This is a genomic window from Pseudomonas sp. 5.2, assembly GCF_059025405.1.
In genome coordinates this window covers 225913-282968 of sequence record NZ_JBYBHH010000007.1, presented here as the reverse complement: position 1 = coordinate 282968, position 57056 = coordinate 225913, and the positions used below count along the sequence as shown (strand labels likewise).

The window sequence follows — 57056 nt, the reverse complement described above, 5'->3', positions numbered from 1 at the left end:
GGTCTACCTGGTGTTGATCACCACCCTGGCAGTGCTGGCGGTAGCTTTGTTGACCTCGGTACTGGACGCACGCCTCGAAGCGCGCACGGCGGAACTGGCCCGTTCGCTGACCCTGGCCAACCAGGAACTGACCCAGCTGGCCCTGCACGACACGCTCACCGACCTGCCCAACCGCACCTTGTTGGCCGACCGCATCGAGCAAGCCATCGCCAAGGTGGCGGAGCAGGGCGGTTGTTTTGCGCTGATGTTCATCGACCTGGATGGCTTCAAACCGGTCAACGATGCCTTTGGTCACCACGTCGGCGACTTGCTGCTCAAGGCCGTGGCGGCGCGCCTGCGCGGCCATTTGCACAGCCAGGACACGCTGGCGCGCATTGGCGGCGACGAGTTCGTGCTGCTGGTGGAGTTGCAGGAGCCCAACGATGCCATGGATGTGGCGGTCAAGCAGGTCAACCTGGTGTCGCGGCCGTTCCGCGTCGCCGAGCATGATTTGCAGCTCACGGCCAGCCTGGGGATCGTCTTGTACCCCGGCAATGGCCAGGATCAGCACGAGTTGCTGCGCAATGCCGATGCCGCGATGTACCACGCCAAAAGCGCCGGTAAAAACGGCTACAGCTTCTTCGACGTGTCGATGAACAGCAATGCCCGGCAGCAACTGCAGTTGCTGCAGGACCTGCGCCAAGCCCTGGAGCAGCGCCAGTTCCGCCTGCACTACCAGCCCAAGTTCGATGCCCAGGCCTGCCAGCCGATCGGTGCCGAAGCGCTGCTGCGCTGGGAGCACCCACAGCAGGGCCTGCTGCTGCCTGACCGTTTTATTGGCCTGGCGGAAAAAACCGGCCTGATCATCCCGATTGGCGAGTGGGTGCTCGACGAAGCCTGCCGGCAGATGCGCCAGTGGCTGGACCAGGGCCACCAGGGGTGGCGTATGGCAGTCAACCTGTCGGCCATCCAGTTTTGCCATGCGGGGCTGGTCGAAAGCGTGGCCCGGGCCCTGCGCGAAAACGGCCTGCCGGCCAACTGCCTGACCCTGGAGATTACCGAGACCACCGCCATGCATGATGCCGATGCCAGCCTGACGGTGCTGCAGCGCCTGTCTGACATGGGCGTGGACCTGTCCATCGATGACTTCGGCACAGGCTATTCCAGCCTTATGTACCTGAAGCGACTGCCGGCCAACGAACTGAAGATCGACCGGGGGTTTGTGCGTGACCTGGAGCAGGACAGCGATGACGCCGCGATCGTCTCGGCGATTGTCGCACTGGGCCAGGCGCTGGGCTTGCGCATCGTTGCCGAAGGGGTAGAGACGGACAAGCAGCAAGACTTCCTCACCCGCCTGGGGTGCGATTCGCTGCAGGGTTATCTGCTCGGGCAACCGGTGCCGGCCGAGCAATTCATGGGCAAATTGCAGGCCATGCGGGAGACGCCTGAGGTGGCAGTCTAGCCTGCGTCGCGCAGGGCGAAGACGGGTACGAAGGCGTCCATCTCAGCCTCGACCGCTTCAATGATGCGCTCGACATCCGCAGCGGCCATGATCGCAGCGCAGGGGATGCCTGCGATGGCCAGCAAGGTTTCTCCGGTGGCGCGGTCGAACAGGCGCGCGATCATGCTGCGCGGTGCATCCATGCTGGCTTCGAAGCCGAGCGGGTGGAAATGCCAGCGCATCACCTGGCAGGCGTTCGGGAACGTCATTTTGTTCATGCCAGCCTCCTTGTCCGTACCTGGACGCGGTGAGCGGGAGGCCGCGTGCACGGCCGCCGGGAATGTAACCATAGCACCTGCCACGCCATTGCCCAGGGTGGGAATACGCCGGAATCGTGGAGGTTTGACCCAGGTCACATTGCTGTTATGGCCGCCATCCACCGGCAGCTCGCCTGGCAAACGTTTTCCTTGCGGGGTGCCGCAGGTCACGGCCGCATTTACCGCACAGGGTTTTCGGACGAGCGGTGCGTGCTACCCCAGCAGGCCGGCCGCAATGTTGATGGTGAACCCCAGAATGGCGGTGTTGAACACGAACCCTACCACTGAATGTGCCAGCACCACCCGGCGTAACCCCCTGCCAGCGACGCCGACATCGGACGTTTGCACCGCCACACTGATAGTGAACGAGAAGTAGTGAAAGTCCCAGTAATCCGGGTTGCGCTCGCCATCGGCAAAGCGCAGCGGGGGCTCATGGTTCTGGCCGGTATAGAACAGCCGGGCGTAGTGCAGGCTGAAGATGCAGCCGATCAACAGCCAGGAGCCGGCCACGGTCAATCCGGTGTACAGGTAGTGCAGGGCCAGGGCGCTGCCTTGCAGGCCGCGGCTGGAGACCAGTTGCAAGGTGATCGCGGCCAGGCTGGCGATGGCAGCGATGCAGACGGTGAGCAGGACCAGGCCGGCGTTCTCATCCTCGACCTGGGCAACTTTGCGGACCTTTTCCGGGTTGGCGCTCCAGGTAAGCCACAGGACCAGCAGCAGGTAGAGCCAGACGCCGAGGTTCCAGCCGACCAGAATGTGCTGGACCGTGTCACCGGCAGGGATCAGCCAGGCGCCGATAATGCCGACCAGGGTGGCGAACGTGAGGCGAGGGTGGGTACGTGTCAGGCGGTGGAAAGCCATGGGGCCTCGTTGCCGGGGAGTGGTGGCTAATACTCTAGACCATCGCCAGGTGCTGGCGGCTTTCATCGCGTCGCCCGTCGCGCGGCGTTGCAACTCTCAGTACACTGCACGTTCCAACACCAACATTCGTTGAACTCGAGGTTTCTGCATGACGCTCAGTCCTTTGGCAGGCAAGCCGGCTCCGGCCAGCGTGCTGGTCGATATCCCCCGACTGCTCACCGCTTACTACACCGGCCGCCCCGATGCTGGCGTGGTGGCCCAACGGGTGGCCTTCGGCACCTCGGGGCACCGAGGCACCTCGCTGGAGCTGAGTTTCAACGAGTACCACGTACTGGCCATTACCCAGGCCATCTGCCTGTACCGCCAGGAGAAGGGCATCGATGGCCCGCTGTTCATTGGTGCCGACACCCATGCGCTGTCGGCACCGGCCACGGCCAGTGCCCTGGAAGTGCTGGCGGCCAATGGCGTGCAGGTGATGCTGTCCAAAGACGACGAGTACACGCCGACCCCAGCGGTATCCCACGCCATCCTGTGCTACAACCGTGGCCGCGAGCAGGGCCTGGCCGATGGCATCGTCATCACGCCGTCGCACAACCCGCCGCAAAGCGGTGGCTTCAAGTACAACCCGCCCAATGGCGGCCCAGCCGACAGCGACGTGACCAAGTGGGTCGAGGCCAAGGCCAACGAGCTGCTGGCTGCGAACCTGGCTGGCGTCAAACGCATGGACCATGCCCAGGCACTGCAGGCTGCCACCACGCACCGCCACGACTACGTGAGCCACTACGTGGCAGACCTGGGCAATGTCATCGACTTCGACGTGATTCGCAGCGCCAACCTGCGCCTGGGCGTCGACCCGCTGGGCGGCGCCGGGGTTAACTACTGGTCGGCGATTGCCAAGCATTACAAGCTGAACCTGGAAGTGGTCAACAGCGAGGTCGACCCGACCTTCCGCTTCATGACCGTCGACTGGGACGGCCAGATCCGCATGGACCCATCCTCGCCCTACGCCATGCAGGGCCTCATCGGCCTGCGCGAGCGCTTTGACGTGGCCTTTGCCTGCGACCCGGACCACGACCGCCACGGCATCGTCACCCCGGATGGCCTGCTGCAGCCGAACAACTACCTGGCCGTGGCCATCGACTACCTGTTCCGCCACCGCCCGCAATGGCGCAGCGACGCAGCCGTGGGCAAGACCGTGGTGTCCAGTGGCCTGATCGACCGCGTTACCGAGCGCCTGGGCCGTAAATTGTTCGAAGTGCCGGTGGGCTTCAAGTTCTTCGCCCAGGGCCTGTTCGACGGGTCGTTGGGCTTTGGTGGCGAGGAGAGCGCGGGGGCTTCGTTCCTGCGGCGCGATGGGTCGGTCTGGGCCACTGACAAGGACGGTTTGATCCCGGCCTTGCTGGCCGCCGAGATGACCGCACGCACCGGTCGCAACCCGAGCCAGGCTTATGCCGACCTGACCGCAGCACTGGGCAAGCCGTACGCCACGCGCGTCGAGGCCAAGGCGGATGCCCGGCAGAAGGCGTTGTTGAGCAAGCTGGCACCTGAGCAGGTCAAATCGACTGAGCTTGCTGGTGAGCCAATCGTGCAGATCCTCAGCCATGCGCCGGGTAACGGCCAGGCGATTGGCGGGTTGAAAGTGATGACCGCCAACGGCTGGTTTGCCGCACGGCCGTCGGGCACCGAGGACATCTACAAGATCTACGCCGAAAGCTTTATCGACGAGGCGCACCTGCAGCGCCTGGTGCAGGAAGCGCAGGTGTTGGTGGACGCGGCGATCGCCTGATTGTACTCAAGGGGCTGCCTTGCAGCCCATCGCCGGCAAGCCGGCTCCCACAGGGTCTTCGCAAGGTCTGAGCCTGCGCAGTTACCTGTGGGAGCCGGCTTGCCGGCGATGGGGTGCCGGGCGGCCCCGGTTCATCAAGGGGTTGGCAACGCGAACCCCTCGATCCCCCGCCCCAGCTTCAGGGCCTGCGCATGCAGCACCTGCATCAGGTGCAGCGCCGAGTGCGAAGGTGGCTCGAAGCGCGAATAGACGAAACTGATGTCGAAGTGGATTTCGTCGGCCAGGGGGACCACCGTCAAGCCGCTGTCCTGTGCCACAAATTCGTCGATCAGGGTAATGCCCATGCCTTGCTTGACCAAGGCCACAGCTTCGTTGGCATTGGTGAACGACAACAGCGACTCCAACTGCAGCCCGCGCTGGTGGATGTGTTCGGCCAGCAATTTGCCGAACGGCATGTCGGGCCTGAACAGCAGCAGGGCATGGCCTTGCAGTTGCTCCAGCGCCAGTGACGGATGCCGCGCCAAGGCATGCTCCGGCGGCATCACCACCACCATGCGCCCGCGCATGAACGCGCGTGAATGCAGGTGATCGTGGATCACCGGCAAGGCGGCAATCGACAGGTCGACCTTCTTCGACAGGATCTGGTTCGGCATTTCACCCATCAACGAGGTCTGCCACTCGATGTTCAGCGAGGGTGACTCACGCTTGAGTTGGGCCAGCGCAATCGGGATGACCACGGTCGACAGCGAGGCGCTGCACGAGATGCGCAGGTTACGGTGGCCGCCACTGCCCAGTGACAACGCACATTCATTGACCTCCAGCGCGGCCTGATATACCCGCTCGACTTCGCGGTACAGAATCTGCGCTTCGTGGGTCGGCACCAGGCGGTTGTTGATGCGCTCGAACAAGCGGTATGCCAGCCGCCCCTCGATGTACTGGATCAATTTGCTCACGGCCGGCTGCGACACGTAGAGCATCTTCGCCGCCGCGCTGATCGAGCCCGTCAACATCACCGCACGAAACACTTCCATGTGCCGCAGTTTGAACACCAGGTTGCGGGCTTCCGGGCCGTCATGGTCGAGGGGCATAAGCATTACCTTTGGTTATGGTCTTCGCCATCTGGGTATGAGCGCAGACGCCGGGCACGCAGTATCTTGAAGCCTGCCGAGTCGCCTTCGCGGCGCACAATAACAAGATCTGCAGGCAAGCGCAGCGGCGCTTGACGGGAGTGTTGCGTGAACATCTTCGATGAACCCAAGATCGATTGCCATAACCATTTGTTTGATCCCGCGCGCTTTCCCTACCACCCCGACGCGCCTTACGCCCCGTCCGGGCAGGAGGTCGCCACCCTTGAGCAATTCAACCGGGTGATGGACGCCTATGGCGTGCAGCATGCCTTGCTGGTGGGGCCGAACAGTGGCTACCACACCGACAATAGCTGCCTGCTGAGCGCGCTCGCCACTGGGCAGGGGCGTTTCAAGGGGGTGGCGGTGGTTAGCCCTGACATCACCCTGGATGCGCTGGCTACGTTGCAGGCGCAAGGGGTGGTCGGGGTGGCCTTCAACCCGGCGTTGTACGGTGTGGCGAGCCTGGATGCAGCCGACGGGTTGTTCGGCAAGCTCGCCGAGCTCGACCTGTTTGCGCAGATTCAGGTGTGCGAAGACCAGTTGCTGGCGCTGCGCGGGCTGCTTGAGCGCACGTCGGCGCGCGTGTTGATCGACCATTGCGGCCGCCCGGAGGTGAGCGCCGGTATTCACCAACCGGGTTTCCAGGCCTTGCTGCGGTTGGCCGCGAGCGGCCGGGCCAGCGTCAAGCTGTCCGGCATGCAGAAGTTCGCCTCGGCCGATGCGCTGCAGGCGCAGAGCAGTGCCTACGTTCATGCCCTGCTCGAAGCGTTTGGCCCACAGGCCTGCGTGTGGGGCTCCGATTGGCCGTTCATTCGCCAGCGCTCGCGGGTGGACTACGGGCCGCTGCTGAAACTGGCCGAGCAACTGATGCCAGATGCGCAACTGCGCCGCACCGTCATGTGGGACACGCCGCGACGTCTGTTCGGGTTTGCCTAGCGCACCGCCCTTTGCCATTCCAATAACAAGAGAGCAACCGTCATGAACACTGAACAGAACCTCGGTGTGGGGGCGTTCGACACGCCTGCACGCCTGCAACAACGTACCCGCACCCGCTTCATGATCCTGGCGCTGATCTCCGGCGGCACGATGATCAACTACCTCGACCGCAGCGTGATGGGCATAGCGGCGCCTAGCATCAGTGCCGACCTGGGCCTTAACGCCGCGATGATGGGCGTGATCTTCTCGGCGTTTTCCTGGACCTACGCGGCGGCCCAGATCCCCGGCGGGATCCTCATCGACCGGCTGGGCACCAAGTTCACGTACTGGCTGGCCTTGACGCTGTGGTCGCTGTTCACCGGCCTGCAAGGGTTGGCTCAGGGCTTTCTGTCGCTGTTGGGCATGCGTTTTCTGGTGGGGGTGACCGAAGCGCCGTGCTTCCCCACCAACAGCCGCGTGGTGGCGACCTGGTTCCCACAGAGTGAGCGGGCCAGGGCGACTGGCATCTACACCTTTGCCGAGTACACGGGGCTGGCGTTTCTTACGCCGCTGCTGTTCTGGGTACTGCACGCCTACGGCTGGCGTTTTCTGCTGATGGCGGTCGGGCTGATGGGCATCCTTTATGGCCTGGTCTGGTGGCGCAAGTACCATGAACCGCACCAGTCCACCACGGCGAACAAAGCCGAACTCGACTACATCGCAGCGGGCGGTGGCGTGGTCGACGGTGGCCAGAAAGCCACGGTATTCCGCTGGTCGCAGATCCCGGCTCTGCTCAAGCACCGCAACATGCTGGGCATCTGCCTGGGGCAGTTTGCCTGCAACTCGACCAACGTGTTCTTCCTGACCTGGTTCCCGACCTACCTGGTCACCGAGCGGCACATGCCGTGGCTGAAGGTTGGCTGGGTCGCGGTGCTACCGTTCATCGCCGCCTCGCTGGGCACCCTGGTCGGTGGCTGGTTGTCCGATGCCTTGCTGCGCCGCGGCTACTCCTTGAACGTGGCGCGCAAGCTGCCAGTGATTGCCGGCCTGCTCACCGCGTCGGTGATCGTGCTGGCCAACTATGTCGAGTCCGACGCGCTGGTAATCGCCATTCTCTGCATCGCCTACTTCGCCCAAGGCATGTCGGCGCTGGCTTGGATGATCGTTTCCGACATCGCGCCAAAGGGCTTGCTGGGCTTGAGCGGTGGCCTGTTCAACCTGTTCGCCAACGCGGCGGGCATCGTCACCCCGTTGACCATCGGCATCATCGTTTCGATGACCGGGTCGTTCGTCTGGGCCTTGGCCTTCGTGTCGTCGATCACCGTCCTCGGTGCCCTGTGTTACCTGTTCATGGTGAGCGACCTGCGTCGTCTGCCAGACATCCCTAACCTCGAAAATGGAGCAAAGCAATGAGCCAATACCTGCAAGGGCAGACTGCAATCGTCACCGGCGGCATGCGTGGCATCGGCCTGGGGATTGCACAGCGGCTGCACGCCGCAGGTGCCCACGTGGTGATCTGGGACTTGGCGGTCGATGGCTGGGACACAGCCGAAAACGGCTTTGAGCCGGTGCTGCGCCAGTCTGTCGATGTTTCATCGCTGGCGTCGGTGGAAGCGGCATTTACCGACGTGCTTGCACACGTCGGGCAGGTCGAGATCCTGGTCAACAACGCCGGTATCAATGGCCCAGTGGTACCCGCCTGGGAATACCCGCCAGCGGCCTGGGACAAGGTCATCGCCATTGACCTGAACGGGGTGTTCTATTGCTGCCGCACCGCCATCCCGCACATGCGCGAGCGCGGCTACGGACGCATCGTCAACGTCGCCTCGATGGCGGGCAAGGATGGCGTGCAGTACATCTCGGCGTACTCGGCGGCCAAAGCAGGCGTGATCGCCTTCACCAAGGCCGCAGCCAAGGAGCTGGCGCAGGATGGCGTGCTGCTCAACTGCGTGGCGCCGGCGATGGTCGAAACGCCGCTGATGGCCGAAATGACCCCGGAGCACATCGCAGCGAGCAAGGCCAAGATCCCCATGGGGCGCTTCCTGAAGGTCGAGGAAATCGCCAACATGGTGAGCTGGATCGCCGGGCCAGAGTGCAGTTTCACCACCGGCTTCGTGTTCGACCTCAGTGGCGGGAGGGCGACCTATTGAGGGGTCTGGGCGTCGCTCACCTGACGGCACTGGACTTGGCGCCAGCCGTGCTGGTGCGCGAGGCGAGCCGTGCCGGCTTCAGCGCGGTGGGGCTGCGCCTGCATCCGGTGATGCCGGGTGCGCTGGCCTACCCGGTAACGGCGGGCAGCCTGGCGCTGCGTGAGCTCAAGGCGGTGATGGCGGGTGAGGGCGTACGGGTCGCTGATATCGAGTTCGTGTCATTGACGCCCGAGGTGGTGGTCGCCGATTACGAGCCTTTGCTGGCGGCAGGTGCGGAGCTGGGGGCGGTCAGCCTGACGGTGTCGGGCGATGATGCCGATGTCGCGCGGCTGACCGGGCACTTCGCGGCCTTGTGCGAGCTGGCAGGGGGTTATGGCGTGCGCGTGGACCTTGAATTCATGCGCTGGCGGCCGGTGGCGAACGTGCACCAGGCCTATACCGTGGTGGCAGGGGCGGGGCAGGAAAACAGCAGCGTGCTGGTCGATGCCCTGCACTTGTTTCGTGCTGGCGCAGCGGTAGCGGACCTTGCCGGAATCGACCCGCGTTACTTGCGCGCCGTGCAGTTGTGCGATGCCCCACTGCAGGCACCACCCGACAGCGGCATCATCCAGGAAGCGCGGGAGGGCAGGCAGTTGCCTGGCCACGGGCAACTGCCGTTGGCGCAGTTGCTCGCAGCCTTGCCCCGCGACGTCAGCCTCAGCGTCGAGGTGCCGTCTGCCCATTTGCACGGGGCAGAGCGGCTAAGGGCAGCTGCGCGAGTCACGCAGGCCTGGCTGAGCGGGGTGCCGGCAGGTCAGGCCTGATCCGGCACCACGGCGATGACATCGATTTCCATCAACCACTCGGCCTGGGCCAGGCCCGCCACCACCAGCCCGGTGGAGATCGGGAACACGCCTTTGAGCCATTTGCCGACTTCCTTGTACACCGGCTCGCGGAAGCGCGGGTCGGTGATGTAGGTGGTGGTCTTGACGATGTGCGACAGGTCCGAGCCGGCCTCCTCAAGCAGTTGCTTGACGTTTTTCATCGCCTGTTCGGCTTGTGCCCGAGGGTCGCCCAGGCCTACCAGGCGCCCTTCGAAGTCAGTACCCACCTGGCCGCGTACGTAGATGGTGTTGCCGGCGCGCACCGCCTGGCACAGGTCGTTGTCCAGGGTCTGATTAGGGTAGGTGACCTTGGTGTTGAACATGCGGATACGGGTATGGGTTGGCATCAGTGGGCTCCGAGGGTGCTGACGTTGCTGATCGTGGGTTGTTGTTGCTCATCCGCGGCACGTTGCTCGCTGTCGCGGTAGGCCAGGTAGGTCCGTTGCGTGGCGATGTGCCCGGCGACGTGCTTGGCGTCGTGCCACACGCCCCAGATGAACGACGAGCCGCGGCGTGACAGCCAGGGCAGGCCGAGGAAGTACACACCGGGTTCGCGGGCAACACCGCGTTGGTGTTGTGGCTTGCCGTTGGCGTCGAAGGTGTCGACCTGCAACCAGCTGAAGTCCACGCCGTAGCCGGTGGCCCAGATGATGGTGCTGACGCCGGCCTGGGCCAGGTCGAGTGTGTGCAGCGGGTTGCTCAGGCACTCAGGGTCGGGCAGTTGCTTGCGCGCCTCCGGCTCTTCAGGCAAGTCCAGGCCGTTGCGTTCGATGTAGGCATCGGCGGCGTCGAGCAGGGCCAGGTAGTTTTCGTCGCCACGGCGGATGTTGTCTGCCAGGTTGTCCTGGAAGGTGGCAATGCCATCGGCGAACGATTGGGTCAGGCCGACCAGGGTCATGCCTTGGTGGGCGAGGGCGCGGAAGTCCACGGTGTGGCCGCCGCGTGCGCCGCTGACAGCAATGGTCACGTGCTCGCGGCCAGGCTTGGCGATTTCTGCGTCCCACTCGCCCAGCACACCCAGCCACCAGCAGAAGTCGCGGTTGCGGTAGGCCCGCGGCGGGCGGTCATGCGCACCGACCGACAAGTAGACCTGGCGCCCGGCGCGCATCAGTTCTTCGGCAATCTGCACGCCCGAAGAACCGGCGCCCACCACCAGCACGGCGCCGGCGGGCAGCTGCTCGGGGTTGTAGTAGGCGGCGGAGTGGATCTGGTGCAGGCGCTCGTCCTTTGGCGCAATGGCCGGGATCACCGGGCGCTGGAACGGGCCAGTGGCAGCAACCACGCGGTTGGCGCGGATCACGCCCTCGTTGGTTTCGATGGTGAAGCCTGGGCGATCGCTGTTGCGCACCACCTTCTTCACCTCGATGCCGGTGCGCACCGGCAGGTTGTACTTGCGCACGTACTGTTCGAAGTAGTCGGCAACCTGGTCCTTGCCAGCGAAGGCATCGGCGTCGAGGTTGAATTCCAGCCCAGGGAAGCGGTCGTGCCAGACCGGGCCGTTGGCGACCAGCGAGTCCCAGCGGCCCGTACGCCAGGCTTCGGCGATGCGCTTGCGCTCCAGCACCAGGTGCGGCACGCCGAGCTTGTTCAGGTGTTCGCTCATGGCCACGCCGGCTTGGCCGGCGCCGACGACGAGGGTGTCGATTTCGAGGTTGTTCAAAGTCATGTCCGAGCCCTTTATCAGGCGGTTTTTGTCAGGTCGGTTTGGAGGACCGCCGTTGCCTGGGGCCAGACTAGGGACGCTGCGCAAATGGCGAAAATAGTATTTAGCTAGGGCTTGCCGATAAAACGGCGAAGGCCTTGATTCATAGGGCTTGCAGGGGGGGCTTGAGGCAGATTTTCATGCCGTTCGGGGTGGTGCGGGCGGCCTTAGTTTTTTCCTCTTCAAGCCCTCGGAAAAAGGTGGTTTCGCGCGCTGGAGGATTCCACCCAGAATGCCCTGCATCGGACAGAACAACAGGAACCATCACATGACTTTCTCCATCATCGGTCGTTGCCAGGAAACCGGCCAAGTCGGTATCGCCATCAGCTCGTCGAGCATCGCGGTCGGGGCGCGTTGCCCCTGGGTGCGCGCAGGTGTGGGGGCGGTCGCAACGCAGAACATCACCTTGCCGGCATTGGGGCCGCAGTTGCTCGATGTGCTGGAGCAGGGCCAGTTGCCGCCGGCAGCTGCACTAGACAGGGTGCTGAACGCCAATGGCTGGAGCGAATACCGCCAGGTCACCGTGATCGACAGCCAGGGCCAGGTCGCGTTGTTCACCGGCAAGCAGGCGCTTGGGGTGCACAATGCCGTGGCCGGCGAGCAGTGCGCTGCTGCGGGTAACTTGCTGGCGTCCAAGCAGGTGATCGAGGCCATGGTGCACGCGTTTGAACAGGCCGGCGGGTACCTGGCCGATCGCCTGTTGGCGGCCATGCAGGCGGCGATGGCGGCCGGGGGTGAGGCAGGGCCGGTGCATTCCGCAGCGCTGAAGATTGCCGGCGAGCTGACCTGGCCGCTGGTGGACCTGCGCGTCGACTGGGCCGATAAAGACCCGATTGGCCAGCTCGATGGCCTGTGGCAAGCCTATCGCCCGCAGATGCAAGACTACGTGACCCGCGCCCTCGACCCGACCGCCGCGCCAAGCTACGGAGTGCCGGGCAATGAATGAGCGCACCAGCCGCGCGTTGCTTGCCCGGCTGATCGGTTTTGCCACGGTCAGCCGCGATTCCAACCTCGCGCTGATCGGTTTCATCCGTGACTACCTGGCGGACCTCGGCGTGGAATGCGAGTTGTTCCATAACGCCGAGGGCACCAAGGCCAACCTGTTTGCCACCCTCGGCCCGCAGGACGTTGGCGGTGTAGTGCTTTCGGGGCACACCGATGTGGTGCCGGTTGACGGCCAGGCCTGGACGGTCGAGCCGTTTGCCTTGAGTGAGCGGGAGGGGCGCCTGTATGGGCGGGGTACTGCGGACATGAAGGGCTTCATCGCCTCTGTCCTGGCAGCGGTCCCCGCGTTTCTCGCGCAGCCTTTGCGTATTCCGCTGCACCTGGCGTTCTCCTATGACGAAGAAGTGGGTTGCCTGGGGGTACGCTCGATGCTTGCGGCGCTTGCGCAGCGCCCACACAAGCCGCGGTTGTGCCTGATCGGCGAGCCGACCGAGCTCAAGCCAGTGCTGGGGCACAAGGGTAAGCTGGCAATGCGTTGCCAGGTGCACGGTGCTGCCTGCCACTCGGCTTATGCGCCTTATGGGGTGAACGCCATCGAGTACGCCGCGCGATTGATCGGCAAGCTGGGCGAGATCGGTGATGGTTTGGCGCAGCCTGAGCACCATGACACGCGTTTCGATCCGCCGTTTTCCACGGTACAGACCGGCGTGATCAAAGGTGGCAGGGCGTTGAACATCGTGCCCGAGGAATGCGAATTCGACTTCGAGGTGCGGGCATTGCCGGGGTTCGATGCTCAGGGAGTGGCTGACCAGTTGCAGGGCTACGCCGAGGCTGAGTTGCTGCCGCGCATGCGCGCCGTCAATCAGGGCGCCGATATTCGCCTTGAGGCGCTGAGTGCTTACCCGGGGCTGGCCACGCCGGCTGACAGCGAAGCAGCACGTTTGGTCGCCTTGCTCAGTGGTTCAGCGGCGTTCGGCACGGTCGCGTTTGGTACTGAAGGCGGCTTGTTCGACCAGGCCGGGATCCCGACGGTGGTCTGCGGGCCCGGGAGCATGGAGCAGGGGCACAAACCGGACGAGTTTGTCAGTGTCGAGCAGTTGCAGGGGTGCGATGAGATGCTGCTGCGGCTGGTGGATTACCTGCGCGAAGGTTGAGTCTTTTTTACCGGTTATGCATTCCTGGTAGGAGCAGCCTTGTGCTGCGAAGAGGCCCGTGACAGCAGAGAAAATTCACTGTGCTGTCACGGGCCTCTTCGCAGCACAAGGCTGCTCACAGGATGCGGGCAATGCCGTAATGAATCAGAACGTCGCCTTGACCTGGAGGCCCACTACCAGCGCATTGTCGATATGCTTGCCGGAGAACGCACCCGGCTCGATGATGTACTGCACATCCGGGCGCAGGTTCAGCCATGGCGTGGCCTGGTAGCCGTAGCTCAGTTCAATCAACTGCTCGGCGCTGTCGATGTTCGGGAACTGTTGCCCTGCGTTGAACGCAGCGTCTTCCAGCACATCGCGGCTGCGCGGGTTCGGCACGGCACGGCCATAGCCCAGCGACAGGGTATCGCGCGGGCGGCCTTCGAACGGCTTGTACAGCACAACGCCGGTGCCATACCACTTGGTGAACGGCGAAGCGGCCTCGCTCGATGCCGAGTATTGGCCAAAGGCGTGCAGGCTGCGGCCTGGCGAGCTTGGATCACTCCACACGGCCTGGTCGACCAGCAGGTAATGGCCGCCGCGGCCGGACACTTCCTTGTCGCTGCCGATGCGTTTCACATCAGAGCTGTCGTAGTAGTAGCCCAGCTTGTACTCACCTGGCAGTTCGCCTTGCAGTTTGTACACCAGCTCAACCGGTACCACGGTACCTGTGGTGTGCTTGGGCCCCAGGTGCCAGGCACGGCTGGAATTGCCGTTGCTCTCGGGGTCGACGTTGAAGGCCGCGACACGCAGCTGCCAGGACGGCGACAGGTCGTATTTCACCCGCACGCCCAGGTGGGCGTTGGGGTAGTTGGTCCAGCCGCTGCCGCCCGACATGTTCAGTGGGTGGCCACAGAAGCCGGCGTTCATGAAGTTGCACAGGATGCCACTGTCCAAGCCGCCGAGGTCGTTGCCCATGGCCATGTAGCCGAGCTTGACGTTCAAGGCCGGGGTGAACAGGGTGCGCTCGTAGCTCAGTTCAGTCAGGCGGGTGTACAGGCCACCGTAGTTTTCCTGGATCGGCAAGCGGTTGCCCACCAGGTCTTCCGAGGCGCTGTTGCCGCGACGGTCGTTGATGGTCAACTGCACCTTGCCGCCGTTTTCCAGGCCGTACAGTTTCGACAGGTCGAACTGCACGCCCAGCTTGAGGTTCTGCGAGTAGCGGGCCGAACGGTGCAGGCCACCGTGGGCGTTGTAGGCGGTTTCACCGCTGTAGTCGCCGGTGAACTTGACGCCGTCTTCTTCCAGCTGATGGCGCAGGCCGCCCCAGTCACCGGTCAGGGTGTTGCGGGTCATCAGGTCGCCGTCGGCGAGGGCGGTGGTGCTGGCCAGGGCCAATAGCAGGGCAGTGGGTGTGTAGCGCATTGCGAGGTTCTTTCCTGGGGAATCTTGGCGTTGTTGAGGGCCTCTTCGCGGGCAAGCCCGCTCCCACAGGCATTGCAGCGTCTCGGGCTGCAAGCGGACCCTGTGGGAGCGGGCTTGCCCGCGAAAGGAGCGACTCGATTTACGGCAGGGCGTAAGAAATCACATAGTCGCCACGGTCAGTCGACTGACGCGCGCCACCGGCGGTGATAACCACATACTGCTTGCCGGTTTTCGGCGAAACGTAGGTCATCGGGCCGCCCTGGCTGCCAACCGGCAGACGGGCCTTCCAGATTTCATTACCGTTGCTGCTGTCGTAGGCGCGCAGGTAGAAGTCCTGGGTGCCGGCGATGAACACCAGGCCGCCTTGGGTGGACAGTGTGCCGCCCAGGGTTGGCAAGCCAATCTTGATCGGCAGGTGCATGCGGATACCCAGCGGGCCGGTGTCCTCGACGGTGCCGACCGGGACCTGCCAGGCGATTTGGCGGGTCTTCATGTCAACCGCGGTCAGGGTGCCGAACGGCGGAGCCTGGCAAGGGATACCGGCGACCGACAGGAAGCGGTTCTTGTTCACTGCATACGGCGTGCCTTTGAGCGGTACGGCGCCCATGCCAGTGTTCAACGCTTCGCCACCGGAGGCCGCGTTGCCTTTGTTCTGCGAAGGGATCATCTGGATCCACAGGCCCAGACGCATGTCGTTGACGAAGATGAAGCCATGCACCGGGTCGGTGGAAATGCTGCCCCAGTTCATGCCGCCCAGCGAGCCTGGGAAACTCAGCGACAGGTCGGTGCCCGGCGCGGTGTACAGGCCGTCGTAGCGCATTTTCTTGAAGTCGATGCGGCACAGCAGCTGGTCATATGGGGTAGCGCCCCACATGTCCGACTCGGTCAGGGTCTGCGCGCCGATCTGCGGCATGCCCACCGATTTTGGTTGGGTCGGGGAGTACGGCTCGTTCGGGATGTTGCTCGGTTTGACCGGAACTTCGTCGACCTGGGTCAGCGGCTTGCCGGTTGCACGGTCAAGCACGTAAATCTGCCCGGCCTTGGTGCCGATCACCACCGCAGGCACGGTCTTGCCGTCATCCTTGGTGAAGTCGATCAGGCTTGGCTGCATTGGCAGGTCGAAGTCCCAGAGGTCGTTGTGAACGGTCTGGTACACCCACTTCTGGTTGCCGGTGGTGGCGTCCAGTGCCAGGACCGAAGCACCGTAGGTGTGGTCCAGCTTGTTGCGCTCTACGCCATAGATGTCGGTGGACGACGAACCCATCGGCAGGAACACGGTGTTCATTGCCGGGTCGTAGGACATCGGGGCCCAGCTGTTCGGGGTGCTGCGCACGTAGGTGCTGCCGTCGGCCGGGGCGCTGCGGTCTTCCGGGTTGCCTGGGTCGAAGGCCCAGCGCATGGCCCCGGTGATGACGTCGAAGCCACGGATGACGCCGCCTGGCATGTCGGTCTGAACGTTATCGGCAACGCGACCGCCAACCACCACGGTGGTGCCGGCCATCAGTGGTGCGGACGACAGTTGGTAGAAGGAATCCGGCACATCGCCCAGGCCAGCCATGAGGTTGACCTGGCCGTTGTTGCCGAAGCCTTGGCAGAACTCACCGGTGTCGGCGTCGACGGCGATCAGGCGGCCGTCGATGGTGTTGGTCAGCAGGCGGCGCTGGCAGTTGGCACCGGCCGGGACAGTGGCCATGGCGATGGGCGAACTGTTCGGCTGGGTTGGTTGGGCCAACGGCGCGGTGGCGTCGAAGTAGGCCATGCCGCGGCAACGCTGCCAGACCTTGGACTGGGCGTTGATCTCGTTTTTCCACAGCTCTTTGCCGGTGTCGGCATCGAGGGCGATCAGGTTGTTGTGCGGGGTGCAGATGAACACCTTGTTGCCAACCTGCAGTGGGGTGAGTTGGTCCTCGGCACCGTTGCCGTCGCTGATGGCGACGTCACCGGTGTGGTAGGTCCAGGCCACCTTGAGCTTGTTGACGTTATCGCGGTTGATCTGGTCCAGCGCGGCGAAGCGGCTGCCACCTTCGGTGTTGCCGTAGTGGGCCCAGTCTTTCTGCTCTTTGCCGGCTTCGACCGGGGTCATGCCAGGGCCTTTGCCGGTCGGGGCGACGCTTGGGTGAGCAACGAACATGTTGCCTGCGGCAATGACCAGTGCCACCGCCATCACACCTGCGATGCCATACGCGCCACGGCCAGCGGTGCCGCCGTTGGCACGTACCAGCAGGGGGTAGACCAGCGCCACGACCATGCCGATTGCGCCGAACATGAACACGCGCGAGAACAGCGGCCAGAACACCAGGCCGGTGTCGATCACGGCCCAGATTGCGGTACCGATCAGGAACAGGGCATACAGCCAGGCACCGGCGACCTTGCGGCGGGCGATGAGGATACCGGCGATGGCCATGGCCAGGCCGCCGATCAGGAAGTACCAGGAGCCGCCTAGGCCGGCCAGCTTGATACCGCCGGCGGCCAGGAGCAGGCCGAGCAGGGCGACGATAACGCCCAGGCCGACCAGAATGAGGGTTGTGGCGCCAGAGGCGCGCGGTGTTTCTTTCATGCCAGGGATCTCAGCAGGTGGAATGGGCGCAGTTTAAGCCCTTAGCAAGCTAATTAACAAGTTAGTACAAAGTTTTGTGAGGCTGATTGTCGCAGGGTTGAACTTGCCAAGGTGTTGGCAAAAGTCTAGATCAGGCAGCGAAAAATGCAGTAAACAAAGCGTTCATGGCAGATATGGAATCAGTACTCATACTTTGGTCGAGTCGTCGAAAAGCAACGTCTGCAGGGGCCACGCTGCGCCAGCAGGCCCCGATTGGACCGTTCAACACCTATTCCGGCCAAGGGCTGGCGCTGCTGTAGAACACGGCCAGCCATACTGTCGCGATGCCCGGCGCGGTCCATTCCACGCGGTGGCGATAATGCGCCGGTATATCGAGGCAGTCGCCGGGCTGCAGCAGCCGCGTATGGTTTTCATGCTCGAAGCGTAGGCCCGCGGCACCGCTCAGCAGCACGATCCACTCACCTTCGGCCTGGTCGTACCAGTACCCTGGCGGGCTGGATTGGCCGCTGGAAACAATGCGCTCGATGCGCACACCGGGGCGGCTGAGCAGTTCGTCGACGCGCTCGGCAGCGGTCGGGTCGCAGGGCGGCAGGGTGTTCAGCATGTTGAAGGGGGCCATCTGAAATCTCGTCAAAGGGAGGTGCTTCCACTATGGACGTGATTGCGGGGGCGCGCGCTTCTTGACCATCCCAGCGGTTTGTAGGACTGTTCCGAGCTTTAAAAGACGGAAGACACATGGACAAGCTGCTGGCCATGAAGATGTTCGCGGCGACGGTCGATGCCCAGGGGTTTTCCGCGGCCGCGCGCACGCTTGGCGTGGCGACCTCGTCGGTGACCCGCCTGGTCGATGCACTGGAGGCCGAGTTGGGGGCCACCTTGTTAAACCGCTCGACGCGCCAGGTCAGCCTGACCGAGGCGGGCGCCCGTTACTACGCGCGGGCCCGGGGCATTTTCGAAGCGCTGGATGAAGCCGATGCCAGTGTCGCTGACAGGGGCGAAGAACCGGTCGGTGTACTGCGGCTGTGCCTGCCGGTGGAGTTCGGCCGGCGGGTGATTGCGCCGCACCTGGGGCCCTTTCTGGCCAAACACCCGGCACTTGAGCTGGACATCGACCTGAGCGACCGCCTGGACGACTTGCTCGATGGCCGTTACGACCTGTCGATCCGGCTGGGCGACCCTGCGCCCAATGACGAACTGGTGTGCCGCCCACTGGGCCGGTTCGAGCGTTGGCTGGTGGCCAGCCCGGGCTACCTGGCCGGGCGCGCAGCACTGGAGCACCCGCAGCAATTGCTGGAGCACGCCTGCCTGCGTTTTCGCTATGGGCAGAAGGCGCGCCCCTGGTGCATGACGCGGGGCCAGGAGGTGTTGGAACTGGACGTGAGCGGGCCGTTGCGCAGCGCCAACGCCGACCTGTTGCGCGAAACCGCGTTGGCCGGCAGCGGCATTGCCCTGCTGGCCGACTGGCTGGTGCGTGAGGACGTGGCCGATGGCACGCTGCAGCGCGTGTTCGGCGACTGGCAGGTCAGCCCCGGCACTGCCAATGACCGGATCAACGCGCTGTACTTGCCCAACCATCGCGGGTCGCGCCGCGTGAACGCCTTCATCACCTTTTGCGAAGGCCTGTTGGCGCACTGAGCCGCCAGCGTTGCGCAGGGTGCAAAGCCCTGTTGCGCGCTGGCCGGATTCTCGCCTGCGGCACGTCTGGGTAAGGTGTGTGGCATATTCCGTCCCTTCTCGAGGAACATCGCATGAACCCCTCCCTAGCCGCAGAGCAGCCGTCGGCCACTGGCCTGAGCCGGGCCTTGGTGACCCTGCTGGCGTTCTGCTGCGGCGCCATCGTTGCCAATATCTACTATGCCCAGCCCATCGTTGGGCTGATCGCCCCCGACCTGGGCCTGTCCACTGAACGGGCCAGCCTGATCGTTTCCCTGACCCAGCTGGGCTATGCCCTGGGCCTGCTGTTACTGGTACCGCTGGCCGACCTGCTGGAAAACCGCCGCCTGATGATCGCTACCGCAGTGCTGGCCTGCGTCAGCCTGTTGTTGGCTGGCACCAGCAGCAGTGGCCAAGGGCAGCTGTTTCTGGGCTATGCGCTGTTGATCGGGTTCAGTTCGGTCGCGGTGCAGATGCTGATCCCCCTGGCCGCGCACCTGGCCCCTGAACAACAGCGTGGCCGGGTGGTCGGCAACATCATGGGGGGGCTGCTGTTGGGCATTCTGCTGGCGCGGCCGGTGTCGAGCCTGGTAGCCGATCACTTCGGCTGGCGCACCGTGTTCATCGGCGCGGCGGGCGTGATGCTGGCAATCATCCTGTTGTTGGCGTTGACCCTGCCACGCCGAGTGCCGGAGCACAACGCCAGCTATGCCGGGCTGATGCTGTCGCTGGTCGCGTTGCTGCGCCGTTATCCAGTGCTGCGTCAACGGTCGCTGTACCAGGCGTTGATGTTCGCTGCGTTCAGCTTGTACTGGACGGCTGTACCTCTGGCGTTGGCGGGGGCGCATGGCCTGTCGCAGAGCCAGATCGCGCTGTTCGCCCTGGTAGGGGCGGTAGGGGCCGTGGCCGCGCCCATCGCCGGCCGCCTGGCCGATGCCGGGCATGCCCGTGCAGGCTCCCTGGTGGCCTTGGTACTGGCGCCTGTGGCGCTACTGGTCGGGCTGACGGCACCGGGCTTCAGCGTGATCGGCCTTGGGCTGACCGGTGTGTTGCTGGACTTCGCGGTGCAGATGAACATGGTGATTGGCCAGCGCGAAGTCTATGCGCTGGACCCTGCAAGCCGCGGGCGCCTGAACGCGGTGTACATGACCAGTATCTTCCTGGGAGGGGCGCTGGGTTCGTCGGTGGCCAGTGCCGTATTTGCCCAGTATGGGTGGCAGGGGGTTGCGCTGGTGGGTGCCGGGCTGCCGGGTTTGGCGCTGTTGGTGTTCCTCCTGCAAGGGCGCCGCGGCTGAGCTGAATCAGCGCCCCAGTGGCAACGCCACGCCGATCACTGCGAACAAGCTGCCACAGCAGCGGTTGAACCCTTTGCCACCCTTGGCCAACCAGGGCCGGATGCGAAACGCCAAACGCGCGAGCCCGTATTCGACCAGGAACTCCACGCTGGCAAAGGTCGCCGCCATCACCACGAACTGCATCAACAGCCCCCGCTGCGGGTCGAGGAACTGCGGCAGAAACGCACCGTAGAACAGCAACACCTTGGGGTTGGCCATGGCCGACAGCAGGCCCTGACGAAACAGGCCCGCATTGCCCAGGCTGCGGGCCCGCTGCGTCACTTCAAGGTGCAGCGCCGGGCTGCGCCACAGCTGGATACCCAGCCAGACCAGGTAAGCGCCGCCCACCCATTTAAGTATGCCAAGCACTGCTGCAGAGGTTTGCAGCAGGGCACTGAGGCCGAACATCGCCAGGGCGATCAAGGCACTGAAGCCAACTACCCCGCCAACGATGGTGAACAGCGTACGGCGTGCGCCATACAGCGCGCCGTGGGTCAACGCGAGCAAGCTGTTGGGGCCTGGAGTCAGCGACAGGCCGATGCTGGCCAGCAGGTAGATAAGCCAGGTGTCGAGTGCCATGGGGGAGTGCCTGATAGGATTGGAGAACGCCAGTCTAGGGCACAACGCGTTTTTTCAAAGGTATGATCTAGACATTCGATGGTCTGATCTGGACGCGCTCCCATGCCCCCTGATATCCGCCTGCTGATCCTGCCCCTGCCGGCGTTTGCCCTGCTGCCGTTCGGTGCATTTCTCGACAAGCTGCGTTTCAGCGCCGATGACGAAGACTACAGCCAGCAGCGCTATTGCAGCTGGACCCTGGCAGGCTTGACCCTCGACCCGGTGCCCGCGAGCAGTGGTGCGGTGGTGCAGGTGGAAGCCATTGCCGAACAGCTCGACATGGCCCATTACGACTACCTGGTGCTGTTCGGCGGCCGCAACGCCATGGCCACCGCTGAACTGGCACCGCGCTACAAGGCGTTGCTGAAGCGGGCTGCCAAGGCGGGTGTGAAGCTGGTGGCCGTCGACAACGCCGCCTTCCTCTTGGCCGCTTGCGGCCTGTTGGATGGGCATGACGTAGTGGTCCATTGGCGGCATGAAGCCGAGTTTCGAGCGACGTTCCCTCATCTGAAGGTACTGCGCGACCAGCTCTATCACATTCAAGGTGGGCGCATTACCTGCGCGGGAGGGACCGCGGCAATCGACCTGGCGGTAGAACTGCTGTCGCGTGCCTGTGGCCGGGCTCGGGCGCTGAAGGGCTTGGCCGACATGTTGGTGGACGAGACGCGCGACAGCCGCCATGCCTTGCGTTCGTTGGAGCCGGGGGGAGGGCACGGCCGAGCGGTGCAGCGTGCCCTGGCGTTGATGCGGCATCACCTGGGTTCACCGTTGTCGATCGAGCAACTGGCGGCAGAGCTTTGCATCAGCCGGCGTCAGCTGGATCGTCAATTCCAGGCCAGCCACGGGATGAGCGCCAAGGCCTGGTGGCTGGAGATGCGCTTGCAGCAAGCGCGTTGGCGGTTGCTCAATTCCAGCCACGGCCTGGCGCAGATTGCCGATGAAGTGGGGTTGGGGGATGCCAGCCACCTGGGTAAATGCGTGCGGCGGCGCTTTGGTTGTACGGCACTGCAACTGCGCGAGGGTGCCGCTGTTGCCTGAGCGGCCGCATCGCCCGCCCAGGCTGTTCTGGCTTTTACTGCGGTGTGCCAAACATCCCCGTCCAGTAGATCCCTGCATCACTCTTCGGGTCGACAGCATAGGCCGCCCCTAGCTCGCGAAAATCCGGGTTCATCAGGGTCGCGCAATGCCCAGGGCTGGCCAGCCAGCCGTCGACCACCTTATGCGCGGTGTCGCGGCCTGCAGCGATGTTCTCGCCGATCTGCTGATACAAGTAACCGGCCAGCTCGGCCCGATCGCCAGGGGTGCGGCCGTCGCGGTCGATATGGTCGAAAAAGTTCTGGTTGGCCATGGCCCGCGTATGGTTGGCGGCAACGCCGGCCAATACGGTGCTCCAGCTCAGCGCGGGCGCGGCGGCAAACGGCTGGCCGCCGCATTGGCGTGGCAGCTTGCGCGCCGCGTTGATTTCTTGCAGCACCTTCTGTCCTTCAGCCTGCCAATCCCCCAGGCGGCTGCTGAGCAGGGGGCGGGCAAGGACGATGCGCCAGTCGCGGCCTTCTTGGCTGACACCGATGTCGACGAACTGCGGGTCGAGCACCACCTGGCAGAAGCTTTCCTCGATGGCATGCATGGCCGCGCGCGCATCGCGCGGGCCCGAGAGGCTGATGGCCTGCACGTTGACCATCGGGTAGGCCGCGCGGGACATGGCCTGTTGCAAGTCGCGGGTGCCCTCGGGCGACAGCGCCAGGCGGGTGTCGCTGTTGAGTGGCGGCAGCTCCAGCGACGCCTCGCCACCACAGGGCTGGGCCTTGCTGCGGTAGACGTTGATCGATTCGATCAGTTGCGCCTCCTCGCCGGTGACGGCCAAGGCCCCGGTCGAGACGACCAGGCCCAGCGACAAGGCGGCAACAGATGACAGGACGCGCATGTGAATCTCCCTATGACTGGCAGCGTCGGGGTAAGCGCTGCTCATCCTACACAAGCACAGGGTTTTTGGCCCAGTCCCGTGCAAAGCAATACAAACGACGGCAATCGTTGCAGGCGGCATAAGAGGAAGTAGACCACTGGGCGCGCAAAAAGTGCGATCACTTGTTAATTATTCGTAACTTCAGCTGGAAACAATTCGCAATCGCGATTAATTTATGCCCTCCACCCCACGTTGCCAGGAAGGCTTCCATCCGATACCCAGGAGCCTTTCATGGCACGACCCCGTCATTATCAATCGACCTTTCTCGCTGTCTGCTGTTCCGTTGCGGTTACTGCACAGGCGGCTGATGGCGTGATCCAGCTGGATGCCACTGCTATCGACGCCGAGTCTGCCAAGGTCAAGGGCGAACTCCCGCAAGCCTTTGCCGGTGGGCAGGTCGCGCGGGGCGGGCAGATGGGCGTGCTGGGCAATCAGGACATGATGGACGTGCCGTTCACCATGACCAGCTACACCGCGCAATTGATCGAGGACCAGCAGGCCGAGGATATCGGCGATGTGCTGCTCAACGACCCGTCCGTGCGCCAGTCGTTTGGCTTCGGCAACCAGTCGCAGGTTTTCGTCATCCGCGGGTTGCCACTCAGCGGTGATGATGTGGCGTTCAATGGCCTGTATGGCGTGTTGCCCAGGCAGATGATCTCAACCGATGCGGTAGAGCGGGTCGAGGTATTCAAGGGGCCTAACGCCTTCCTTAACGGCGCCAGCCCGACCGGAACCGGCCTGGGTGGTAACGTCAACCTGCAGCCCAAGCGTGCCGGTGATGTACCCACGCGTCGCTACACCCAAGACATCAGCAGCGACGGCCGCGTTGGCGAACACCTGGACATCGGCCAGCGTTTCGGTGAGGACAACCGCTTTGGCGTGCGCCTGAACCTGTCGCAACGTGAAGGCGAAACCGCAGTCGACGACCAGGATCAACGCAGCAAGCTGTTCATTGCCGGCCTTGACTACCGGGGCGACAACTTCCGCCTGTCTACCGACTTCGGCTACCAGAAGCAGCGCGTCAACCACCTGCGTAACTCGGTGCGCCTGGGGGCCGGCCTCACCGATATCCCACGCGCGCCAGATGCCGACCACAACTATGGCCAGGACTGGGCCTGGACTGAAACCGAAGACACGTTCGGCATGGCCCGGGGCGACTACGACTTCAACGACAATTGGAGCGGCTACCTGGCCGGTGGCGTCAAGCACACCCATGAGAACGGCTTCTACGGCACGCCGATCCTGACCAACGCCGCCACGGGCGACGCCACCATCGCCGGTTCGAAAATCCCCCACAATGAAGACAACACCACCTTCATGGGAGGCATCAACGGCCGCGTGCAGACCGGCCCGGTCAGCCATCAGCTGAACATCGGTGCGGCCAGCATCTGGACCCAGCAAGAAAATGCGTTCGTCTTCTACAACGCGCAGGCCACCAACCTCTATCACACTGATCCGTTGCCCAAGCCCACCACCCCAACCTTTACCGGTGGCAAGTTGGATGACCCTGGGGTGACCGGCAAGACGCGCAACCGCAGCATTGCCGTGTCCGATACGCTGGGCCTGTTCGACGATAGCCTGCTGGTCACGGTAGGGGTGAGGCGCCAGCAATTGCGGGTCGAAGGGTATGCCTATGACGGCGAGGGCGCGGACCTTGGGCGCAACGCGTTCTACGACGAGTCGGTGACCACGCCTGTCTACGGCATCGTCTACAAGCTCAACCCGTCGATCTCGCTGTATGCCAACCGCATCGAGGGCCTGGCGCAGGGCGCGACGGCGTCGGGGCAGGTCATCAACGCCGGGGAAGTGTTCCCACCCGCCAAGACCAAACAGATGGAGGCAGGGGTCAAGCTCGACTACCAGACCTTCGGTGCCAACCTGGCGCTGTTCCGTATCGAGCGGCCCACCGATGGCTTTGTTCAGGGCAATGTATTCGTCCAGGACGGCGAGCAGGTAAACAAGGGTATCGAGCTGAGCGTGTTCGGCGAGCCGCTGCAGGGGCTGCGCCTGATGGCCGGCGGCACCCGTATGGACACAGAACTGAAAAACACCCAGAACGGTACCAATGATGGCAACCATGCGGTCGGTGTTCCGACCTTCCAGCTCAACGCCAGCGTCGACTGGGACGTGCCTGGCCTGCAAGGCGTAGCACTTAATGCCCGCATGCTGCGCACCGGTGGCCAGTACGCCAACCCGGCCAACACGCTCACCCTGCCAACCTGGAACCGCTTCGATGTAGGCGCACGTTACCGGTTCAAGGTGCAGCAGAAAGAGGTCACCTTGCGGGTGAACGTGGAGAACCTCACCGACAAGAACTATTGGGCCTCGGCCAACGGCGGCTACCTGACCCAAGGCGACCCGCGCCTGGTCAAGTTCTCCGGCTCGATAGACTTCTGACGCTCACTGTAGGAGCAGCCTTGTGCTGCGAAGAGGCCGGTGAAAGCACAGTGAATCTTCGCTGCTTTCACCGGCCTCTTCGCAGCACAAGGCTGCTCCTACACCCACACACCCACACACCCACACACCCACACACCCACACACCCACACACCCACACACCCACACACCCAAACACCCACACACCCACACACCCACACACCCACACACCCACACACCCACACACCCAAACACCCACACACGTCAGCGGGCCAGCGCCTGGTTAGGCTTGTAGAACAGAAAATGCGTGGTCTCGGCGGTCTTGCGGTAGGCCTTGGCCCAATCCGGGTGCACATTGCGGTCGTGGAAGTACAGCGCACCGTCGGTAGGGTCCTTGAGCTGCTGGTTGAGCGCCTTGCGCGCGATTTCTTTGGCGATGTCGTAACGCTGCGCTTCCTCGACCTGGTCCGAGCGCCCGTCACACCACCAGGAAAACTGGCAGGCCTTGGTTTCCACGCCTTGTTTGACGACGCCACAAATGGTGTCCGGGAAGCCATCATGCCCCAGGCGGTTGAGCACGACACTGGCCACCGCCGTCATGTCCTTTTCGTTGGCCCCCTTGGCTTCCCAATAGATGGTGCGGGCCAGGCAGGTAATGCTGTCGTCCAGCGGCGATTGGCCTGCCGGGTCGACTGCTTTCACTTCGCCTGGGGTGATGGTTTCGGCCTTTTTCGGCGGCGGGGCGTCCTCGACCACTTTTTCTTCAAGGACTTCGGCCTTGTCCTCGGCGACCGCGGCCTTGGCCGTGTCTGCAGCGTGCAATGGGCCTGCAAGCAGGGCCGAGGTCAAGCCGATTACCATCCACGAGAGGCGCATGGCCGAGCTTCCGATCGCTGAGTTGATTCAGAGTCTAGCCAAGCGTAAGCATTAGCACCAAAGGAAGGGTTGCGGCGGCTACCACGGTCTGCAGAGCGATGATGGTGGCCATCAGCGGTGCGTTGCCGCCCATCTGCCGGGCCATCACATAGGACGAGGACGCCGTAGGCAAGGCCTGGAACAGCACGGCCACGACTGCCGCCTGCCCACCCAGGCCTAGCACACGGCACAGGCCCCAGGTAGTCAGTGGCATGACCAGGAACTTGAACGCCGAGGCGGCCATCAACGGGCGCACCTGGCGGCCGACGCTGGCACCGCCCAAGGCTGCGCCCACGCACAGCAGGCCCAAGGGCAGGGCGGCCTGGCCAAGCGCCTTGACCGTCGGTTCAAGCCCTGCCGGCAAGCCCAGCCCTGTGACCCGCAGCAGCAGGCCACCCGCGCAGCCAACGATCAGCGGGTTGGCGAAGATCGCCCGCAGTACCGTGGCCGGTGAGCTGTGGCGTGCGCTGAAACGGGCGAACACCAGTACGCACAGCAGGTTGACCAAGGGCACGATGGCGGCGTTGGCAACGGCCGCCAAGGCAATGCCAGCACTGCCATAGATGCCCGCCGCCAGGGTTGCGCCGATGTAGTTGTTGAAGCGAATGCCACCCTGGAACACCGAGGTGAAATCGGCACCGTCATGGTTCACCGCGCCTTGATACAGCACCAGCAGCAAGGCGCCGAGCAGGGTCGACAGCATCAGCACTGCGACCATGCCCAGTATCGGTACCCCGTCGAGGTTGGCGGTGGCCAGGCCATGCAGGAACAGCGACGGCAGCAGCACGTAATAGCTCAGGCGTTCGGCACCGGGCCAGAAGGTTTCGGCCAGAAAGCCGCGCACACGCAGAAAGGTGCCCAGGGCGATCAGCAGGATGATGGGTAGCAGTGTGGTCAGCAGTAAGTGGAGCATGGTCGGCGTTCCGTCGTCGGGTACCGCTACAGACTACGGGGGCGCTTTGGTTTGTAAAAACGTTGTTTTCTTCAGTGACCGTTGAGAATAACTGCACGGTTGCTGCGATTTAGGCGTCCAGGGCCGTCTTTAGCACCGCACTCAAGTGGCGCCGCTGGCTTTTCTCATGCTCCAGCAGCACCACCCGGCGCGTCAGTTGCGGCTCGCCAAACGGCAGGCAGGTCGCCGGCGGCAAGCGCTGCAGGTCCGCGTCGGCCATGGGGATGATGGCCACGCCCAGGCCCATCACCGCCATGCTGGCCAGGGCTTCCTGGCTGTCCAGCTCCATTTGTTCGCTGACTTGCAGGTGCTGGCGGCGCAGCTCTTGTTCGATTTGCCGTCCGGCCCAGGCGCGTTTGTCGAAGCGCAGAAACGGTTGGCTGGCCAGCAGCTCGGGCACGCTCTGGCCAGCCAGGTCGGGGCTGGCAATGGCCCAGAAGCGGTCAGCGAACAGGGGCGTGAAGACCAGGCTCTGCGGGTAAGGGCTGACCGGCTCGGTGGTGATCGCTGCATCGAGTTCGCCGTCTTCGACGCGCCGGGCCAATTCCGCCGACATGCCCGACGCGACACTGATGTGCAACTGCGGGTGGTGGGTCTTGATCCACAGCAGGGCTTTGGGCAAGCGCCGGGCCAGCACCGTGTGGATCGCCCCCAGGCGCAAGCGGCCACGCAGGCTCGGGCCACTGGCCAAGGCATCGGCCAGCTCGTCATAGGCGCCGAGGATGCTCTCGGCGCGCGCGACCGCCAACTGCCCGGCTTCGGTCAGCACGACTTGCCGTCGGCTGCGGTCGAACAGGGTGACCTGCAGTTCGTCTTCGAGGGTCTTGATGTGCAGGCTCACGGCCGAAGGGGTGAGGCTGAGCAGGTCGGCGGCACGGGCGAAGGTGCCGTGGCGGGCGATGGTCACCAGGGTGCGCAGGGCTTTGAGGGACACGCGAAGGGGCTCCAGGGCTGAGCGGGCAGGCGTGCATTGTCAGTGCGGGGCCGGTCGCCGGCAAGCCGGCATCTGCGTACTTCAACGCCCCGTGCGCCCATACGCCTGGCTGATGCGGTCAATCACCATGGCCAGCGCCACGATCGCCAACCCCGCCTCGACGCCCTGGCCGACGTTAAGGGTCTGGATCCCTGCCAGCACATCCTCACCCAGCCCGCGGGCGCCAATCATCGAAGCCACCACCACCATCGACAACGCCATCATCACCGACTGGTTGAGCCCGGCCATGATACTGGGCAGGGCCAGTGGCAGGGCGATGCGACGTAGCCGCTGCCAGCGGCTGGCACCCAGGCCGTGCGCAGCCTGCAACAAGGACGGGTCGATCTGCCGCAAGCCCAGTTCGGTCAGCCGCACCAGTGGCGGCAAGGCGTAGATCAGGGTGGCGAACACCGCCGGCACCTTGCCCAGGCCAAACAGCATCAGCACCGGGATCAGGTAGACGAAGGCCGGGAGTGTCTGCATCACATCCAGCACCGGCAGCAGTAGCCGTCGAGCCAGCGGGCGGGACGCCAGCAGAATGCCCAGCGGCACGCCGACCATCACGCACAAGCCCGTGCTGATCAGGACCAAGGCCAAGGTTTGCAACAGCTTGTCCCACAGCCCGAGCACGCCGATCAAGGCCAGCAGGGCCACCATCATCAGGCTGCGCAACAGGCTGCGGCTGGCATGCCAGGCGAGCAGCCCGACCACCAGCAACAGCGCCCACCAAGGCAACAGGCGCAGCAGGTTTTCCAGGCCCACCAGCAGTTGCAGCAGTTGATCCGAGAGGCTGCGCAAGTGGTCGCCGTAGTTCAACACCAGCCAGTCGACCAGTTGGTTGACGCGGCCCGCGAAGGAAAATTGCAGGGCTTCGGGAAAGCCGCCGCTCATAGGCTGCCCTCGACCTTGGCTGCGACCTGCGCAGGCAACCAGGCTTTCCACACATCGCGGTTATCGCGCAAAAAGGCGAGGGCAGCCTGGTTGGGCTGGATACGCTTTTCGCTCATCTCGGCCAGGGCGCTGTTGAGCCGATCGATCGGCAGGTCGACTTTTTCGAACACCGCCACCAGGTCCGGGTAGCCTTCTTTGAACGCCTTGGAAACGCCAATCGACAATTTGGCTGGCAGTGACTGGCTACCTTGCGGGTTGGGGTTGCTGGCATCTGTCAGGGTGGCCCAGGCCTTTTCATTGAAGGGCGGCTCTTGCAAGCGGATCAGCTTGTAGCGCCCCATGAGCGGGGTCGGGTTCCAGTAATAGAACAGTACTGGCTGGCCGCGACGGATGGACGAGCTGATTTCGGCATCCAGCGCTGCGCCAGAGCCACTGCGGAAGTTGTTGTACAGCGCATCCAGCCCATAGGCCTTGAGTTTCTGGCTGTTGACCGTCTCGGACGTCCAGCCACTGGGGCTGTTGAGGAAGCGCCCTTTGTCCGGCATTTCAGGGTCGCTGAACACCTTGGGGTAACGCTTGAGGTCGTCGACACTGTGCAGGTCCGGTGCCAAGGGCTTGAGGTTGCGCGACGGGTCGCCCTGGATCACGTAGGCTGGCACCCACCAGCCTTCTTCAGCGTGCTTGACCGTGTCGCCAAGGGCAAACACCTGCCCAGCCTGCTCGGCCTTGATCCACGCGGGGCTGCGCCCGGCCCATTCCTCGGCGATCACCTGCAGGTCGTTGCGGGCCAAGGCCACTTCCATGCTCACGGTGCTGCCGGGCAGTGTGTCGGTGGGGTAGCCGTAACCACGCTCGACGATCAGGCGCAGGATCTCGGTGGTCAGTGCACCGCTTTCCCAACCAATTGCGCCAAAGTGAATCGGCGCGTTGCGTTCCGCTGAGGCGGCGCTGTCGGTGCTGGCCAAGCCAAAAGCCAGCAGCAGGCCGGCCAGCAGCGTTGGAATTCTTTTCATCGGGGCCTCCTCGGTAGCCGCTGAGTCAGTGCCGGCAAGTGTAGACGACCCCTTTGCCTGCTTTGCCTGGCGGGAGGCAGGGAAGGCGCTCTCTCTGTGCCCCGTGGCGCGCGGTTGCAAGAGTGTGCGTTGCCATTTCGGCAGCACACTTGGCCCACGGCGCGAGGCATTCCTGATGACCCTTGATTTGAGTTTCGTCTATTACCGCAACTTCTGTTTCGATGGAAAATTTCACGTTCGGTGCATGGGTGCAGACCTGCACAAGGTCAGCCGTATTCGCTACGAGCTGGAGCGGGCCGGGCCTGAGGGTGCGGTGTCGTTCAGAGGGGTTTCGGTACAGTCCGATGTACACACTGGCCGCTTGGGGGACCATGGATGCCCGGCCACGTTGATCGCCGAAGAAGCGTCAGGTGTCTATAGCATCCGGCCAAGAGTCGTCCTGTTGGATGAACATGCCCGGGCCATGAACCGGCCTACCGGCGCTGCCGGGATCATTGACTTGCCGCCCTTGGTGCTCGAGATCAAGGCCGAGGAGTTGAACCGACGCGTGCTCGAAAAAATACCGCTGCCGTCCGCGGGCGGGCGGGGCAAGCGTGAGGTGGGCCAGAGCAGCCGCGAATACGAACCTCGTGAGCAGTTCGCGCAAGGCCTTGCGGCGGTGGCGCCAGGTGCCGCGTACCCCACGCTGGTTATCGCGTTCGAAGCGGGTGGCTACCAACGGCTGATTGATGATCTGCAGCCCGATTCAGGCTCGGTACTGGTTCGTTATTGGCCGAATCTGAATACCGTGGTTACCCCCCGGCCTGTTCTGGATGAGCAGGAGCAGCATGACGATCGGCTTCAGGCATTACGCACGTTCTGCTATCTGGAGCAGCCGCCGAGCATGCTCAACGACACTTACCTTGCACTGCTCAAGACCCTGGCCGCGCTGGAGTACGTACAGTCCATGCACTTTCTGCAAGCCAGCGCCCAGCCAAACCTGATTTTGCTTGGCGCGGCGGCGGCGGTAGCCACGCTGTTGACCGGCGCCGCCGTGGTGGCGGGCAATCGAGCCCACGAAAATGCCCAGCCCACGCCCGACTTCGAACCTCGCCAGCATTACCTCGATGCACCAGGCCCAAGATGGAAAGGGCTGAACGTGCGCAAGGCCTGGGCCGGGGGGGTAACTGGGCGAGGCGCGCGGATCCATTTCAGTGACGGCGGGTTGTTTGCGGAACACGAGGACCTGCGGGGCAACCCTGACCTGAAGATCGTATCGCTAGCGCCCAACGACGATCCCAAGCACGGGACTGCCTCTGTGGGGATCATCCTGGCAACGCGCAATGGGTTTGGGGCAACGGGGGTCAGTCACGACAGCGAATTGTACCTGTACCACAACCGCTCGAAGGATATTCACGGTAACAATCAGGTGCTCAAAGACCTGCTGCGCAACGTGGAACCCGGGGATATTGTCGCCATCAATCGTCAATCCGCCAACCCCGCAGTATTGAGCACCCTGCTGCCGTCCGTGCACGACAAGGCCTGGTGGACAGTGATGCAGCAACTGACCCAGCGCGGCGCTGTGGTGGTCAACGCGGCGGCCAATGGCAGCAGCAAGACCCTGGCGCAACAAGGGACTCAAGCCAACCAGGGCGTCGACCTTGCCAATTGGCCCTACTTCGACGACTACGGCGACGCCGGAGTCATCTTGATTGGCGCGTGCCAATCGTACAGCGGCAAGCCCCACACGTACTCCAACTACCGCTACCGCCATCGCATGCTCAACGCCTGGGGCGACAGTGTGGTGACCCTGTCCAGAGGCGACTTGCAGGACCTGCCGGGTGAAAACAGGGACTACTCCGAGAACTACGCCGGCACCTCCAGTGCAACCCCCATGGTGACAGGCGCCCTGAGCCTGATCCAGTCGTATGCCATGGAGCACCATCACGTCTACCTGAATGCCGACCAGATGCACCTGCTGGTCATGGCGTCCGGGTATGAAGACGCCACCGAGTCGGGTACCGATGTACTGCCGATGGGGGCCAGGCCCAACGTGCACGGTGCGTTGGTCATGCTCGATCGCATACTCGGCAACGGCCGCTTCGAACCTTGAGGTGAGGCCGGCAAGCGCCGGCCTCTAACGCATCAGACGCGGAATTGATCCATCAGCGCCTGTTGTTGATTGGCCAGGCTGTTGAGCGACTGGCTGACCCGAGCCGACTCGTTGGCTTGCCCTGACAGCGATTCAGTGACATCGCGAATGGTTGCGACATTGCTGTTGATCTCTTCGGCCACCGCGCTTTGTTCTTCGGCGGCCGAAGCGATCTGCAGGTTCATGTCGGTGATCACCGTCACTGCCTGGCCGATGCGCTGCAGTGCAGTAACGGCCTGGCCGACCTGCTCCACGCCACCCTGGGCCTGGCGATGGCTGTTGTCCATGGCACCGACCACTTCGCGGGTACCGGCCTGCAAGGCCTCGATCACCTGGCGGGTTTCTTCCACCGACTCCTGGGTGCGCCGGGCGAGGTTGCGCACTTCATCGGCGACCACGGCAAAGCCACGGCCGGCCTCACCGGCGCGGGCGGCTTCGATTGCAGCGTTGAGTGCCAACAGGTTGGTCTGCTCTGCAATCGAGCGGATCACTTCCAGCACCGAGCCGATTTTTTCGCTGTTCTGCGCCAGGCCCTCGACTTCGGCCATGGCGTTGTTCATGTCGGCGGCCAAGGCATCGATGCTGTGGGTGGTGCGGTCGATCACGGCCAGGCCCTCGCGGGTGGCCTGGTCGGCCTCGCGCGCTGCCTGCGCAGCCTGGGCAGCGCTGCGGGCAACGTCCTGGGCGGTGGCGCTCATTTCGTGCGAGGCGGTCGCCACCTGGTCAACCTGGCGGTACTGCTGCTCCATGCCAGCGCTGGTCTCGCTGGCGATCGCCGAGGACTGGTCAGCCGTGCCACGGGCGGCCTGCACCGAACGTTTGACCTCGGCAATGGTGGGCTGCAGCTTGTCGAGGAAGCGGTTGAACCAACCGGCCAACTCGCCCAGTTCGTCCTGCTTCTGGTAGGTCAGGCGGCGGGTCAGGTCACCTTCGCCACTGGCGATGTCCTTGAGCATCGCTGCCACGCCCAGAATCGGCCGGGTCACACCACGCGCCATCAGCCACACCAGCAGCAGGCCTGCGATTGCAGCGGCCAGGCCCAGGCCCAGCTCCAGCAAGGTGCCACTGGTGTTCAGTGCATCGAGTTCCTGTTTCAACGTTTCGGCGGGCCCGGTCAGGGCGTTTTCCGGCACGTCCAGAAGCACGCCCCAGGGCTGGGCGCCGGGGATCGGCTCGAAAGCCGCCAACACCTTGAGGCGTTGCTGGTCGTGCAGGATGCTCAGCTTGCCCTCGGCCAGCTTGCGCACCAGTTCGGCGCCCTTGGCCGTGTCGACCTGGTCGAAGCGCTGGGCCAGCTTGCCGGCATCGGCGCTGTAACCGGCCAACAGGCCCACCGGGCTGAGAATGCCCACGGTGGTGCGGCCTTCGTACAGGCTGCGGCTGGCATTCTGGGTCAAGGCCTGCAGGCTGTTGAGGTTGATGTCGATCGACAGGGTGGCGATCACCTTGCCGTTGACGGCCAGGGGGAAGACGATGCTGGTCATCAGCACCCGCTGGCCATCGATGTCATAGAAGTAGGGCTCCACCACGCAGACCTTGCCGCTGCTGCGCGGGCACACCCACCACGTGTTGGCGGGCTGGCCGCTGGGGCCGACCTCGGTGTTGGCCATGTCATGTTCAGGCAGGGCCATGGCGGTCAGCTGGCCGGCACGTGGTTGCGACCAGTACAGCGCGAAACGCCCGGTTTCGTTGCTGCCCAGCTCTGGCTTGGCAGTGAACAAGTTGTCCTTGTGGTCCAGGGCGTTGGGCTCGAACACCAGCGACATGCCGAGCAGGTCGGGGTTGGCCTGCAATGCGGCGCGCACTTGGCGGGTCATGTCCTCGCGCAGGTCGTAGGCGTCGAGGAAGCGCTTTTCAGCCTGCTCGCGCAGGAACAGCACCTGGCGGGCAAAGCCGGCGCCGTACTGATAGGCGTCCATGAATTGACGGCGAATGTTCAAGGCTTGCACTTCACCTTGCGACTCGATGCGCCCCTGGGCCGCATCGGTGAGCATCTGCATGCTGCTCGCCTTGACCAGGTCCGAGCTGTGGTCCATGCGGTACAGCGAAAGGCCGACGAGCAGGGTGACGATGCCGGCCAGGCACAGACCGGCGAGCAGGGTGATCTTCCACTGGATGGAAAGTTGTCGCAAAGGCATGGGGCGAATCCCTTGTAATAGTTCTGGCTGTCGACTGTGTCGGCCATCGCGCTTTTTTCTTTATTCAAACGTTCAATTTAAATTAAGGCGGGGCTGAGTAATGCGCCGCAACATGGCGCTTTTGACATCTGCCGCCCACTGCTTCAGAGTGCGCGCTTTTTTTCTGTCCTTATGAGGTAAGCCAACCATGAATGCAGTGATCGCCGCGGTCGGCATCATGCTGATACTCAGCCTGTCGCGGGTACACGTGGTCATCGCCCTGATCATTGGTGCCTTGGTCGGCGGCCTGGTCGGCGGCTTGGGCATCGAGGGCACGCTGAAGGCCTTCAATGGCGGGCTGGGTGGCGGCGCCACCGTGGCATTGTCGTATGCGCTGCTGGGCGCCTTTGCCGTGGCCATCGCCAAGTCAGGGCTGGCGCACGCCCTGGCCGATCGGGCCTTGGCCATGATCGACCGCCAGGGCCATGCCAATGGCGGCAAGGTGAAGTGGATGATGATCGGCCTGATGCTGGTGGTGGCGGTGTCGTCGCAAAACATCCTGCCCATCCACATCGCCTTCATCCCGCTGCTGGTGCCGCCGCTGCTGTATGTGTTGACGCGTCTGCGCATCGACCGTCGACTGATAGCTTGCGTGATCACCTTTGGCCTGATCACCCCGTACATGTTTCTGCCGGTGGGCTTTGGCAACATCTTCCTCAACGAGATCCTGCTGGCCAACGTCGCCCGCGCCGGGGTCGATGTGAGCGGCGTCAATGTCACCCATGCCATGGCCATTCCGGCGGCGGGCATGCTCGCCGGCCTGTTGCTGGCGGTGTTCTTCAGCTACCGCAAGAAGCGCGACTACGACCTGGCGCGTATCGAGCAGGTCGAGCAGGTCAGCGTGCAATATAACCCGTTGACCCTGATGGTCGCTGGCCTGGCGATCGCGGCGGCGTTTATCGTGCAGCTGTTGCTGGACTCGATGATCATTGGCGCCATGGTCGGGTTCCTGATCTTCTCGCTGTCGGGCATCGTGCGCTGGAAAGACACTGACGACCTGTTCACCGAAGGCATGAAGATGATGGCCATGATCGGCTTCATCATGATTGCCGCGTCGGGTTTTGCCGACGTGATGAAGGCCACCGGCGAGGTCAAGAGCCTGGTAGAGACATCGGCGCAGTGGATCGACCACAGCAAGGGCGTCGGCGCCTTGCTCATGCTGCTGGTGGGGTTGCTGGTGACCATGGGCATCGGCTCGTCGTTCTCCACCGTGCCGATTCTGGCGGCGATCTTCGTGCCGCTGTGCGTGCAACTGGGCTTCGACCCCGTGGCCACGGTGTGCATCGTGGGTACCGCCGGGGCATTGGGGGATGCAGGTTCGCCCGCGTCGGACTCGACCTTGGGCCCGACCTCGGGCTTGAACGTGGACGGCCAGCACCACCACATCTGGGACACGGTGGTGCCGACCTTCATCCACTACAACCTGCCGCTGCTGGCGTTTGGCTGGTTGGCGGCGATGACGCTGTAAGGCGGGGGAGGGCGTCAGCCCTTGTCGGGCGGCGGCGAGATCCTGTTGAGGACTGTGCTGCCGTCCTTGCTGCGGGTCAGGTAGACCGGCAGCACCTTGGGCAGGTTGTTGACCAGGCGCCCGACTTCGCGGGTGTTATAGATGCCGCTGATGCGGATCCGCCCGGTGCTGGCATCGGCCAGCAGCAGCGGGGCGTCGAGGTAGCGGTTGATCACCGGCAACGCCTGTTCCAGGCTCAGGTTATCGAGCACCAGCTTGCCATTGCGCCAAGCCAGGGCATTGCCGTAATCGTCGCTTTGCGCCAGTTGCGGCTCGAAATCGCCCTTGTGATAGCTGGCCTGCATCCCAGGGCCTAGGCGGTAGCCACCGGCACTGCCGTCGCTGGACACCAGCACCGAACCCTCCACCAAGGTGACCTTGACCTGGTCCTGGTACTTCCAGACGTTGAACTGGGTGCCGGTTACCCGGGTCTGGCCGCGGCCAGCGTGGACGATGAAGGGGTGCGCACTGTCGTGCTGGACCTTGAAGAACGCCTCGCCGCGCTTGAGGGTAACCTGGCGCTGGTCCTTGAAGTTGAGGTATGTCAGCTCGGTATTGAGGTTGAGCTGCACCGTGCTGCCGTCGCTCAGCTCTACTGTCTGCATCCGGTCGCTGGCTTCGAAGTGCTGGTAATGGTTGGGCAGCCAACCTTGTTCCCAGCCCATCCAGCCTGCCAACGGCAGTACCGCCAGGGCGATGGCAGCAGCCGAGGCCAGCGGGCGCCAGTTGCGAACGCGTGCGGCCTGGCGTGACGGCGGGTTGAAATCGACCACGGTCGCGTTGCGTGGCAGCAGGTCGGCGGTCTGCCAGATTTCCAGCATCGCCTGGTATTCCTCGGCGTGCCGTGGGTCAGCCGCCAGCCAGCGGGCGAACGCCTCGCGCTCTGCCGCCGTGCAATCATCGGCGTGCAGGCGCATGCACCAATGCGCGGCGGCGTCGGTAATGGCATCGTCTGGGCTGGGATTGAGGCGGTCGTGATTCATTGCGGCTCCGGGTTTTGCGCATTCTACCCTTGCTAGAGGGTTCCCGAGAACCGAGGTAATGGCGAATGACTATCAGTTGTGCCGGTTTTTCGTCGGATTTGCAATGGAATTTCAGCGTTTGAGAACCCTTCGCGGGCAGTGCCGGGGGGCGCTTTACGCCCCCACGCTGATCAGAACTGTTCCGCAGTCAACCCGTACAGGCTCGCGCTGCCGGCCTGGATACTGGCTTCCAGCCCCAGGCTGCGTGGCAACACGCGCTGGAAGAAGAACGCTGCACACGCCAGTTTCGCCTCATGGAAGGCCGGGTCTTGTTCGCGCTTGGCCTGCGCCACGGCGGCCATGCGCGCCCACATGTAGGCGTAGGCGGTGAGGCCGAACAGGTGCAAATACTCCACGGCCACGCTGCTGACCAGGTTGGCGTCCTGGCTTGCGCGTGCCCGCAGCCAGGCGCTGGTGGCTTCCAGACGCGCAACACTGGCTTGCAGGGCTTCGCGGTACAGTGGCGCGGCAACGCTGAAGGCGCGCACCTCGGCGGTGAAACTGGCCAGCGCCTGGCCACCGTCTGCCAGCACCTTGCGCCCGAGCAGGTCGAGGGCCTGGATGCCGTTGGTGCCCTCATAGATCTGTGCGATACGCACGTCGCGCACGCGTTGTTCCTGGCCCCATTCGCGGATGTAGCCATGGCCGCCATACACCTGCTGGCCGAGCACGCAGCTTTCCAGGCCATTGTCAGTGAAAAACGCCTTGGCCACGGGCGTCAGCAGTGCCACCAGACGCTGGGCATGTTCGCGTTCTCCGGCGTCTTCGGCGTAGCGGGCCAGGTCCAGCTGTTGCCCCACGTAGGCCGCAAAGGCCCGGCCACCCTCGGTAAGCGTGCGCATGGTCAGCAGCATGCGCCGCACATCGCCATGCTGGATGATCGGGTCGGCCACCTTGTCCTTCGCCTGCGGGCCCGTGGCGGCACGGCTTTGCAGGCGTTCGTTGGCGTAGCGTGCGGCGCTCTGGTACGACGCTTCGGCGCAGCCGATACCCTGGATGCCAATGGACAGCCGCTCGTAGTTCATCATGGTGAACATGGCCGCCAGGCCCTTGTTCGCATCGCCGACCAGGTGGCCGATGGCGCCATCGAAGTTCATCACGCAGGTGGCCGAGGCCTTGATGCCCATCTTGTGCTCGATCGACCCGCACTGCACGGCGTTGCGTTCGCCCAGGCTGCCATCGGCATTGACGTGGTACTTGGGCACCAGGAATAGCGAGATGCCTTTAGCCCCCGCCGGTGCGTCCGGCAACTTGGCCAACACCAGGTGGACGATGTTTTCGGTCAGGTCCTGCTCGCCGCCGGTGATGAAAATCTTGCTGCCACTGATGCGGTATCTGCCATCGGCCTTGGGTTCTGCGCGGGTGCGGATCAACCCCAGGTCAGTGCCGGCGTGGGGTTCGGTCAGGCACATGGTGCCGGCCCAACGGCCTTCATAGAGCGGCGGCAGGTAGCTGGCCTTGAGTGTTTCGCTAGCGTGGGCATCGATTGCCAGGCAACTGCCGGCACTCAAGGCCGAATACAGGCTGAAACTGCAGTCGGCGGCGTAGAGCATTTCTTCGAACAGTACGCCCAGCATCTTCGGCATGCCCATGCCGCCATGCTCAGGGTTGCCGCCCAGGCCAACCCAGCCACCTTCCCGGTAGGTGCGCCAGGCGTCGCGAAAGCCATCTGGGGTGGTGACCTGGCCGGCTTCGAAGTGCACACCCTGCTCGTCACCGTTGCGGCTGAGCGGGGCGATCAGCTGGCTGGTGACCTTGGCCGCTTCTTCGAGGATGGCATCGGCGGTGTCGGCGTCGATGCGCTCGGCCAGGGCGGGCAGGCGTGCCCACAGGGCAGGGCCCTGCAACACATCGTGGAGGATGAAGCGCATGTCGCGCAGTGGGGCGGTGTAGTGGGGCATCGTCGGCTCGAAGAAGTGAGTTATAGGTTGTCTGGCGGGCCTCTTCGCGGGTAAACCCGCCACCGGTTTAATGCAGTTCCCAAGAACGGCGCTGTTCTTGTGGGAGCGGGTTTACCCGCGAAGAGGCAGTTACAGCCTTAAAGGGCTTTGGCGCGGTCGCGCAGGACGTACTTCTGGATCTTGCCGGTGGAGGTCTTGGGCAGCTCGCCAAAAATCACGGTCTTCGGCACTTTGAACCCGGCCAGGTGCTCACGGCACCAGTTGGTGATGTCGGCTTCGCGGGTGTCTTCCCGGCCAGGCTTGAGTGCCACGAAGGCGCAGGGCGTCTCGCCCCATTTGTCGTCGGGGCGCGCCACCACGGCGGCTTCCAGCACCGCTGGGTGTTTGTAGAGGGCGTCTTCGACTTCGATGGTGGAGATGTTTTCGCCACCGGAAATGATGATGTCCTTAAGCCGGTCCTTGATCTCGACATAGCCATCGGCATGCCAGACTGCCAGGTCGCCAGTGTGGAACCAGCCGCCGCGGAAGGCTTCGGCCGTGGCCTCAGGGTTTTTCAGGTAACCCTTCATCACCGTGTTGCCGCGCATGAAGATCTCGCCCAGGGTGTTGCCGTCGCGCGGCACCGGGGCGAGGGTTTGCGGGTCGGCGACCATGAGGCCGTCGAGCGTCGGGTAGCGCACGCCCTGGCGGGACTTGATGCGCGCGCGCGCTTCCAGCGGCAGCGCGTCCCATTCCTCGTGCCAGGCGCAGACCGTCACCGGGCCGTATACCTCGGTCAGGCCGTAGGTGTGGGTCACCTGGATGCCCATTTCTTCCACCGCGCCAATCACCTTGGCGGGTGGCGCGGCGCCTGCGACCATGGCCTGCACCGGGTGCTCGATGGCAGCTTTGGCGGCCTCAGGCATGTTGACCAGGGCGTTGAGCACGATGGGCGCGCCGCACAGATGGGTGACCCGGTGTTCGCGGATCAGGGTGAGGATCTTTTGCGGGTCGACCCGGCGCAGGAACACGTGGGTCCCGGCCAAGGCGGTGATGGTCCAGGGGTAGCACCAGCCGTTGCAGTGGAACATGGGCAGGGTCCACAGGTACACCGGGCGGTGGCCCATGGCCCAAGTCATCTGGTTGCCCAGCGCGTTGAGGTAGGCACCGCGATGGTGGTAGACCACGCCCTTGGGGTTGCCGGTGGTGCCGGAGGTGTAGTTGAGCGAAATGGCCTGCCATTCGTCATCGGGCCATTCCCAGGCAAATTCCGGGTCGCCCTCGGCCAGCAGGGCTTCGTAGTCAAGCGCGCTGACCGCGCGGCCTTCGCCGTACTCCGGGTCATCGACGTCGACCACCAGGGGCGGGTGTTCGAGCAAGGCCAGGGCGGCTTCGATGACCGTGTGGAACTCGCGATCGGTGATCAGCACCTTGGCCTCGCCGTGCTGCAGCATGAAGGCGATGGCTTCGGCGTCCAGGCGAACGTTGAGGGTGTTGAGCACCGCACCGGTCATGGGCACGCCGAAGTGCGCTTCGAGCATGGCCGGGGTGTTTGGCAGCATCACCGCGACCGTGTCCCCACGGCCGATGCCGCGCCCCACCAGGGCACTGGCCAGGCGCCGGCAGCGTTGGTAGGTTTCCTGCCAGTTGCGGCGGATGGCGCCATGGATGACAGCCGGGTAGTTACCGTACACCGCAGCGGTGCGTTCGATGAAGCTCAATGGGGTGAGGGCGACATGGTTGACGGCAGCGGGCATCAGGCCCTGGGCATAGATCGACATGCGGTAATCCTGTAGGGGAGGCAAGCGCAGCCTGTGCGCGTGACCCCCGGTGGCTGATTGTTAGCTCTGTTCAGGGTGTGGAAAAGCGTACGGTTGGCCGCTTTCTCCTGTCGCAGTTTTACGCGAGTCGCTATGGTAGATGGAATATCGACTATAGCAATATAGTAAAACTACTATAACAACGAGTTGCACGCCGTGGACAAGACCCTGTCTCCCTTGCTCGCCAAAGACCCACAGCCCAGCCTGTTGCTGGCCGCCGATGCCAGGCCGCTGGCTACCAACCCGGCCTTGCAGGCCTTATTGCAGGAAGGCCCGCCGCTGGCGGCCTGGCTACCGGCCAACTGCGCCGCGCTGGTGCGGGCCTGCCTGCGGCAGCACCGGGCAATTGCCGACGTGGAAGTACAGGTTGGCGAGCGCATCGTGCTGTGGACCTTTATCCCTGACGACCAGGGCCAGCAGGTACTTGGCCGCTGCCGTGACGCCAGCACCGAACGCCAGGGTGCACGCGAAGCCAGCCGCGCCCGGCGCTTGTACCGTTTGATCATCGAGAACACCACGGACCTGATCTCCCGGCACAGCCCTGACGGGCGCTTCCTCGACGCCTCGCCGGCGGCCTTCCGCCTGTTGGGCCGATGGCCCGAGCAACTGCGGGGCATGGCCGTGCGGACCTTGCTGCACCCGCGTGAACGCCGCCAGGTGCTGGCCCAGGCTGCTGCTGCCCTGGACCAGGACGGCTACCACACCATGACCTGCCGGGTGCGCCAGGCGGCGGGCGGCTACCGCTGGTTCGAGATCGCCAGCCGCGCCATCCGCGAGACCTACACCGGGGCAGTGGTGGAAATCGTCAGTGTCTCCCGGGATATCACCCTGCGCATCGAGGCCCAAGAAAGCCTGGCCCACAGCGCGCGGCTGGCCACTTTGGGCGAGCTGGCCTCGGGCATCGCCCACGAGATCAATCAGCCGTTGGCGGCGGTGGTCAACTATGCCAACGCCAGCCAGCGTTACCTGCAAGGCCTGGAGCGCGACCCGCAGGCGCGTGAGCGGGTCGGGCAGGGGCTGCAGCGCATCACCGAGCAGGCTACCCACGCCGCGCAGGTGATCCGCCGGCTACGTGTGTTCCTGCGTAAAGGGCCCCGCCGGCTGCAAGCGCTCGACATGCTCGATGTGGCCAATGAAGCCATGCGCCTGTGTTCCTGGGAGGCGGCGCGTGACCAGGTCAGCATCGAACTGCGCATGAGCGCGCAATTGCCGGCGGTGTATGCCGACCGGGTGTTGCTGGAGCAGGTGCTGCTGAACCTGCTGCGCAATGCCATCGATGCCAATCGCGAACAGCAGGGCGAACGGCCCTCACGTATCCTGCTGGGCGCCGTGCGCGAAGGCGACGGCGTGTTGGTCGAGGTGACGGACCAAGGGCCGGGCGTGGCGGCCGAGCGCCTGGATGAAATCTTTACCCCGTTCACCACCAGCAAGGCTGATGGCCTGGGGCTGGGCCTGAGCATGAGCCGCAGCCTCATCGAAGGCTTTGGTGGCAGCTTATGGGCACGTGCGGGGGCGAACGGTGGGTTGGTGTTGTGCTGCCGCTTGGCAGTGAGCAGGGAATAACGGGAGGTCAGGGTGCAAGCGAAGGTGTATGTGGTCGACGACGACCAGGGCATGCGTGATTCCACGGTCTGGCTGCTGCAGTCGGTGGGGCTCGAGGCCCTGTCGTTTGCCGGTGGGCAGGCGTTTCTGGATGCGTGCATCGATGACGGGCCGGCCTGTGTGCTGTTGGATGTGCGCATGCCTGGGCTGGGCGGGCTGGCGGTGCAGCAGTTGATGAAGGAACGGGGCCTGGACCTCCCGGTGATCTTTGTCAGTGGCCATGCCGACGTGCCGATCGTGGTTAGGGCGTTCAAGGCCGGTGCCTGCGATTTCATCGAGAAACCCTACAGCGACCAGTTGCTGCTCGACAGTGTGCAGGCGGCATTGGAGCGGGCAGGGCGCGCGCGTCAGGGCGACCAGGCATTGGCCCAGGTTCAGGCGCGGGTCGATGGCCTGACGCCACGGGAGCGCGATGTGTTCGTGCCGTTGGCCCAGGGCTTGAACAACCGCGAGATCGCCGAGCGCCTCGGGGTTAGCGTGAAGACCGTTGACCTGTACCGGGGGCGGGTGATGAAACGGCTGCAAGCAGGAAGCCTGGCGGAACTGGTAGGCATGGCGATCGCTTGCGGCGCTGTGCCAGCGTTGGGTTTGGCACCTGAGCGGTGACCTAACAGAAATTTGATCTGGCAGGGACTTGTGGGAGCAACTGTCTTGTGGTGCTTGTGCCGGCCTCATCGCTGGCAAGCCAGCTCCCACAGGTTCCGCGCTGGCCTTGAGCACTGCACGGTCCCTGTGGGAGCCGGCTTGCCGGCGATCACCGACGAAGCCGGTGCCAGGCACCGCGGCGCCTGTATCGCTGGCAAGCCAGCTCCCATAAGGGTTGTGCCTTGTTCAAGAAAAGCGCGGCCAAATCATGAAATTTTGCATAGCACCCTAATCAAAGCTTTGACATTCACTGCCTAGGCAGTAATATTTTTAAACAATTACCCAGGCAGACTCCATGGCGCATTTCTCTCCAGAAAACTTCCAGACCTGTGCCATCGGCATGCTGCTGGGCCGCGCGGCGATCCTCAAGGACCGCATTCTCGACTGGCACCTCGAATCAGAGGGCGTCACCGCCGCGCAGTTCAAGGTGTTGATCATCGTCACCCAGTACCAGGTGGACACCCCGGCCGAGCTGTGCCGCTACCTGGGCCTGGACAGCGGTTCGATGACCCGCATGCTCGACCGCCTCGAGCAGAAGGGCCTGATCCTGCGCAACCGCTGCGCCGACGACCGACGCCAGGTGCGCCTGGCCTTGACCGCCGATGGCCAGCGCCTGGCGGACCGGCTGCCAGAAATCGGAGCGGCAGCGATGAACGAATTGTGCGGCGCACTGCAACCCGAAGAGCTCAAGACGCTCGAGCGCTTGTTGGCCAAGGTGCTGCTCAGCGCTGGCGACCCTTTGACGATCCGCCGCTTTGGCGATCGTTGACCCCTGTTACGCATTATCCAAGGTATTGTCATGGCCACTTCCACAGACACCCCAACCCCTGCCGACGCGCCCGCGCCGACGCGCAAACGCAAGGCCTGGCTGCTTGGCCTGCTTCTGCTGCTGATCCTCGGCGGTGTCGGCGCCTGGGCCTGGTATTCCCTGGTCGGGCGCTGGCACGAAAGCACCGATGACGCCTACGTCAATGGCAACGTGGTGGAGATCACCCCGCTGGTGACCGGCACCGTCACCAGCATTGGTGCCGATGACGGCGACCTGGTTCACGCCGGCCAAGTGCTGCTGCAGTTCGACCCGTCCGACAGCGAGGTGGCGCTGCAGTCCGCCGAAGCCAAGCTGGCGCGCACGGTGCGCCAGGTGCGCGGCCTGTACAGTAACGTCGATGGGCTCAAGGCCCAGTTGCAGACGCGCCAGGCCGAATTGCAAAAGGCCCAGGACAACTACAACCGGCGCAAGGTGCTGGCCGACAGCGGTGCGATTGCGGCAGAAGAAATCTCCCACGCCCGTGACGACCTGAGTGTGGCCCAGAGCGCCCTGGCCAGTGCTCGTCAGCAGCTCAACACCAGCACCGCGCTGGTCGACGACACCGTGGTCTCTTCGCACCCTGAAGTGATGGCAGCCGCTGCCGACCTGCGCCAGGCTTACCTCGACAACGCCCGCACCACCTTGGTGGCGCCGGTGACCGGGTATGTCGCCAAGCGCACCGTGCAACTGGGCCAGCGCCTGCAGCCGGGCACCGCGACGATGGCGGTGATCCCCCTGGACCAGGTGTGGATCGATGCCAACTTCAAAGAAACCCAGCTGCGCGACATGCGTATCGGCCAGCCGGTGGAAATCAGCGCCGACCTGTACGGCAGCGCGGTCAAGTACAGCGGCACGGTCGACAGCCTCGGTGCCGGCACTGGCAGCGCGTTCGCTCTGCTGCCGGCGCAAAATGCCACCGGCAACTGGATCAAGATCGTGCAGCGGGTGCCGGTGCGTATTCACCTAAGCCCGGACCAGCTCAAGGACCATCCGCTGCGTATCGGCCTGTCGACGCTGGTGGAGGTCGACTTGCACGACCAGAGCGGCCCGACCCTGGCCCAGCAACCGCCGCAGCAGGCCAGCTACACCACTAAGGTGTACGACCGCCAACTGGTCGATGCCGATAACCTGATCGCCCGGCTGATTCACGAGAACAGCGCATCCGGCAAGACGGCGCAGCGATGAGCAACCAGGCTGCCGCCCAGTTCACGCCGCCGAGCCTGTTGCTGACCACCATCGGCCTGTCGCTGGCAACGTTCATGCAGGTGCTTGACACCACCATCGCCAACGTGGCCTTGCCGACCATTTCCGGCAACTTGGGGGTGAGCTATGAGCAGGGCACCTGGGTGATCACCTCGTTCGCCGTGAGCAACGCTATCGCCTTGCCGCTGACGGGCTGGCTGAGCCGGCGCTTTGGCGAGGTGAAGTTGTTCATCTGGGCCACGTTGCTGTTCGTGCTGGCATCGTTCTTGTGCGGCATCGCCCAGTCGATGCCGGAGCTGGTGGGCTTTCGTGTGTTGCAGGGCGTGGTGGCGGGGCCGTTGTACCCGATGACCCAGACCTTGCTGATTGCGGTGTATCCGCCAGCGAAACGGGGGATGGCCCTGGCGCTGTTGGCGATGGTCACGGTGGTAGCGCCGATTGCCGGGCCGATACTGGGGGGCTGGATCACCGACAGTTACAGCTGGCCGTGGATCTTCTTCATCAACGTGCCGATCGGCCTGTTTGCCGCCGCTGTTGTACGCCAACAGATGCGCTCGCGGCCGGTGGTGACCAGCCGCCAGCCGATGGACTACATCGGGCTTTTGACGCTGATCGTGGGGGTGGGGGCGTTGCAGGTGGTGCTCGACAAGGGCAATGACCTGGACTGGTTCGAGTCGTCGTTCATCATCATGGGCAGCTTGATCTCGGTGGTGTTCCTGGCGGTGTTCGTGATCTGGGAGCTGACCGATCGGCATCCGGTGGTCAACCTGCGGCTGTTCGTGCACCGCAACTTCCGGGTCGGCACCATCGTGTTGGTCGGGGGCTATGCGGGGTTCTTCGGTATCAACCTGATCTTGCCGCAGTGGTTGCAGACGCAGATGGGTTATACGGCGACCTGGGCGGGGCTGGCGGTGGCGCCCATCGGGCTGTTGCCGGTGATCATGTCGCCCTTTGTCGGCAAGTACGCGCACCGGTTCGACTTGCGGCTGCTGGCGGGGTTGGCGTTTCTGGCAATTGGCACGAGCTGCTTCATGCGGGCTGGGTTTACCAGTGAGGTGGACTTCCAGCATGTGGCGTTGGTGCAGTTGTTCATGGGGATTGGCGTGGCGCTGTTCTTCATGCCGACGTTGAGCATTTTGCTGTCGGACTTGCCGCCGCATCAGATTGCCGATGGCTCGGGGCTGGCGACCTTTCTGCGTACGCTGGGGGGGAGTTTTGCGGCGTCGCTGACGACGTGGATCTGGATACGGCGGGCGGATCAGCATCATGCGTATCTGAGTGAGAATATCAGCCAGTTTGATCCGGCGACGCGGCATACGCTGGAGCAGCTTGGGGGGGCCAGTGTGCAGAACTATGCGCGGTTGGAGCAGATCGTGAATGCGCAGGCTTACATGATGTCTACGGTGGACTATTTCATGATGATGACTTGGGTGTTTGCGGGGTTGATTTTGTTGGTTTGGTTTGCGCGGCCGCCGTTTACGGCTAAGGCTGGGCCGGCTTCTGCGGGGCATTGATTCTTTGGCTAAAGATGGGGCCTTCGCTGGTATTGAGAGATAGGCAGGGGCCAGTTGTCGGGGCGACGCTTAGTCACCTTTCCGCCCTTACGGCGGGTCACTTTTTGGCAAACGCCCCAAAAAGTAACCAAAAAGGGCTGCGCTCCATCATCCGGCCCCTACGCTGCGCTTCGGGGTCCCCTCGCTACGGCCCTGCTCCCGGGAGGACCGCGCTGCAGGGCCCATCCTGGGCCCCAGCGCTTGACGGGCATCCTTGCCCGTCACCTCCCTCCGCAAGGCCTGCGCTCGGCCTCCTGAGTCGCTGAAGGTCAAAAGCCAGATCAAGATCAAGATCAAGATCAAGAGCTGGATCAAGGGCCGGATCAAGAGCTGGGTCAACGTCGCGCGCGATTGTGCGCTTTGGGAAGGGGTGGCATTCCCATGCGTTGGCATTTGTCCTATTGTCGAAAGCCCACTTTCAACAGCATTGGCAGGCCCATGGAGAATGTCATCGTCATTACTGGCGCCAGCCGAGGTATCGGCGCGGCGACAGCCCTGCTGGCCGCTCGGCAGGGGTATCGTATCTGCATCAATTACCACGCGGATGACCAGGCTGCCGAGCGCGTCCTTGGGCAGGTCCGCGCGCTTGGCGCCGAAGCGATTGCGGTGCGGGCCGATGTCAGTGTCGAGGATGAGATCATTCAGCTGTTCCAGCGTGTCGATGAGGCGCTTGGCCCGGTGACTGCGCTGGTCAACAACGCGGGCACCATCGGCCAGCAAAGCCGTGTCGAGGAGATGTCCGAGTTTCGCTTGCTCAAGATGATGAAGACCAATGTCGTTGGGCCCATGCTTTGCGCCAAACATGCGCTGTTGCGCATGGCGCGTCGGCATGGCGGGCAGGGCGGGGCGATCGTCAACGTCTCTTCAGTGGCTGCGCGCCTGGGCTCGCCCAACGAATACGTCGACTACGCGGCCTCTAAAGGCGCGCTGGATACCTTCACCCTTGGCTTGGCCAAGGAAGTGGCAGGCGAGGGCGTGCGGGTCAATGGCGTGCGCCCAGGCTATATACACACCGGCTTCCATGCGCTTTCCGGTGATCCGGACCGGGTCGCCAAGCTCGAACACGGTTTGCCCATGGGCCGCGGCGGCCGGCCAGAAGAAGTTGCCGAGGCCATTGTCTGGTTGCTCTCGGACAAGGCCTCGTATTCCACCGGCAGCTTCGTCGATTTGGGCGGCGGGCGCTGAGGCGCCTTATCCTTCCAGTAACTGGCCGACCTGCTCGGCCAGTGCCTCGAGGCTGAAGGGCTTGGTCAGCACGCGCATGTCGGTTTCCAGGTTGCCGTTAGCCAGCGCTGCACTTTCGTCGTAGCCCGTGACGAAGAGCACCTTGAGCCCGGTGTAACGCCCGCGCAACGTGTCGGCCAACTGGCGCCCGTTGATCCCGCCCGGCAAGCCCACGTCGCTGATCAGCAGGTCGGGCGCGGGTTGCTCTGCCAAGCCTGCAAGCGCTTGGGGGCCATCCTCGAACATCATCACGTCGTGGCCCAGGTCATGCAGCACTTCTGCAATCACCAGGCGCATGGCGCTGACATCCTCGACCACGGCGATCCGCTTTATCGCGCCTGTATTCGAGCGCGGTACCGGTACCGCGGGTTTGAGTACGGCAGGCGCAGGCTGCGCGTGGTGTCTGGGCAGCAGCAAGCGCACCGTGGTGCCTTGGCCCAAGGACGATGCGATGTGCAGTTGCCCGCCGGACTGGCGCACAAAACCGAAGACCATCGACAACCCCAGGCCCGTGCCGCGGCCAAGCGGTTTGGTAGTGAAGAACGGGTCGACGGCGCGGGTCAGGGTCTCATCCGTCATGCCACTGCCGTTGTCTTCGACGCTGAGGCAGAGGTAGTCGCCAGGCGTTAGCTCAAGCTGCGCAGCCTGCTCGCTGGTCAACGAGACATTGCACAGGGCGATACGGACCCTACCCCCGTCGGGCAGGGCATCGCGTGCGTTGATGCACAAGTTGAGCAGGCTGCTCTCAAGTTGAGGAGGGTCGATATGCACCGTCCAGCAAGCGTCGCTGCACTGGTAGTCGAGTTCGATGTGGGGGCCGGTGCTGCGGCTGATCAAGTCCAGCATGCCGGTGACCAGCACCGCGACGTCGGTGGCGCGTGGCTGCAAGGTCTGTTGACGGGAGAACGCGAGTAATCGATGAACCAGCGCCGCAGCCCGTTGTGCCGCACTATGGGCGCTTTCCAGCAAAGGGGTGATGGTTGCCTTGGGCTGGTCGATGGCCACCCTGTCCCTGGCCAGCTCCAGGGCACCGAGAATGCCGCCGAGCAGGTTGTTGAAGTCGTGCGCAACACCCCCTGTCAGCTGACCTACAGCCTCGACTTTCTGCGCTTGGCGCAAAGCCTCTTCGGCCTTCTGGCTCTGCGCGACGGCTTGTTCGACACGCTGTTCGAGCTCTGCGTTGAGGTCTTGAAGGGCACTCTCAGCACGCTTGCGCGCTGTCACATCACGAAAGATCACCGCCACCTGATGGTTGTGGGCCGGTTCGATACGGATTGCCGCTAGGCCAAGGCAGCGGCCAGTGGCAAGCAACTCATGCTCGAAGTACAACGGATTGCCAGTCCGCTCCACGGTGCCGAAGTAGTCCAGCCAGACATGAGCCTCGTCGGGTATCACTTCCCGCAGGGTCCGGCCCACGACATTCGGCAGCCCGGCATGCCTGCAGTAAGCCGGGTTGGCCATCAGGTGTACATAGTCGCTCAATGGCCCAAGCGGGCCATCGATGAACTGGATGATGCAGAAGCCTTCTTCCATGTTCTCGAACAGAAAGCGGTAGCCTTCCGACGCCTGCGCGCGTGCGTTCAAGCGCAACAGTTCGCTGTTCAACTGGCTGTTTTGCTGTTCGAGCTGATCGATTCGCTGGCGTAAACCCTCCAGCTCATCGGTTGTATTCAAGCAATCACTGGGCATTCATTTCGCTCCATCGATAAACCACGGGCCGCTAATGCATCAGCAGCTGTGCGACCCTTTCCACGAGTGCCGCCAAGTCAAAGGGTTTGGTCAATACACTGGACGCTTCCAGGGGTTGGCCGTGACTGAGTACAGCGCTTTCATCGTAACCGGTGATGAACAGCACTTTTATGTGCGGGTGCAGTACGCGGCATCGGTCGGCGACTTGACGCCCGTTCAGCCCACCGGGCAGGCCAATATCGGTGATCAGCAGGTGCGGCTGGGGGCACTGCTCAAGGTACGCCAGCGCGCTTGGGCCGTCGGCGAATGCCTGGACGTCATGGCCGAGCTCTTCGAGTACTTCGCTGATGACCAGGCGCAGGGGCTCCTGGTCTTCTACCAACACGATTTGCCCAGTCGGCAAGCTGTTGCCACTGGCCGGGAGTTGAGCCGGGGTTTCGAAGCTGTTCATCGCTTGCCAAGCAAGGTGGCGGGGCAGGTACAGTTCGATCAGCGTGCCTTCATCGGGCTTGGACAGGATACGCATCTGCCCCCCTGACTGGCGCACGAAGCCGTAGACCATGGAAAGCCCAAGGCCAGTGCCCTGGCCCATTGGCTTGGTGGTGAAGAACGGATCCACCGCGCGCGCCGCGACCTCTGCCGACATGCCTCGCCCGTTGTCCTTGACCCCAAGGCGCAGGTAATCGCCTGCAGCCAGGTCGAGCCCTTGGGCACGCTGCAAGTCAAGGGTCAGGTTGTCGCCGATGAGGGTAATTGCCCCACCTTCAGGCAGTGCGTCTCGGGCGTTGATGCACAAGTTGAGCAGGGCGTTTTCCAGCTGTGGCGGGTCGATGAACGTTGGCCACAGGTGCTGCGGGACGTGGCTGTGCAACTGGATGGACGGACCGATGCTGCCACGGACCAGCTGCTCCATGCCATTGACCAAGCGGGTGACATCGGTGGGCTGGGGTTGCAGCGTCTGCTGGCGCGAGAACGCCAGCAGGCGGTGCACGACAGCGGCGGCACGCTGCGCCGCGCCACTGGCAACGTCCAGCAAGCTGCCGAGTTGGTCGTGACGCGCCTGTTGCAAGCGTTGCTGCATCAATTCCTGGGCCGCCAGAATGCTACCCAGCAGGTTATTGAAGTCATGGGCGATGCCGCCACTCAGGTGCCCCACGGCCTCCATTTTCTGCGCATGCCGCAGTGCCTCTTCAGCGTTGAGCAGGCGCTGCTGGGCGGCGACGCGTTCGCTGATGTCATACGCGAACAAGTAGGCACCAAGAATCGCGCCATGAGGGTCGCGAAGGCAGTTGAAGCGCAGCTCGTAATGCCGTTGTGCAGCCCCCTTGCCGAAACGCTGGGTTATCGTGAACTGCTCGCCCGCCAGTGCACGCTGCCACATCGGCATGATCACGTTCAGGTCGGTGAGGTTATCGCCCATCAGCGCGGGCACAGAGTCGCCCACTTCCGGGGTGGCGCCATACAAGTAATGAAATTCCAGCTTGGCCTGCCGGTTGATCGCCAGCCAGCGCAAGTTGCTGTCGATCATGTGCACGTTGGCCAGGCTGTGCTCGACCAGCTCGGCAAACAGCTGACGTTCCGCCAGCGCGGCACTGACTCGCCGCTCCAGCTCTTCGTTCAACCGCTGCAGGGCCAGCTCTGCACGACGCCGTTCGGTGACATCCTTGAACAGCACCGCCACCTGGCGCCGCTCAGCGGGTTCGACGCGAAAGGTGGTGACGGACAGGACATGGCCAGTGGCAACCAACTCCTGTTCGAAGTGCAGCGGCTCGCCGGTGCGCAGCACTTCGCCGTAGCGGGCTACCCAAACGTCGGCCTCGTCGGGGACCATCTCGCGCAGTTTTTGCCCGACCACGTTGGGGATGCCGGCATGTTTCGCATACGCTGCATTGGCTACGACATGCACGTAGTCACTCAAAGGGCCATGTGGCCCATCGAAGAATTCAATGATGCAGAAGCCTTCGTCCATGGTGTCAAACAACGAACGATAGAGAATCTGATCGTGTTCCTGGTGGCTCGCCAACTGCGACTCCAGCAGTGCGTTACGGCGCTCCAGGTCTTCGACGTGTTGGCGCAGGGAAAGCAGGTCGCGGGAAGGCATGCCGACGTCCGACGAAATTAAAGGCCCAAACTCTAACGTGTTCACCCCAAGGGCGAAAACACCCTTAACGCAAATGCGCAGCCACGCCCAGCAAGCGATCGATGCGCTCACCCAGTGCCTTGAGCTCGAAGGGCTTGGACAGCACCTCGGTGCGCTCTGCAGGCCAGCCTCGGGCCATGCTGCTGGCAATGTCGTAGCCGGTGATCAGTATCACCGGTGCTTCGTTGGCAAGGCCCCGGTAGGCCTCTGCGAGCTGGTTGCCGTCGATGCCGCCGGGCAGGCCGACATCGGTGATCAACAAGTCAGGCAATGGGCCGTGCTGCAACGCCTCGAGTGCGCTGCGGCCGTCCTCGAAAACCTGAACCTGGTGGCCCAGCTCTTTCAGCACTTCGCCGAGTACCAGGCGCAAGGTCGCTTGGTCTTCTACCAGCATGATCCGGTGTGGCCTGTGAAGCGGCCTGGCGTCAGCATGTTCAGGCTCAGTGCAAGGATGCTCGTGGGTGGTGCTTTCGTACCGGGGCAGATAAAGGTGGACGCTGGTGCCTTGCCCAGGCGTGCTGTCGATGCGTAATTGCCCGCCAGACTGGCGCACGAAGCCATAGACCATCGACAGCCCCAGGCCAGTACCCTGGCCCATGGGTTTGGTTGTGAAGAACGGGTCGAGGGCACGCTGCATCACGTCCTTGCTCATGCCCATGCCAGTGTCGTCCACCCGTATGTGCAAAAATTGCCCTGGCGGCACGTCCAGGCGGCGGGCCTGCTCGTCGTCGAGCTCGGCATTCTCACAGCCAATGCGCAGGGTGCCGCCCAGGGGCATGGCATCGCGGGCGTTGATGCACAGGTTTAGCAGGGCGTTTTCCAGCTGTTGGGGGTCGATGCGGATCGACCACTGGCCGGCCAGTGTCCGGTCCTGCAAGTCGATGTGCGAATCGATCGAACTGCGGATCAGGTCGTGCATGCCGGCCACCAACCGCTGTACATCGACCGGTTGCGGCAGCAGTGTTTGCTGGCGCGAAAAAGCCAACAGACGCTGCACCAGCGAGGCTGCACGCAGCGCGCTGTCCTTGCCGACTTCGAGCAGCCTGGCGGTGTCCAGCACGCGACGCTGGCTCAGGCGTTGCCCGGCCAGCTCCAGTGCGCCAAGGATGCTGCCAAGCAGGTTGTTGAAGTCATGGGCAATGCCACCGGTCAATTGGCCGACGGCTTCCATTTTCTGTGATTGGCGCAGCGCTTCTTCGGTTTGGTGCAGGCGTTCCTGCTCGGCAATGCGCTCGGTAATGTCGTAGGCGAACATATAGCCGCCCTGGATGCGCTGCTGCGCGTCGAGCAGCGGGTGGTAGCGGATTTCATAGTGGCGCAGGGCGTCAGGTGGCCCGAGGGCGATGGTGTCGATGAACGCTTCGCCGGCCAGCAGGCGCGGCCACACCGGGGCCAAGCGGCCCATGATGTCCGGTTGGTTGGCGAGAAACTGCGGGATGTAATCGCCGATCTGCGGCACAAAACCGCGAAACCGCTGGAAGGTTTCGCGGGCGGTCCGATTGATCGCCAACAGGCGCATTTTGCGGTCGGCTGCAAACACGTTGGCCAAGCTGCTGTCGACCAGTTCACCGAGCAGCTTGTTGTTTGCCAGCGCGATGTCATCGCGCTGGGCCAGCAGGGTTTCCAGCTCTGCGACACGTGCCTGCAGTTGCTCGTAGGAAGCTTGCGTGACTGGCTGCATGGTGGCGAACCGGTGAGCGGATCGGGCAACTATAGTCGCGGCGCAGGCTAACAGCTATCAAAATGAACGAATGATTCGCCCCAGGGTCTCCATGGCTTTTTCGGCGCCGTCATGCCAGGGGCTGCCGTAGTTCAGGCGGATGCAATTACCGAAGCGACGGGTCGGTGAAAAGATGGGGCCGGGGGCGATGCTGATGCCCTGGGCCAAGGCCATGTGGAACAGCTTGAGCGCATCCATCTGCTCTGGCAGTTCAAGCCACAGGAAGTAGCCCCCAGACGGTTGGCTAACCCGCGTCTGCGCCGGGAAGTGGCGGGAGATGGCGGCGAGCATGTTAGCTTGCTGGCCTTCCAGCGCGTAGCGCAGCTTGCGCAAGTGGCGGTCATAGCCGCCGTGTTGCAGGTAGTCGGCGATGGCCGCCTGGGCCGGCATTGATGCGCACAGCGAGGTCATCAACTTGAGGCGCTCGATCTTCTGCGCGAAACGCCCGGCGGCCACCCAGCCGATGCGGTAGCCGGGCGCCAGGCTCTTGGCGAACGAACCGCAGTGCATCACCAGGCCTTGGGTGTCGAAGGCCTTGGCGGGCTTGGGTGCCTGTTGCGCGTAATAGAGTTCGGCGTAGACGTCGTCTTCGATCAGCGGCACCTGATGGCGTGCCAGCAACTCGACCAGCGCCTGCTTCTTGGCCTCCGGCATGCTGGCGCCTACCGGGTTCTGGAAGTTGGTCATGCACCATACGGCCTTGACCGGGTGCTTCTCCAAGGTCTGCGCCAGCACGCTCAGGTCCATGCCTTCGCGCGGGTGAACGGGAATTTCCACGGCTTTTAGTTTGAGCCGCTCCAGCACTTGCAGGCAGGCGTAAAAGGCCGGCGCTTCAATCGCCACCAGGTCGCCGGGTTCGGTCACGGCCTGCAGGCACAGGTTCAGGGCTTCCAGCGCGCCATTGGTGATCAGCAGCTCTTCCATCGGCAGCATCAGCCCGCCGACCATGTAGCGCAGGGCAATCTGCCGGCGCAGTTGGGGGTTGCCGGGCGACAGGTCGGTGACCACCATGCGCGGGTCCATCGCACGGCTGGCACTGGCCAGCGAGCGCGACAGGCGCTGCAGCGGGAACAGTTCGGGGCTTGGGAAGGCCGAGCCGAACGGCACCGTGTTGGGGTCCTTTATCGAGTCGAGGATAGAGAACACCAGCGCGCTGACGTCGACATCGGTGGACTCGCTGACCGGCTGCAAGGCCTGCGGTTCGCAGAACTGGCGCGGTGCATGGGCGTTGACGAAGTACCCCGAACGCGGGCGCGCGCGGATCAACCCGCGCCGTTCCAGCAGGTAATAGGCCTGGAACACCGTGGACGGGCTGACCCCGTGGGTCTGGCTGGCATAGCGCACCGACGGCACCCGCTGGCCAGGGCCTAGCACACCCGAGCGGATCAGTTCGGCAATGTCATCGGCGAATCGTTCGTAGCGTTTCATTCTGGCCTTCTGTCGAAGCCTGGCAGGCAAGGTGGAAAAACAGTGTAAGGGATCAGCGGTTCATCGGTGCGACGAAGCGGCTTTGAGCCACGCTGCGCACGGCAGGTTCGTCACTGTCCTGCACTTCGAAACTCAAGGTTTGCGAACTGCTGGTCGGGCGTTCTGCAAGCATCGCCACCGAGACCGGCAGTTCGCTCATTTCGCCAGCCGGGATGATGAACTCGGTCTTGCCCTGCAGGGTGAAGCCGTCAGCGTCCAGCAGACGCAGGTGATAGCGCTGGGTGCTTTCGGTCTTGTTGATCACCTTGAGCAGGTAGATGTTCTCGATCTGGCCTTGGGCGTTCTCGCGGAACAGGCCGCGGTCCTTGATCACGTCCAGCGACACCATCGGGCGCAGTTGCAAGGCAACTACCAGCGCGCCGATCATCACCACCAGTGCCGCGGCGTAACCCAACAGGCGCGGGCGCAACCAGTGGGTGGTGCCGCCCTGCAGGCTGTGTTCAGACTTGTAACCGATCAGGCCGCGCGCATACCCCATCTTGTCCATGACCCCGTCACAGGCGTCGATGCAGGCCGCGCAGCCGATACAGGCCATTTGCAGGCCATCGCGGATGTCGATGCCGGTGGGGCAGACCTGCACGCACATCGTGCAGTCGATGCAGTCGCCCAGGCCTTGGGCGTGGGCGTCGCTGCCTTTCTTGCGCGGGCCACGGGTTTCGCCGCGGCGCGGGTCGTAGGCCACCGCCAGGGTGTCCTTATCGAACATCACGCTTTGGAAGCGGGCATAGGGGCACATGTGCAGGCACACCGCCTCGCGCAGCAAGCCGGCATTGATGTAGGTGGCGGCGGTGAAGAACAACACCCAGAACAGCGCGACGCCACCCAACTGCAAGGTGAACAGTTCTGCCGCCAGGGGCCGTATCGGGGTGAAGTAGCCGACGAAGGTCAGGCCGGTGAGCAAGCCGATGGCCAGCCACAGGCTGTGCTTGAGCGCCCGACGGGCCAGTTTTTCCAGGCTCCAGGGGGCAGCGGCAAGCTTGATGCGCTGGTTGCGGTCACCTTCGCTGACCTTTTCGCACCACATGAACAACCAGGTCCAGGTACTTTGTGGGCAACTGTACCCGCACCACACGCGCCCGGCGTAGACCGTGATGGCGAACAGGCCAAAGGCGCAGATAATCAACAGCGCCGACAGCAGGATGAAGTCCTGCGGCCAGAAGGTTGCGCCGAAGATATGGAACTTGCTGCTGCCCAAGTCCCAGAGCACTGCCTGGCGGCCGTTCCAGGTAAGCCAGGCGGTGCCAAAGAACAGGGCGAACAACGCCCCCGCAAAACCGATCCGCAGGTTGCGGTACAGCCCGGTGAAACTGCGGGTGTGAAGGCCGCTGTCAACGTGGCGTTTGGCAGCTGAACTTGCGGGCGCGGCGATCTCGGTAAAGGGGATTCTATCGTTCATGGCTCGGTGCTCATCAGGCCTCGATCAGGCATGAGCACTATGGCCCCCGAGCTGTTATCAGCACAGGCTCAGGTTTGGCGATAAAAACCGTATCAGATGATCAGCAAAACCACGCCAGGCCTTAGATTACCGAGCCTGGCACGCTGGTCTTCAGATGCCTGCGGCTATCCACCGCACCCGCTACGGTCAGGGCATCAGCTTCTGCTTCGGTGATCGGCACCCGTTCCCCCGCCAGCACCGCCACCGACATGCGCAGCTGCTCATCGGTGATGATTTCGATGGCAGGGCCATCGCCTTCGAGGTGCACATGGTCGCCGATGAGCGTGCAACGGCGGGTGCTTTCGTCGATTTCAACCGGCATGGGAATGTCCTCTTGGTGGCGGTTACAGGTGTGACCACTGTGCAGAGGTGGTTGCTGCATCGATCCGCTGGGCGGGATGTATCGCACTTGCCGGCGCTGCGCGAGTCAACTCTCACAGAGGCAGCCCCAGCGCATTCTGATCAGGAGCGTCACGATGAACCCTTGGTGGCATCCGATTTGGCAAACCATTCAGGCCGAGTTCGCCGACCTTGGCGACGAGCGCGAAGTCACGCAGGTGCTGGTGCGCCTGCTGATGGCGGCCGTGCTGGGTGCGGTGCTGGGTTTTGAGCGTGAGCACAAAGGAAAGTCTGCCGGCGTGCGTACCCACATGCTGGTCTCGCTGGGCGCTGCGCTGTTCGTGTTGGCGCCGAGCATGGCCGGGGCCGACGAGCAGGCGCTAAGCCGGGTGATCCAGGGCATTGTCGCCGGTATCGGTTTTCTGGGCGCGGGTACCATTCTCAAGGGCAACGGCCAGGACACCAGCCACGTGAAAGGGCTGACTACTGCAGCAGGGCTGTGGATGACCGCCGCCATCGGTACGGCCGCCGGCATGGGGCGCGAAGCCACGGCATTGATCAGCACGGTGCTGGCACTGTTGGTGCTGGGCACGATGCCTATGCTGGTGGACAAGGTCGAGAAACAGGATGAGGAGAAACAGAGCGAGGAGGAGGGCAGGAAGCACTGAGGGGAGCCGAAGCTCCCCCCAAAGCGTTGTTGCCTGCTCTTTTTATTATTGAAGACGGCCTTTTGTTGTTTTTGTCAGCCTGCCTTTGTGTCGCGGGCGACCCCCATGCGGGGTCAAG

Annotated in this window: 46 protein-coding genes and 1 pseudogene (1 of these 47 running past the window's edge); 21 read left to right on the top strand and 26 right to left on the bottom strand. The window is 63.7% G+C overall.

Annotation, left to right across the window (positions count from 1 at the left end; genetic code table 11):
• A protein-coding gene (locus tag AC5PZ0_RS13685; protein WP_493855186.1) for a putative bifunctional diguanylate cyclase/phosphodiesterase crosses the window boundary here: on the top strand, positions 1 to 1441 show its 3' portion. The gene continues 647 nt to the left of window position 1, outside the view; the window shows 1441 of its 2088 coding nt (coding positions 648–2088); its start codon lies beyond the left edge, outside the window; it ends in the stop codon at positions 1439 to 1441.
• Here AC5PZ0_RS13685 and AC5PZ0_RS13680 read toward each other — a convergent pair.
• Both AC5PZ0_RS13680 and AC5PZ0_RS13675 read right to left on the bottom strand, forming a co-directional pair.
• Positions 1438 to 1698 (bottom strand): DUF1652 domain-containing protein, encoded by a 261-nt coding sequence (locus AC5PZ0_RS13680; RefSeq protein WP_027593589.1) that lies wholly within the window; start codon positions 1696 to 1698, stop codon positions 1438 to 1440. The two genes, AC5PZ0_RS13685 and AC5PZ0_RS13680, sit on opposite strands and share 4 nt — an antisense overlap.
• Positions 1699 to 1950: 252 nt before the next feature.
• Complete coding sequence (locus tag AC5PZ0_RS13675; RefSeq protein WP_252823774.1) at positions 1951 to 2598, bottom strand: DUF1345 domain-containing protein; 648 nt, start codon at positions 2596 to 2598, stop codon at positions 1951 to 1953.
• 148 nt (positions 2599 to 2746) lie between these two features.
• Here AC5PZ0_RS13675 and pgm point away from each other — a divergent pair, with 148 nt between their 5' ends.
• Complete coding sequence (gene pgm, locus AC5PZ0_RS13670) at positions 2747 to 4384, top strand: phosphoglucomutase (alpha-D-glucose-1,6-bisphosphate-dependent) (protein WP_339549684.1); 1638 nt, start codon at positions 2747 to 2749, stop codon at positions 4382 to 4384.
• A 134-nt stretch (positions 4385 to 4518) separates the two neighbouring features.
• On the opposite strand, the gene AC5PZ0_RS13665 is transcribed toward pgm, so the two are convergent.
• Positions 4519 to 5472 (bottom strand): LysR family transcriptional regulator, encoded by a 954-nt coding sequence (locus AC5PZ0_RS13665; protein ID WP_493855185.1) that lies wholly within the window; start codon positions 5470 to 5472, stop codon positions 4519 to 4521.
• 147 nt (positions 5473 to 5619) lie between these two features.
• On the opposite strand from AC5PZ0_RS13665, the gene AC5PZ0_RS13660 reads away from it, so the two are divergent.
• Genes AC5PZ0_RS13660 through AC5PZ0_RS13645 form a run of 4 tightly spaced genes read left to right on the top strand, consistent with a single transcriptional unit; the run spans position 5620 to position 9379 of the window.
• Entirely contained in the window at positions 5620 to 6447 is an 828-nt protein-coding gene (locus tag AC5PZ0_RS13660; RefSeq protein WP_027593585.1) for an amidohydrolase family protein, read from the top strand.
• Positions 6448 to 6489: 42 nt separating this feature from the next.
• On the top strand, positions 6490 to 7839 hold the full coding sequence (locus tag AC5PZ0_RS13655; protein WP_085274278.1) for an MFS transporter: 1350 nt from the start codon (positions 6490 to 6492) through the stop codon (positions 7837 to 7839).
• Complete coding sequence (locus AC5PZ0_RS13650; RefSeq protein WP_099429100.1) at positions 7836 to 8576, top strand: SDR family NAD(P)-dependent oxidoreductase; 741 nt, start codon at positions 7836 to 7838, stop codon at positions 8574 to 8576. The genes AC5PZ0_RS13655 and AC5PZ0_RS13650 overlap by 4 nt, the downstream gene beginning before the upstream one ends.
• Positions 8573 to 9379 carry a sugar phosphate isomerase/epimerase family protein gene (locus AC5PZ0_RS13645; RefSeq protein ID WP_493855184.1) on the top strand — a complete coding sequence of 269 codons (807 nt, stop codon included), beginning with the start codon at positions 8573 to 8575 and terminating at the stop codon, positions 9377 to 9379. The genes AC5PZ0_RS13650 and AC5PZ0_RS13645 overlap by 4 nt, the downstream gene beginning before the upstream one ends.
• Here AC5PZ0_RS13645 and AC5PZ0_RS13640 read toward each other — a convergent pair.
• On the bottom strand, positions 9370 to 9786 hold the full coding sequence (locus AC5PZ0_RS13640; RefSeq protein WP_027593581.1) for a RidA family protein: 417 nt from the start codon (positions 9784 to 9786) through the stop codon (positions 9370 to 9372). The two genes, AC5PZ0_RS13645 and AC5PZ0_RS13640, sit on opposite strands and share 10 nt — an antisense overlap.
• Positions 9786 to 11105 (bottom strand): flavin-containing monooxygenase, encoded by a 1320-nt coding sequence (locus AC5PZ0_RS13635; RefSeq protein WP_099454405.1) that lies wholly within the window; start codon positions 11103 to 11105, stop codon positions 9786 to 9788. The genes AC5PZ0_RS13640 and AC5PZ0_RS13635 overlap by 1 nt, the downstream gene beginning before the upstream one ends.
• A gap of 304 nt (positions 11106 to 11409) precedes the next feature.
• Here AC5PZ0_RS13635 and AC5PZ0_RS13630 point away from each other — a divergent pair, with 304 nt between their 5' ends.
• Both AC5PZ0_RS13630 and argE read left to right on the top strand, forming a co-directional pair.
• A complete protein-coding gene (locus AC5PZ0_RS13630) occupies positions 11410 to 12087 on the top strand; it encodes a DUF1028 domain-containing protein (protein ID WP_493855183.1) in 678 nt (225 codons plus the stop codon).
• Positions 12080 to 13240, top strand: coding sequence for an acetylornithine deacetylase (gene argE, locus AC5PZ0_RS13625; protein ID WP_027593578.1), 1161 nt, complete (start codon positions 12080 to 12082; stop codon positions 13238 to 13240). The genes AC5PZ0_RS13630 and argE overlap by 8 nt, the downstream gene beginning before the upstream one ends.
• Before the next feature lie 144 nt (positions 13241 to 13384).
• Here argE and AC5PZ0_RS13620 read toward each other — a convergent pair whose 3' ends face one another.
• From AC5PZ0_RS13620 to AC5PZ0_RS13610, 3 genes are all read right to left on the bottom strand, one after another.
• Entirely contained in the window at positions 13385 to 14644 is a 1260-nt protein-coding gene (locus AC5PZ0_RS13620; RefSeq protein WP_493855182.1) for a carbohydrate porin, read from the bottom strand.
• 139 nt (positions 14645 to 14783) lie between these two features.
• Positions 14784 to 17201 (bottom strand): glucose/quinate/shikimate family membrane-bound PQQ-dependent dehydrogenase, encoded by a 2418-nt coding sequence (locus AC5PZ0_RS13615; protein ID WP_493855181.1) that lies wholly within the window; start codon positions 17199 to 17201, stop codon positions 14784 to 14786.
• 268 nt (positions 17202 to 17469) lie between these two features.
• A complete protein-coding gene (locus tag AC5PZ0_RS13610; RefSeq protein ID WP_099429107.1) occupies positions 17470 to 17820 on the bottom strand; it encodes a cupin domain-containing protein in 351 nt (116 codons plus the stop codon).
• A gap of 116 nt (positions 17821 to 17936) precedes the next feature.
• Between AC5PZ0_RS13610 and AC5PZ0_RS13605 the strand changes: the two genes are divergently transcribed.
• Together AC5PZ0_RS13605 and AC5PZ0_RS13600 are read left to right on the top strand one after the other, a co-directional pair.
• Positions 17937 to 18836 carry a LysR family transcriptional regulator gene (locus AC5PZ0_RS13605; protein WP_099429108.1) on the top strand — a complete coding sequence of 300 codons (900 nt, stop codon included), beginning with the start codon at positions 17937 to 17939 and terminating at the stop codon, positions 18834 to 18836.
• Positions 18837 to 18949: 113 nt separating this feature from the next.
• The gene (locus AC5PZ0_RS13600; protein ID WP_099429109.1) at positions 18950 to 20149 is read left to right on the top strand and encodes an MFS transporter; all 1200 of its coding nucleotides are present in this window, start codon (positions 18950 to 18952) and stop codon (positions 20147 to 20149) included.
• Between the two features lie 6 nt (positions 20150 to 20155).
• Here the strand turns inward: AC5PZ0_RS13600 and AC5PZ0_RS13595 are convergent, their stop codons facing one another.
• Positions 20156 to 20767 (bottom strand): LysE family translocator, encoded by a 612-nt coding sequence (locus tag AC5PZ0_RS13595; protein WP_274886951.1) that lies wholly within the window; start codon positions 20765 to 20767, stop codon positions 20156 to 20158.
• A gap of 102 nt (positions 20768 to 20869) precedes the next feature.
• Between AC5PZ0_RS13595 and AC5PZ0_RS13590 the strand changes: the two genes are divergently transcribed.
• The gene (locus tag AC5PZ0_RS13590) at positions 20870 to 21844 is read left to right on the top strand and encodes a GlxA family transcriptional regulator (RefSeq protein WP_493855180.1); all 975 of its coding nucleotides are present in this window, start codon (positions 20870 to 20872) and stop codon (positions 21842 to 21844) included.
• Positions 21845 to 21878: 34 nt separating this feature from the next.
• On the opposite strand, the gene AC5PZ0_RS13585 is transcribed toward AC5PZ0_RS13590, so the two are convergent.
• The gene (locus tag AC5PZ0_RS13585) at positions 21879 to 22730 is read right to left on the bottom strand and encodes a CAP domain-containing protein (RefSeq protein ID WP_027593570.1); all 852 of its coding nucleotides are present in this window, start codon (positions 22728 to 22730) and stop codon (positions 21879 to 21881) included.
• 270 nt (positions 22731 to 23000) lie between these two features.
• Between AC5PZ0_RS13585 and AC5PZ0_RS13580 the strand changes: the two genes are divergently transcribed.
• Entirely contained in the window at positions 23001 to 25166 is a 2166-nt protein-coding gene (locus AC5PZ0_RS13580) for a TonB-dependent receptor (protein WP_493855179.1), read from the top strand.
• Between the two features lie 241 nt (positions 25167 to 25407).
• On the opposite strand, the gene AC5PZ0_RS13575 is transcribed toward AC5PZ0_RS13580, so the two are convergent.
• From AC5PZ0_RS13575 to AC5PZ0_RS13555, 5 genes are all read right to left on the bottom strand, one after another.
• Complete coding sequence (locus tag AC5PZ0_RS13575) at positions 25408 to 26019, bottom strand: cell wall hydrolase (RefSeq protein ID WP_099429114.1); 612 nt, start codon at positions 26017 to 26019, stop codon at positions 25408 to 25410.
• Between the two features lie 34 nt (positions 26020 to 26053).
• Complete coding sequence (locus tag AC5PZ0_RS13570; RefSeq protein ID WP_085274272.1) at positions 26054 to 26971, bottom strand: AEC family transporter; 918 nt, start codon at positions 26969 to 26971, stop codon at positions 26054 to 26056.
• Positions 26972 to 27080: 109 nt separating this feature from the next.
• The gene (locus tag AC5PZ0_RS13565; RefSeq protein ID WP_085274271.1) at positions 27081 to 27944 is read right to left on the bottom strand and encodes a LysR family transcriptional regulator; all 864 of its coding nucleotides are present in this window, start codon (positions 27942 to 27944) and stop codon (positions 27081 to 27083) included.
• An 81-nt stretch (positions 27945 to 28025) separates the two neighbouring features.
• A complete protein-coding gene (locus tag AC5PZ0_RS13560; RefSeq protein ID WP_274886955.1) occupies positions 28026 to 28874 on the bottom strand; it encodes an ABC transporter permease in 849 nt (282 codons plus the stop codon).
• Positions 28871 to 29887 carry an ABC transporter substrate-binding protein gene (locus tag AC5PZ0_RS13555; RefSeq protein WP_493855178.1) on the bottom strand — a complete coding sequence of 339 codons (1017 nt, stop codon included), beginning with the start codon at positions 29885 to 29887 and terminating at the stop codon, positions 28871 to 28873. Before AC5PZ0_RS13555 ends, AC5PZ0_RS13560 begins: the two co-directional genes overlap by 4 nt.
• A 175-nt stretch (positions 29888 to 30062) precedes the next feature.
• Between AC5PZ0_RS13555 and AC5PZ0_RS13550 the strand changes: the two genes are divergently transcribed.
• Positions 30063 to 31979 carry a S8 family serine peptidase gene (locus AC5PZ0_RS13550; RefSeq protein WP_493855177.1) on the top strand — a complete coding sequence of 639 codons (1917 nt, stop codon included), beginning with the start codon at positions 30063 to 30065 and terminating at the stop codon, positions 31977 to 31979.
• Between the two features lie 32 nt (positions 31980 to 32011).
• On the opposite strand, the gene AC5PZ0_RS13545 is transcribed toward AC5PZ0_RS13550, so the two are convergent.
• Both AC5PZ0_RS13545 and AC5PZ0_RS13540 read right to left on the bottom strand, forming a co-directional pair.
• Positions 32012 to 32767 (bottom strand): methyl-accepting chemotaxis protein, encoded by a 756-nt coding sequence (locus AC5PZ0_RS13545; protein WP_371097434.1) that lies wholly within the window; start codon positions 32765 to 32767, stop codon positions 32012 to 32014.
• Positions 32768 to 32869: 102 nt separating this feature from the next.
• A pseudogene (locus AC5PZ0_RS13540) lies at positions 32870 to 33835 on the bottom strand (methyl-accepting chemotaxis protein); the annotation flags it as partial.
• A gap of 508 nt (positions 33836 to 34343) precedes the next feature.
• On the opposite strand from AC5PZ0_RS13540, the gene AC5PZ0_RS13535 reads away from it, so the two are divergent.
• Positions 34344 to 35663, top strand: coding sequence for a Na+/H+ antiporter family protein (locus tag AC5PZ0_RS13535; protein ID WP_027593561.1), 1320 nt, complete (start codon positions 34344 to 34346; stop codon positions 35661 to 35663).
• A gap of 14 nt (positions 35664 to 35677) precedes the next feature.
• Here the strand turns inward: AC5PZ0_RS13535 and AC5PZ0_RS13530 are convergent, their stop codons facing one another.
• From AC5PZ0_RS13530 to AC5PZ0_RS13520, 3 genes are all read right to left on the bottom strand, one after another.
• Positions 35678 to 36685 (bottom strand): FecR family protein, encoded by a 1008-nt coding sequence (locus tag AC5PZ0_RS13530; protein WP_274886961.1) that lies wholly within the window; start codon positions 36683 to 36685, stop codon positions 35678 to 35680.
• Between the two features lie 170 nt (positions 36686 to 36855).
• Positions 36856 to 38625, bottom strand: a complete 1770-nt coding sequence (locus tag AC5PZ0_RS13525; RefSeq protein WP_493855176.1) for an acyl-CoA dehydrogenase C-terminal domain-containing protein — start codon at positions 38623 to 38625, stop codon at positions 36856 to 36858.
• Positions 38626 to 38762: 137 nt separating this feature from the next.
• Positions 38763 to 40385, bottom strand: coding sequence for an acyl-CoA synthetase (locus tag AC5PZ0_RS13520; protein WP_085274263.1), 1623 nt, complete (start codon positions 40383 to 40385; stop codon positions 38763 to 38765).
• 195 nt (positions 40386 to 40580) lie between these two features.
• Here AC5PZ0_RS13520 and AC5PZ0_RS13515 point away from each other — a divergent pair, with 195 nt between their 5' ends.
• From AC5PZ0_RS13515 to AC5PZ0_RS13490, 6 genes are all read left to right on the top strand, one after another.
• Entirely contained in the window at positions 40581 to 41987 is a 1407-nt protein-coding gene (locus AC5PZ0_RS13515; RefSeq protein ID WP_493855175.1) for a sensor histidine kinase, read from the top strand.
• A 12-nt stretch (positions 41988 to 41999) separates the two neighbouring features.
• Positions 42000 to 42632 (top strand): response regulator transcription factor, encoded by a 633-nt coding sequence (locus AC5PZ0_RS13510; protein ID WP_027593556.1) that lies wholly within the window; start codon positions 42000 to 42002, stop codon positions 42630 to 42632.
• Between the two features lie 334 nt (positions 42633 to 42966).
• A complete protein-coding gene (locus AC5PZ0_RS13505; RefSeq protein ID WP_099429125.1) occupies positions 42967 to 43440 on the top strand; it encodes a MarR family winged helix-turn-helix transcriptional regulator in 474 nt (157 codons plus the stop codon).
• A 30-nt stretch (positions 43441 to 43470) separates the two neighbouring features.
• Positions 43471 to 44664, top strand: coding sequence for an HlyD family secretion protein (locus tag AC5PZ0_RS13500; protein WP_493855174.1), 1194 nt, complete (start codon positions 43471 to 43473; stop codon positions 44662 to 44664).
• Positions 44661 to 46196, top strand: coding sequence for a DHA2 family efflux MFS transporter permease subunit (locus tag AC5PZ0_RS13495; RefSeq protein ID WP_085274261.1), 1536 nt, complete (start codon positions 44661 to 44663; stop codon positions 46194 to 46196). Before AC5PZ0_RS13500 ends, AC5PZ0_RS13495 begins: the two co-directional genes overlap by 4 nt.
• A gap of 477 nt (positions 46197 to 46673) precedes the next feature.
• Positions 46674 to 47420, top strand: coding sequence for an SDR family oxidoreductase (locus AC5PZ0_RS13490; RefSeq protein ID WP_493855173.1), 747 nt, complete (start codon positions 46674 to 46676; stop codon positions 47418 to 47420).
• A gap of 6 nt (positions 47421 to 47426) precedes the next feature.
• Here AC5PZ0_RS13490 and AC5PZ0_RS13485 read toward each other — a convergent pair whose 3' ends face one another.
• The 6 genes from AC5PZ0_RS13485 to AC5PZ0_RS13460 all read right to left on the bottom strand — a co-directional run bounded on the left by AC5PZ0_RS13485 (position 47427) and on the right by AC5PZ0_RS13460 (position 56253).
• A complete protein-coding gene (locus AC5PZ0_RS13485; RefSeq protein ID WP_493855172.1) occupies positions 47427 to 49148 on the bottom strand; it encodes an ATP-binding protein in 1722 nt (573 codons plus the stop codon).
• Positions 49149 to 49179: 31 nt separating this feature from the next.
• Complete coding sequence (locus AC5PZ0_RS13480; RefSeq protein WP_493855171.1) at positions 49180 to 51249, bottom strand: hybrid sensor histidine kinase/response regulator; 2070 nt, start codon at positions 51247 to 51249, stop codon at positions 49180 to 49182.
• A 64-nt stretch (positions 51250 to 51313) separates the two neighbouring features.
• Positions 51314 to 52969, bottom strand: a complete 1656-nt coding sequence (locus AC5PZ0_RS13475; protein ID WP_493855170.1) for a PAS domain-containing sensor histidine kinase — start codon at positions 52967 to 52969, stop codon at positions 51314 to 51316.
• A gap of 57 nt (positions 52970 to 53026) precedes the next feature.
• Positions 53027 to 54436 (bottom strand): GntR family transcriptional regulator MpaR, encoded by a 1410-nt coding sequence (gene mapR / locus AC5PZ0_RS13470; protein WP_027593548.1) that lies wholly within the window; start codon positions 54434 to 54436, stop codon positions 53027 to 53029.
• A 52-nt stretch (positions 54437 to 54488) separates the two neighbouring features.
• Complete coding sequence (gene ccoG / locus AC5PZ0_RS13465; RefSeq protein WP_099429130.1) at positions 54489 to 55892, bottom strand: cytochrome c oxidase accessory protein CcoG; 1404 nt, start codon at positions 55890 to 55892, stop codon at positions 54489 to 54491.
• 121 nt (positions 55893 to 56013) lie between these two features.
• Positions 56014 to 56253 (bottom strand): DUF3203 family protein, encoded by a 240-nt coding sequence (locus tag AC5PZ0_RS13460; RefSeq protein WP_027593546.1) that lies wholly within the window; start codon positions 56251 to 56253, stop codon positions 56014 to 56016.
• 154 nt (positions 56254 to 56407) lie between these two features.
• Here AC5PZ0_RS13460 and AC5PZ0_RS13455 point away from each other — a divergent pair, with 154 nt between their 5' ends.
• Entirely contained in the window at positions 56408 to 56938 is a 531-nt protein-coding gene (locus AC5PZ0_RS13455; RefSeq protein WP_238213352.1) for an MgtC/SapB family protein, read from the top strand.
• Positions 56939 to 57056 lie beyond the last annotated feature (118 nt).

Excerpts from the sequence above, each read along its gene's own strand:
- AC5PZ0_RS13480 (WP_493855171.1), bottom strand. The coding sequence starts at position 51,249 with ATGCCTTCCCGCGACCTGCTTTCCCTGCGCCAACACGTCGAAGACCTG.
- AC5PZ0_RS13530 (WP_274886961.1), bottom strand. The coding sequence starts at position 36,685 with ATGAATCACGACCGCCTCAATCCCAGCCCAGACGATGCCATTACCGAC.
- AC5PZ0_RS13630 (WP_493855183.1), top strand. The coding sequence starts at position 11,410 with ATGACTTTCTCCATCATCGGTCGTTGCCAGGAAACCGGCCAAGTCGGT.
- AC5PZ0_RS13590 (WP_493855180.1), top strand. The coding sequence starts at position 20,870 with ATGCCCCCTGATATCCGCCTGCTGATCCTGCCCCTGCCGGCGTTTGCC.
- AC5PZ0_RS13555 (WP_493855178.1), bottom strand. The coding sequence starts at position 29,887 with ATGAAAAGAATTCCAACGCTGCTGGCCGGCCTGCTGCTGGCTTTTGGC.
- AC5PZ0_RS13475 (WP_493855170.1), bottom strand. The coding sequence starts at position 52,969 with ATGCAGCCAGTCACGCAAGCTTCCTACGAGCAACTGCAGGCACGTGTC.
- AC5PZ0_RS13605 (WP_099429108.1), top strand. The coding sequence starts at position 17,937 with ATGGACAAGCTGCTGGCCATGAAGATGTTCGCGGCGACGGTCGATGCC.
- AC5PZ0_RS13655 (WP_085274278.1), top strand. The coding sequence starts at position 6,490 with ATGAACACTGAACAGAACCTCGGTGTGGGGGCGTTCGACACGCCTGCA.
- AC5PZ0_RS13665 (WP_493855185.1), bottom strand. The coding sequence starts at position 5,472 with ATGCCCCTCGACCATGACGGCCCGGAAGCCCGCAACCTGGTGTTCAAA.
- AC5PZ0_RS13580 (WP_493855179.1), top strand. The coding sequence starts at position 23,001 with ATGGCACGACCCCGTCATTATCAATCGACCTTTCTCGCTGTCTGCTGT.
- AC5PZ0_RS13495 (WP_085274261.1), top strand. The coding sequence starts at position 44,661 with ATGAGCAACCAGGCTGCCGCCCAGTTCACGCCGCCGAGCCTGTTGCTG.
- AC5PZ0_RS13500 (WP_493855174.1), top strand. The coding sequence starts at position 43,471 with ATGGCCACTTCCACAGACACCCCAACCCCTGCCGACGCGCCCGCGCCG.
- AC5PZ0_RS13575 (WP_099429114.1), bottom strand. The coding sequence starts at position 26,019 with ATGCGCCTCTCGTGGATGGTAATCGGCTTGACCTCGGCCCTGCTTGCA.
- AC5PZ0_RS13525 (WP_493855176.1), bottom strand. The coding sequence starts at position 38,625 with ATGCCCCACTACACCGCCCCACTGCGCGACATGCGCTTCATCCTCCAC.
- AC5PZ0_RS13545 (WP_371097434.1), bottom strand. The coding sequence starts at position 32,767 with ATGGAGCAGCAGTACCGCCAGGTTGACCAGGTGGCGACCGCCTCGCAC.
- AC5PZ0_RS13640 (WP_027593581.1), bottom strand. The coding sequence starts at position 9,786 with ATGCCAACCCATACCCGTATCCGCATGTTCAACACCAAGGTCACCTAC.
- AC5PZ0_RS13485 (WP_493855172.1), bottom strand. The coding sequence starts at position 49,148 with ATGCCCAGTGATTGCTTGAATACAACCGATGAGCTGGAGGGTTTACGC.
- AC5PZ0_RS13560 (WP_274886955.1), bottom strand. The coding sequence starts at position 28,874 with ATGAGCGGCGGCTTTCCCGAAGCCCTGCAATTTTCCTTCGCGGGCCGC.
- AC5PZ0_RS13570 (WP_085274272.1), bottom strand. The coding sequence starts at position 26,971 with ATGCTCCACTTACTGCTGACCACACTGCTACCCATCATCCTGCTGATC.
- AC5PZ0_RS13585 (WP_027593570.1), bottom strand. The coding sequence starts at position 22,730 with ATGCGCGTCCTGTCATCTGTTGCCGCCTTGTCGCTGGGCCTGGTCGTC.
- AC5PZ0_RS13595 (WP_274886951.1), bottom strand. The coding sequence starts at position 20,767 with ATGGCACTCGACACCTGGCTTATCTACCTGCTGGCCAGCATCGGCCTG.
- AC5PZ0_RS13610 (WP_099429107.1), bottom strand. The coding sequence starts at position 17,820 with ATGGCCCCCTTCAACATGCTGAACACCCTGCCGCCCTGCGACCCGACC.
- AC5PZ0_RS13600 (WP_099429109.1), top strand. The coding sequence starts at position 18,950 with ATGAACCCCTCCCTAGCCGCAGAGCAGCCGTCGGCCACTGGCCTGAGC.
- AC5PZ0_RS13615 (WP_493855181.1), bottom strand. The coding sequence starts at position 17,201 with ATGAAAGAAACACCGCGCGCCTCTGGCGCCACAACCCTCATTCTGGTC.
- argE (WP_027593578.1), top strand. The coding sequence starts at position 12,080 with ATGAATGAGCGCACCAGCCGCGCGTTGCTTGCCCGGCTGATCGGTTTT.
- AC5PZ0_RS13675 (WP_252823774.1), bottom strand. The coding sequence starts at position 2,598 with ATGGCTTTCCACCGCCTGACACGTACCCACCCTCGCCTCACGTTCGCC.
- ccoG (WP_099429130.1), bottom strand. The coding sequence starts at position 55,892 with ATGAACGATAGAATCCCCTTTACCGAGATCGCCGCGCCCGCAAGTTCA.
- AC5PZ0_RS13680 (WP_027593589.1), bottom strand. The coding sequence starts at position 1,698 with ATGAACAAAATGACGTTCCCGAACGCCTGCCAGGTGATGCGCTGGCAT.
- mapR (WP_027593548.1), bottom strand. The coding sequence starts at position 54,436 with ATGAAACGCTACGAACGATTCGCCGATGACATTGCCGAACTGATCCGC.
- AC5PZ0_RS13650 (WP_099429100.1), top strand. The coding sequence starts at position 7,836 with ATGAGCCAATACCTGCAAGGGCAGACTGCAATCGTCACCGGCGGCATG.
- AC5PZ0_RS13535 (WP_027593561.1), top strand. The coding sequence starts at position 34,344 with ATGAATGCAGTGATCGCCGCGGTCGGCATCATGCTGATACTCAGCCTG.
- AC5PZ0_RS13520 (WP_085274263.1), bottom strand. The coding sequence starts at position 40,385 with ATGTCGATCTATGCCCAGGGCCTGATGCCCGCTGCCGTCAACCATGTC.
- AC5PZ0_RS13550 (WP_493855177.1), top strand. The coding sequence starts at position 30,063 with ATGACCCTTGATTTGAGTTTCGTCTATTACCGCAACTTCTGTTTCGAT.
- pgm (WP_339549684.1), top strand. The coding sequence starts at position 2,747 with ATGACGCTCAGTCCTTTGGCAGGCAAGCCGGCTCCGGCCAGCGTGCTG.
- AC5PZ0_RS13505 (WP_099429125.1), top strand. The coding sequence starts at position 42,967 with ATGGCGCATTTCTCTCCAGAAAACTTCCAGACCTGTGCCATCGGCATG.
- AC5PZ0_RS13490 (WP_493855173.1), top strand. The coding sequence starts at position 46,674 with ATGGAGAATGTCATCGTCATTACTGGCGCCAGCCGAGGTATCGGCGCG.
- AC5PZ0_RS13455 (WP_238213352.1), top strand. The coding sequence starts at position 56,408 with ATGAACCCTTGGTGGCATCCGATTTGGCAAACCATTCAGGCCGAGTTC.
- AC5PZ0_RS13620 (WP_493855182.1), bottom strand. The coding sequence starts at position 14,644 with ATGCGCTACACACCCACTGCCCTGCTATTGGCCCTGGCCAGCACCACC.
- AC5PZ0_RS13460 (WP_027593546.1), bottom strand. The coding sequence starts at position 56,253 with ATGCCGGTTGAAATCGACGAAAGCACCCGCCGTTGCACGCTCATCGGC.
- AC5PZ0_RS13635 (WP_099454405.1), bottom strand. The coding sequence starts at position 11,105 with ATGACTTTGAACAACCTCGAAATCGACACCCTCGTCGTCGGCGCCGGC.